The organism is Mesorhizobium sp. M0496, assembly GCF_040321205.1.
Classification (GTDB): Bacteria; Pseudomonadota; Alphaproteobacteria; order Rhizobiales; family Rhizobiaceae; genus Mesorhizobium.
On sequence record NZ_JAMYRC010000004.1, the window covers coordinates 112,858 to 168,276 of the forward strand.

Annotated in this window: 58 protein-coding genes and 2 tRNA genes (1 of these 60 only partly in view); 42 read left to right on the plus strand and 18 right to left on the minus strand. The window is 62.3% G+C overall.

Annotation, left to right across the window (positions count from 1 at the left end; translation table 11 throughout):
* Positions 1–21: 21 nt before the first annotated feature.
* The gene (locus tag NKI73_RS06565) at positions 22–1,470 is read left to right on the plus strand and encodes an aromatic amino acid lyase (RefSeq protein WP_352628033.1); all 1,449 of its coding nucleotides are present in this window, start codon (positions 22–24) and stop codon (positions 1,468–1,470) included.
* A 36-nt stretch (positions 1,471–1,506) separates the two neighbouring features.
* Here NKI73_RS06565 and NKI73_RS06570 read toward each other — a convergent pair.
* Positions 1,507–1,591 (minus strand) — tRNA-Leu (locus tag NKI73_RS06570).
* A gap of 358 nt (positions 1,592–1,949) precedes the next feature.
* Here NKI73_RS06570 and tig point away from each other — a divergent pair.
* Both tig and NKI73_RS06580 read left to right on the plus strand, forming a co-directional pair.
* Positions 1,950–3,425 (plus strand): trigger factor, encoded by a 1,476-nt coding sequence (tig, locus tag NKI73_RS06575; RefSeq protein ID WP_352628034.1) that lies wholly within the window; start codon positions 1,950–1,952, stop codon positions 3,423–3,425.
* Positions 3,426–3,585: 160 nt separating this feature from the next.
* Entirely contained in the window at positions 3,586–4,110 is a 525-nt protein-coding gene (locus NKI73_RS06580; RefSeq protein ID WP_352628035.1) for a hypothetical protein, read from the plus strand.
* A 61-nt stretch (positions 4,111–4,171) separates the two neighbouring features.
* Here the strand turns inward: NKI73_RS06580 and radC are convergent, their stop codons facing one another.
* A complete protein-coding gene (gene radC / locus NKI73_RS06585) occupies positions 4,172–4,930 on the minus strand; it encodes a RadC family protein (RefSeq protein WP_352628036.1) in 759 nt (252 codons plus the stop codon).
* Positions 4,931–5,184: 254 nt separating this feature from the next.
* Between radC and NKI73_RS06590 the strand changes: the two genes are divergently transcribed.
* From NKI73_RS06590 to NKI73_RS06600, 3 genes are read left to right on the plus strand one after another with little or no spacing between them, the layout of a single operon-like run.
* Positions 5,185–6,042, plus strand: coding sequence for a MipA/OmpV family protein (locus NKI73_RS06590; protein ID WP_352628037.1), 858 nt, complete (start codon positions 5,185–5,187; stop codon positions 6,040–6,042).
* 40 nt (positions 6,043–6,082) lie between these two features.
* Complete coding sequence (locus NKI73_RS06595) at positions 6,083–6,844, plus strand: response regulator (RefSeq protein ID WP_352628038.1); 762 nt, start codon at positions 6,083–6,085, stop codon at positions 6,842–6,844.
* Entirely contained in the window at positions 6,841–8,190 is a 1,350-nt protein-coding gene (locus NKI73_RS06600) for an ATP-binding protein (protein WP_352628039.1), read from the plus strand. The genes NKI73_RS06595 and NKI73_RS06600 overlap by 4 nt, the downstream gene beginning before the upstream one ends.
* A 10-nt stretch (positions 8,191–8,200) precedes the next feature.
* Here the strand turns inward: NKI73_RS06600 and map are convergent, their stop codons facing one another.
* A complete protein-coding gene (gene map, locus NKI73_RS06605) occupies positions 8,201–9,028 on the minus strand; it encodes a type I methionyl aminopeptidase (RefSeq protein ID WP_352628040.1) in 828 nt (275 codons plus the stop codon).
* A gap of 278 nt (positions 9,029–9,306) precedes the next feature.
* Between map and NKI73_RS06610 the strand changes: the two genes are divergently transcribed.
* From NKI73_RS06610 to NKI73_RS06645, 8 genes are all read left to right on the plus strand, one after another.
* Positions 9,307–9,603, plus strand: coding sequence for a DUF982 domain-containing protein (locus NKI73_RS06610; protein WP_352628041.1), 297 nt, complete (start codon positions 9,307–9,309; stop codon positions 9,601–9,603).
* Between the two features lie 209 nt (positions 9,604–9,812).
* Positions 9,813–10,088, plus strand: coding sequence for a DUF6074 family protein (locus NKI73_RS06615; protein ID WP_502905643.1), 276 nt, complete (start codon positions 9,813–9,815; stop codon positions 10,086–10,088).
* A 30-nt stretch (positions 10,089–10,118) separates the two neighbouring features.
* Complete coding sequence (locus NKI73_RS06620) at positions 10,119–10,325, plus strand: autotransporter outer membrane beta-barrel domain-containing protein (RefSeq protein WP_352628042.1); 207 nt, start codon at positions 10,119–10,121, stop codon at positions 10,323–10,325.
* Between the two features lie 179 nt (positions 10,326–10,504).
* The gene (locus NKI73_RS06625) at positions 10,505–11,704 is read left to right on the plus strand and encodes an IS256 family transposase (RefSeq protein ID WP_352628043.1); all 1,200 of its coding nucleotides are present in this window, start codon (positions 10,505–10,507) and stop codon (positions 11,702–11,704) included.
* A gap of 379 nt (positions 11,705–12,083) precedes the next feature.
* Positions 12,084–13,310 carry a pilus assembly protein TadG-related protein gene (locus NKI73_RS06630; protein WP_352628044.1) on the plus strand — a complete coding sequence of 409 codons (1,227 nt, stop codon included), beginning with the start codon at positions 12,084–12,086 and terminating at the stop codon, positions 13,308–13,310.
* Positions 13,311–13,329: 19 nt separating this feature from the next.
* The gene (locus tag NKI73_RS06635) at positions 13,330–13,755 is read left to right on the plus strand and encodes a TadE/TadG family type IV pilus assembly protein (protein ID WP_352628045.1); all 426 of its coding nucleotides are present in this window, start codon (positions 13,330–13,332) and stop codon (positions 13,753–13,755) included.
* Complete coding sequence (locus tag NKI73_RS06640) at positions 13,745–14,149, plus strand: TadE/TadG family type IV pilus assembly protein (protein ID WP_352628046.1); 405 nt, start codon at positions 13,745–13,747, stop codon at positions 14,147–14,149. The genes NKI73_RS06635 and NKI73_RS06640 overlap by 11 nt, the downstream gene beginning before the upstream one ends.
* A gap of 497 nt (positions 14,150–14,646) precedes the next feature.
* On the plus strand, positions 14,647–14,949 hold the full coding sequence (locus NKI73_RS06645) for a DUF1330 domain-containing protein (RefSeq protein ID WP_352628047.1): 303 nt from the start codon (positions 14,647–14,649) through the stop codon (positions 14,947–14,949).
* A 271-nt stretch (positions 14,950–15,220) separates the two neighbouring features.
* On the opposite strand, the gene NKI73_RS06650 is transcribed toward NKI73_RS06645, so the two are convergent.
* The 4 genes from NKI73_RS06650 to phaC all read right to left on the minus strand — a co-directional run bounded on the left by NKI73_RS06650 (position 15,221) and on the right by phaC (position 18,887).
* A tRNA-Glu gene (locus NKI73_RS06650) sits at positions 15,221–15,295 on the minus strand.
* 2 nt (positions 15,296–15,297) lie between these two features.
* Positions 15,298–15,516 carry a hypothetical protein gene (locus tag NKI73_RS06655; protein ID WP_352628048.1) on the minus strand — a complete coding sequence of 73 codons (219 nt, stop codon included), beginning with the start codon at positions 15,514–15,516 and terminating at the stop codon, positions 15,298–15,300.
* Between the two features lie 69 nt (positions 15,517–15,585).
* Entirely contained in the window at positions 15,586–16,836 is a 1,251-nt protein-coding gene (locus NKI73_RS06660; protein WP_352628049.1) for a YcbK family protein, read from the minus strand.
* A 215-nt stretch (positions 16,837–17,051) separates the two neighbouring features.
* Entirely contained in the window at positions 17,052–18,887 is a 1,836-nt protein-coding gene (gene phaC / locus NKI73_RS06665) for a class I poly(R)-hydroxyalkanoic acid synthase (protein ID WP_352628050.1), read from the minus strand.
* A gap of 98 nt (positions 18,888–18,985) precedes the next feature.
* Here phaC and NKI73_RS06670 point away from each other — a divergent pair, with 98 nt between their 5' ends.
* From NKI73_RS06670 to recJ, 8 genes are all read left to right on the plus strand, one after another.
* Positions 18,986–19,378: a hypothetical protein gene (locus NKI73_RS06670; protein WP_352628051.1), complete on the plus strand. Its 393-nt coding sequence runs from the start codon at positions 18,986–18,988 to the stop codon at positions 19,376–19,378.
* Positions 19,379–19,438: 60 nt separating this feature from the next.
* On the plus strand, positions 19,439–20,656 hold the full coding sequence (locus NKI73_RS06675; protein ID WP_352628052.1) for an LL-diaminopimelate aminotransferase: 1,218 nt from the start codon (positions 19,439–19,441) through the stop codon (positions 20,654–20,656).
* 46 nt (positions 20,657–20,702) lie between these two features.
* The gene (locus NKI73_RS06680; RefSeq protein ID WP_352628054.1) at positions 20,703–22,016 is read left to right on the plus strand and encodes a homoserine dehydrogenase; all 1,314 of its coding nucleotides are present in this window, start codon (positions 20,703–20,705) and stop codon (positions 22,014–22,016) included.
* A gap of 137 nt (positions 22,017–22,153) precedes the next feature.
* Complete coding sequence (locus NKI73_RS06685; RefSeq protein ID WP_352628056.1) at positions 22,154–22,507, plus strand: hypothetical protein; 354 nt, start codon at positions 22,154–22,156, stop codon at positions 22,505–22,507.
* Positions 22,508–22,578: 71 nt separating this feature from the next.
* Positions 22,579–22,746 (plus strand): Thivi_2564 family membrane protein, encoded by a 168-nt coding sequence (locus NKI73_RS06690; RefSeq protein WP_352628058.1) that lies wholly within the window; start codon positions 22,579–22,581, stop codon positions 22,744–22,746.
* Between the two features lie 203 nt (positions 22,747–22,949).
* Complete coding sequence (gene glpX / locus NKI73_RS06695; protein WP_352628060.1) at positions 22,950–23,933, plus strand: class II fructose-bisphosphatase; 984 nt, start codon at positions 22,950–22,952, stop codon at positions 23,931–23,933.
* 73 nt (positions 23,934–24,006) lie between these two features.
* On the plus strand, positions 24,007–24,231 hold the full coding sequence (locus NKI73_RS06700) for a DUF6434 domain-containing protein (RefSeq protein WP_352628062.1): 225 nt from the start codon (positions 24,007–24,009) through the stop codon (positions 24,229–24,231).
* 189 nt (positions 24,232–24,420) lie between these two features.
* Positions 24,421–26,205, plus strand: a complete 1,785-nt coding sequence (recJ, locus tag NKI73_RS06705) for a single-stranded-DNA-specific exonuclease RecJ (protein WP_352628064.1) — start codon at positions 24,421–24,423, stop codon at positions 26,203–26,205.
* A 15-nt stretch (positions 26,206–26,220) separates the two neighbouring features.
* On the opposite strand, the gene NKI73_RS06710 is transcribed toward recJ, so the two are convergent.
* The 4 genes from NKI73_RS06710 to folE form a co-directional block, all read right to left on the minus strand.
* Positions 26,221–26,778: a dihydrofolate reductase family protein gene (locus tag NKI73_RS06710; protein ID WP_352628066.1), complete on the minus strand. Its 558-nt coding sequence runs from the start codon at positions 26,776–26,778 to the stop codon at positions 26,221–26,223.
* Between the two features lie 139 nt (positions 26,779–26,917).
* The gene (locus tag NKI73_RS06715; protein WP_502899252.1) at positions 26,918–27,829 is read right to left on the minus strand and encodes a patatin family protein; all 912 of its coding nucleotides are present in this window, start codon (positions 27,827–27,829) and stop codon (positions 26,918–26,920) included.
* 138 nt (positions 27,830–27,967) lie between these two features.
* Positions 27,968–28,429, minus strand: a complete 462-nt coding sequence (gene hisI, locus NKI73_RS06720; protein WP_352628068.1) for a phosphoribosyl-AMP cyclohydrolase — start codon at positions 28,427–28,429, stop codon at positions 27,968–27,970.
* A gap of 36 nt (positions 28,430–28,465) precedes the next feature.
* On the minus strand, positions 28,466–29,101 hold the full coding sequence (folE, locus tag NKI73_RS06725) for a GTP cyclohydrolase I FolE (protein WP_352628070.1): 636 nt from the start codon (positions 29,099–29,101) through the stop codon (positions 28,466–28,468).
* A gap of 239 nt (positions 29,102–29,340) precedes the next feature.
* Between folE and NKI73_RS06730 the strand changes: the two genes are divergently transcribed.
* Complete coding sequence (locus tag NKI73_RS06730) at positions 29,341–29,787, plus strand: iron-sulfur cluster assembly scaffold protein (RefSeq protein ID WP_352628072.1); 447 nt, start codon at positions 29,341–29,343, stop codon at positions 29,785–29,787.
* Positions 29,788–29,804: 17 nt separating this feature from the next.
* Here NKI73_RS06730 and NKI73_RS06735 read toward each other — a convergent pair whose 3' ends face one another.
* Positions 29,805–30,710 (minus strand): LysR substrate-binding domain-containing protein, encoded by a 906-nt coding sequence (locus tag NKI73_RS06735; protein ID WP_352628074.1) that lies wholly within the window; start codon positions 30,708–30,710, stop codon positions 29,805–29,807.
* A gap of 91 nt (positions 30,711–30,801) precedes the next feature.
* On the opposite strand from NKI73_RS06735, the gene NKI73_RS06740 reads away from it, so the two are divergent.
* The 7 genes from NKI73_RS06740 (at position 30,802) to NKI73_RS06770 (ending at position 36,251) form a co-directional block, all read left to right on the plus strand.
* Positions 30,802–30,960, plus strand: a complete 159-nt coding sequence (locus tag NKI73_RS06740) for a hypothetical protein (protein ID WP_352628076.1) — start codon at positions 30,802–30,804, stop codon at positions 30,958–30,960.
* An 85-nt stretch (positions 30,961–31,045) separates the two neighbouring features.
* Positions 31,046–31,420 carry a membrane protein insertion efficiency factor YidD gene (yidD, locus tag NKI73_RS06745; protein ID WP_352628077.1) on the plus strand — a complete coding sequence of 125 codons (375 nt, stop codon included), beginning with the start codon at positions 31,046–31,048 and terminating at the stop codon, positions 31,418–31,420.
* Between the two features lie 134 nt (positions 31,421–31,554).
* Positions 31,555–32,382: a class D beta-lactamase gene (blaOXA, locus tag NKI73_RS06750; protein ID WP_352628079.1), complete on the plus strand. Its 828-nt coding sequence runs from the start codon at positions 31,555–31,557 to the stop codon at positions 32,380–32,382.
* 178 nt (positions 32,383–32,560) lie between these two features.
* Positions 32,561–34,537 (plus strand): threonine--tRNA ligase, encoded by a 1,977-nt coding sequence (gene thrS, locus NKI73_RS06755; RefSeq protein ID WP_352628146.1) that lies wholly within the window; start codon positions 32,561–32,563, stop codon positions 34,535–34,537.
* 86 nt (positions 34,538–34,623) lie between these two features.
* Entirely contained in the window at positions 34,624–35,562 is a 939-nt protein-coding gene (locus NKI73_RS06760) for a lysophospholipid acyltransferase family protein (RefSeq protein ID WP_352628080.1), read from the plus strand.
* Between the two features lie 109 nt (positions 35,563–35,671).
* Positions 35,672–35,947 (plus strand): type II toxin-antitoxin system ParD family antitoxin, encoded by a 276-nt coding sequence (locus NKI73_RS06765; protein WP_352628081.1) that lies wholly within the window; start codon positions 35,672–35,674, stop codon positions 35,945–35,947.
* Entirely contained in the window at positions 35,937–36,251 is a 315-nt protein-coding gene (locus NKI73_RS06770) for a type II toxin-antitoxin system RelE/ParE family toxin (protein ID WP_352628082.1), read from the plus strand. The genes NKI73_RS06765 and NKI73_RS06770 overlap by 11 nt, the downstream gene beginning before the upstream one ends.
* A gap of 33 nt (positions 36,252–36,284) precedes the next feature.
* On the opposite strand, the gene NKI73_RS06775 is transcribed toward NKI73_RS06770, so the two are convergent.
* Positions 36,285–37,247, minus strand: coding sequence for an RgsD C-terminal domain-containing protein (locus NKI73_RS06775; RefSeq protein ID WP_352628083.1), 963 nt, complete (start codon positions 37,245–37,247; stop codon positions 36,285–36,287).
* A 158-nt stretch (positions 37,248–37,405) separates the two neighbouring features.
* On the opposite strand from NKI73_RS06775, the gene NKI73_RS06780 reads away from it, so the two are divergent.
* Both NKI73_RS06780 and NKI73_RS06785 read left to right on the plus strand, forming a co-directional pair.
* A complete protein-coding gene (locus NKI73_RS06780; RefSeq protein ID WP_352628084.1) occupies positions 37,406–37,990 on the plus strand; it encodes a nitroreductase family protein in 585 nt (194 codons plus the stop codon).
* Positions 37,991–38,599, plus strand: a complete 609-nt coding sequence (locus tag NKI73_RS06785) for a flavin reductase family protein (protein ID WP_352628085.1) — start codon at positions 37,991–37,993, stop codon at positions 38,597–38,599.
* A gap of 4 nt (positions 38,600–38,603) precedes the next feature.
* On the opposite strand, the gene NKI73_RS06790 is transcribed toward NKI73_RS06785, so the two are convergent.
* Positions 38,604–39,323, minus strand: a complete 720-nt coding sequence (locus NKI73_RS06790; protein WP_352628086.1) for a TetR/AcrR family transcriptional regulator — start codon at positions 39,321–39,323, stop codon at positions 38,604–38,606.
* 149 nt (positions 39,324–39,472) lie between these two features.
* On the opposite strand from NKI73_RS06790, the gene NKI73_RS06795 reads away from it, so the two are divergent.
* Positions 39,473–40,147 (plus strand): methyltransferase family protein, encoded by a 675-nt coding sequence (locus NKI73_RS06795; protein WP_352628087.1) that lies wholly within the window; start codon positions 39,473–39,475, stop codon positions 40,145–40,147.
* A 12-nt stretch (positions 40,148–40,159) separates the two neighbouring features.
* Here the strand turns inward: NKI73_RS06795 and NKI73_RS06800 are convergent, their stop codons facing one another.
* Together NKI73_RS06800 and NKI73_RS06805 are read right to left on the minus strand one after the other, a co-directional pair.
* Complete coding sequence (locus NKI73_RS06800; protein WP_352628088.1) at positions 40,160–41,041, minus strand: HpcH/HpaI aldolase/citrate lyase family protein; 882 nt, start codon at positions 41,039–41,041, stop codon at positions 40,160–40,162.
* A gap of 3 nt (positions 41,042–41,044) precedes the next feature.
* Positions 41,045–41,497, minus strand: coding sequence for a MaoC family dehydratase (locus NKI73_RS06805; protein ID WP_352628089.1), 453 nt, complete (start codon positions 41,495–41,497; stop codon positions 41,045–41,047).
* A 153-nt stretch (positions 41,498–41,650) separates the two neighbouring features.
* Between NKI73_RS06805 and NKI73_RS06810 the strand changes: the two genes are divergently transcribed.
* Entirely contained in the window at positions 41,651–42,772 is a 1,122-nt protein-coding gene (locus tag NKI73_RS06810; protein ID WP_352628090.1) for a DUF2336 domain-containing protein, read from the plus strand.
* 58 nt (positions 42,773–42,830) lie between these two features.
* On the opposite strand, the gene NKI73_RS06815 is transcribed toward NKI73_RS06810, so the two are convergent.
* On the minus strand, positions 42,831–44,897 hold the full coding sequence (locus tag NKI73_RS06815) for an FUSC family protein (protein WP_352628091.1): 2,067 nt from the start codon (positions 44,895–44,897) through the stop codon (positions 42,831–42,833).
* A gap of 44 nt (positions 44,898–44,941) precedes the next feature.
* Positions 44,942–46,996, minus strand: coding sequence for a DNA topoisomerase IV subunit B (gene parE / locus NKI73_RS06820; RefSeq protein ID WP_352628092.1), 2,055 nt, complete (start codon positions 46,994–46,996; stop codon positions 44,942–44,944).
* A gap of 238 nt (positions 46,997–47,234) precedes the next feature.
* Here parE and cpaB point away from each other — a divergent pair, with 238 nt between their 5' ends.
* The 8 genes from cpaB to NKI73_RS06860 form a co-directional block, all read left to right on the plus strand.
* Entirely contained in the window at positions 47,235–48,161 is a 927-nt protein-coding gene (gene cpaB / locus NKI73_RS06825) for a Flp pilus assembly protein CpaB (protein WP_352628093.1), read from the plus strand.
* A gap of 32 nt (positions 48,162–48,193) precedes the next feature.
* Entirely contained in the window at positions 48,194–49,639 is a 1,446-nt protein-coding gene (locus NKI73_RS06830) for a type II and III secretion system protein family protein (RefSeq protein ID WP_352628094.1), read from the plus strand.
* A gap of 4 nt (positions 49,640–49,643) precedes the next feature.
* Positions 49,644–49,913, plus strand: a complete 270-nt coding sequence (locus tag NKI73_RS06835) for a hypothetical protein (protein WP_352628095.1) — start codon at positions 49,644–49,646, stop codon at positions 49,911–49,913.
* A 44-nt stretch (positions 49,914–49,957) separates the two neighbouring features.
* The gene (locus NKI73_RS06840) at positions 49,958–51,172 is read left to right on the plus strand and encodes a CpaE/TadZ family protein (protein WP_352628096.1); all 1,215 of its coding nucleotides are present in this window, start codon (positions 49,958–49,960) and stop codon (positions 51,170–51,172) included.
* Positions 51,169–52,590: a TadA family conjugal transfer-associated ATPase gene (locus NKI73_RS06845; protein ID WP_352628097.1), complete on the plus strand. Its 1,422-nt coding sequence runs from the start codon at positions 51,169–51,171 to the stop codon at positions 52,588–52,590. Before NKI73_RS06840 ends, NKI73_RS06845 begins: the two co-directional genes overlap by 4 nt.
* A gap of 3 nt (positions 52,591–52,593) precedes the next feature.
* Positions 52,594–53,559, plus strand: a complete 966-nt coding sequence (locus NKI73_RS06850; protein WP_352628098.1) for a type II secretion system F family protein — start codon at positions 52,594–52,596, stop codon at positions 53,557–53,559.
* Between the two features lies 1 nt (position 53,560).
* Positions 53,561–54,523, plus strand: coding sequence for a type II secretion system F family protein (locus tag NKI73_RS06855; RefSeq protein ID WP_352628099.1), 963 nt, complete (start codon positions 53,561–53,563; stop codon positions 54,521–54,523).
* 78 nt (positions 54,524–54,601) lie between these two features.
* Positions 54,602–55,419: the 5' portion of a PA3715 family protein gene (locus NKI73_RS06860; RefSeq protein WP_352628100.1), read on the plus strand. 22 nt of this gene lie beyond the right edge of the window; 818 of the gene's 840 nt are visible here — the first part of the coding sequence; it begins with the start codon at positions 54,602–54,604; its stop codon lies off the right edge, out of view.

Consider the following 55,419-nt stretch of genomic DNA (forward strand, 5'->3'; position numbering starts at 1 on the left):
CTTCCTGCCGTGGTGTGAAGCATGCCAGTTAGCCTGTCGACGCGCGAGGACATCAACCTCGACACTGTTTTCCGCGTTGCCTGGAAGCAGGACACGGTGGAGATCGGTGAAACGGCCTTGCGGCGCATCGCCGAATGCCGCGCTTCATTCCTCAAGCTGATTGAATCCGACCCGCCACCGGTCATTTATGGCGTCACCACCGCCATGGGGGAACTGGCGAGCCGCAAGCTCGAACTCGACGAGCGGGACCGTCATGCGCGCATCAAGGCGTTTGCCGCCGCGACTTCGTTCGGCGATCCCTTGCCGGATCGCGTGGTCCGGGCGATCGCGCTTGCCCGCCTGACGAACTTCATTGAGGGCAATGCCGCCACCACGCCGCGCATCGCGCTTGCCGTGGCCGCAATGCTCGATGGTGGGCCGATGCCAACGGTGCCAGCCTCTGGCCAGGGCGGCGCCGGCGAGATCCTGGCACTCTATCCGCTGTTTGCCGAGCTTTCGACGCGTTTCGATCTGGAGGTCAAGGAACGGGGCTCGCTGATCAACGGCTCGCCCTGCGCTGCCGCTCTGGTGGCGGACGCAGCGCTCGCTGCGCGCCGCCGCCTCCGCATGGCGCAAAAGGTGTTCGCGCTGTCGATCGAAGCGTTTCGCGCGCCGCTCGAGCACTACGACGCGGCTCTCGACATGCTCTGGGGTGACGAGCATGAAGCAGCGGCACTGCGCGGGTTGCGGGAATTTCTGGTCGGCGCCGGCGATGGGCGACGCAACTACCAGGCGCCGGTCAGCTACCGTATCGTGCCGCGCGTGCTCGGCCAGGCGCATCGCGCATTGTCGACAGCCGAGCGGGCGGCCACCGTATCGTTGGCCTCGATATCGGACAATCCGGTCTATATCCCGCCCGACGATGCGCATCCGCTCGGCCGCTGCATCAGCACCGGCGGCTATCACAACGCCATGGCGACGCCGGCACTGGACGATCTGGCAGCGATATGGGCCGATATCTGCCTGCTCTGCGACCGTCACGCCTCAAAACTCCTGAACGGCAAGGTGTCGCTGCTGCCAGACCTCTTGATGGCCGGACGGCACTCAGCCGACAGCGACGGCCACGGCAATGTCGGCTATGTGCCGATGGCGATCACCGGCTATCTTGAGCAAGCCAAGCTGGTGGCGCAGCGCACCTTCATTCCCGGAACGGAATCCGCTGGCGCCGGGCAGGACGATGTTGCCACCACGGCGTTCTTCGCATGGACCAAGGAAGCGACCGCCGGCCGTTGCGTCGATGCCGCCATGGCGATGCTGGCGATGATGGCCTCGCAGGCGCTCTACGTCACGGAACGCGCGCCGCCGCCGGCGCTTCAGGCTTTCGTCGCGGATATAAGAAAGATCGTGCCGCCGGTCGATGCCGACCGTGTATTGGGGCCGGAACTTGCCAGGTTGGCAGAGTGGCTTACTAGGCAAGTGTTCGAAGCGTAGGCACTGATGTCAGGAAGAAACTCGGGGCCAAGAATTTGGTGCGGATGAAGGGACTCGAACCCCCACGCCTTTCGGCACTGGAACCTAAATCCAGGGCGTCTACCAGTTCCGCCACATCCGCATGGACCGGCAATCCCATGTAGCCATCATTCTGTCAATGTCAGACAAGATGATGTTGGGTTAGGGCCAGAATGTTGGTTATTCGCCGGAATGCGAAGACTGTTGAAAATTAGCCTCGCCTGTGACAAAAGGCGTGTCAAATGTGACGGGACGCGACGATCCGCTTCTACAGAATGTGATAAGAAGTAGGAAAAACAAGAACTTATTCACATTTTGGAACGCAGTTTGGGAGAGTTTGAGCCGTATTTTCGGTCAAATCGCCAGGTTCCGTACCAAAAGCCATTCCCGGCAAGAATATACCGGCAGGCTGTAAACGGCAGAGGCCGTGCAGTCTCATTGGTGAAAACAAAGGTTTTACGATGCAGGTCACCGAAACGCTCAACTCCGGTCTCAAGCGCGAGATCAAGATCACCGTGCCGGCCGGTGACATGGAAGCCAAGCTGATGGCGCGGCTTTCGGATGCCAGGAACAAGGTCCGCATCAACGGCTTCCGTCCCGGCAAGGTGCCGGTGCAGCACTTGCGCAAGGTCTACGGCAAGTCGTTCATGGCCGAAGTGGTCAATGAGATCCTCAACGATTCGACCCGTTCGATCATCACCGGGCGTGGCGAAAAGGCTGCCATGCAGCCCGAAGTCATCATGACCGAGGACGAGAAGGAAGCCGAGAAGATCCTGGCTGGCGGCGCCGATTTCGAGTTCCGCCTCAACTACGAGATCATTCCGGCGATCGAGATCAAGGACTTTTCCGACATCAAGGTGACACGCCAGGTATTCGACGTGCCTGATACCGAGATCGACGAGCAGGTCCAGCGCGTTGCCGAATCGGCGCGCAGCTACGAGCCGAAGACTGGCAAGGCCGCCATTGGCGACCGCGTCTCCATCGATTATGTCGGCAAGATCGACGGCGAGGCCTTCAATGGCGGCGCCGGCACCGATCAGCCGCTGGTGCTGGGCTCGAAGGAGTTTATCCCCGGCTTCGAGGATCAGCTTGTCGGCGCCAAGGCCGGTGACGAAAAGCAGGTCACCGTGACCTTTCCGGAAAACTACCAGGCGGCGCATCTGGCCGGCAAGGAAGCGACCTTCGACGTCACGGTCAAGGAAGTGTCCCAGCCCGGCGCGCTGGAAATCAACGACGAGACGGCCAAGAACCTCGGCCTGGAGTCGCTGGAGCGCCTGCGCGACGTCGTGCGCGGCCAGATCGAGAACCAGTTCGGCGCCATGACGCGCCAGAAGGTCAAGCGCCAGTTGCTCGACCAGCTCGACGCGTCCTACTCGTTCGAGGCGCCGTCGAAGCTCGTCGACGCCGAGTTCAACAACATCTGGGCGCAGGTCAATCGCGACCTGGAAGCAGCCGGACGCACCTTCGCCGACGAAGAGACGACGGAAGAAGAGGCGCGTGCCGAGTATCTGCGTCTTGCCGAGCGCCGCGTGCGCCTCGGCCTGGTGCTGGCTGAAATCGGCGAGAGGGCCGGCGTCACCGTGTCGGACGAGGAGTTGCAGCGCGGCCTGTTCGAGCAGGTGCGCCGCTATCCGGGCAACCAGCAGCAGGAAGTCTTCGAATTCTACCGCAACAACCCGGAAGCGCTGAACACGTTGCGGGCGCCGATGTTCGAAGAGAAGGTGGTCGATCATCTGCTCGGCCAGATTTCGGTTACCGACGTCAAGGTCAGCAAGGAAGAGCTGCTGGCCGACGACGAGGAGGACGAAACCGCCGTCAAGGCGAAGCCGGCGAAGAAAGCCGCCGCCAAGAAGGCCGACGACAAGAAGGCCGACGACGCCGAAGAGCCCAAGAAGAAGGCCGCGCCGAAGAAGAAGGCCGCCAAGGACGCTGAATAACACCAGCATTTCACTGGAACAGGAAAGGCCGCCCTCGAGGCGGCCTTTTCGTTGCTAAACTGCAACAGCCGATGCGCTTTGCGCACGACGGCCTGTGGCGACCAAGCTTTGATCATTATTTGCGCTTCTATTGCAGCCGCTTGGGTTGTTGGAGGACGTGTTGAGGCTGTTCGTCGAAATGGGATACGCTGCGGCAGTTGCGTTGATCCTGGTCTCGGTCTGCGGCATTGCCCGTGCCGAAGCCGTGCTTGACAATTGGCGGTTCGAAACGGGCGAGGACGGCCTCGTCACGGCCTCGCTGTATGCCACCAACAAGCTGATCACCGGGGGCGGGGCCCTGAGCTACAGCCCGATCTTGACGATTGCCTGCCGGGCAAACGGCGAGCCGCATTGGACCGAATGGCTGCAACTGAATGACGGTGTCTCGGCCAGCCGCAAGATCACCATGTCGGTCACGCTCGACCAAGGCAGCAAGTTCGATGAGAGCTGGTCGGTCGGGCCGCGCGGCAGGATGCTGGTGCTCGATGGCGCCGATGGCATCAGGCGCCTTGTTGCCGCCGACCGGCTCCAGCTTTCGTGGCGATTCGGGCTGCTGTCGGGACGCGGCGAGGCCGATTTCAACCTCGCCGGGTTCGGTGAAGCGGTCAACCAAGTGGCCGGCAGTTGCAACACCGATCCGCCGTGACCGGATCGCGGGTCCAAGGCGGCACGGCTTGCTCAGGCGCTCACCTTTTGGAACTCACCACTCAGATCAGCAGCAGGCCCTTCATGCTGGCATATCCCTTCCGCCCGATGATGATGTGGTCGTGCACGCCAATGCCCAGCCGCTTGCCCGCGTCGATGATCTCCTTCGTCATCTCGATGTCGGCGCGCGACGGTGTTGGGTCGCCTGACGGGTGGTTGTGGACCAGGATAATGGCGGTCGCCGAGAGTTCGAGCGCGCGCTTGACCACTTCGCGCGGATAGACGGGCGTATGGTCGACGGTGCCTGTCTGCTGCACCTCATCGGCGATCAGCGCGTTCTTCTTGTCGAGGAACAGGATGCGGAACTGTTCGCGCGCCTCGAAGGCCATGGCTGACCTGCAATAGGCAAGAAGTTGTGTCCAGGACGAGAGGATTTCGCGGCCCTGCACCTCGCCGCGCGCCATGCGTTGCGCGGTTGCCGCGACGATCTTGAGATCAAGCGCCACCGCCGGGCCGATGCCCTTGACCTCCCGCAAGAGGCCAACCGGCGCCCCGAGCACTTCTGCCAGCGTGCCGAAGCGCGCCAGCAACGCCTTGGCCGCCGGCTTGGTGTCGGCGCGAGGGATCAGGCGAAAGAGCAGAAGTTCCAGAAGTTCGTAGTCGGGCAGGGCGTCCGGACCTGCCGAGGCAAAGCGCTCGCGCAGGCGGTCGCGATGGCCGAGATAATGTGGCTTTTCGCCGGCCGCCTTGGCTTTCGCCGCTGGCCGCATCGGCGCTTCGGAGAAGAAACTCCGCTCGTCGTCGTCGCTCGTGTTCCCCATATGCCGCCCACATTGCTCCGGCGCTGACATTAGAACCGTTCCGGCCTGGATTGAAACAGTTCTGTTCTCCGATCACGAGACGATTCGCGACAGGTGGTGGCGGCTCCCGCTAACAGCCTCCGGCTTTCTTATACGGCGGCAAGATGAAACCACGATTGCGCAACAAAACTTAACATCACTTCACGCATGCAGCCACTTTCACCTGAAATAGTCAGAGCATCAGGGGCTCGCCGCCTCGCTGTTCTGGAGCACGCATGTTCGCCAAGATCGATTCTGGAATATTCGCCGGCCGGGCCTCTCTTGCGGCGATGGCAATTCTGTTTTCAACGCATTCGGGGGTCGCGCTGGCGGCCGACGCCATTGCGGTCAATTCCGACGATTTTAGCCCGCCGCCCGAGCCTTCCCGTTTTGGGCGCGTCGAACAGAAACTGGCTGACTGGCATGTCGTGCTTGGCGGCGGCGCCATCATCGCCCCCAAATACGAGGGCAGCGACGAGTTCAAGATCATGCCGGTGCCTTTCGTCACGGCAACATTTCGCGACACGGTGACGATCGATCCGACAGGCGCCAACATCGCCGTCTATGACCAAGGACCGTTCGCATTGAGTGCGCGGCTTGGCTATGAGATGGGCCGCCAGGAAGACGACTCCGATCACCTGCGCGGTTTGGGCGATGTCGACATGGGCGCGACAGTCGGCGCGAAGGCCGCGGCGAAGTTCGGCCCGGCTGAAATCTTCGCGCAACTGGACAAGACCATCGGCGGCAGCGATGGCCTGTTGGGCAAGGTGGGGATCGAGGTGACCCAACCTCTGTCCCAATCGTTGCTGATCGGCGCCAGCGCGTCGGCCGTCTTCGCCGACGAAAATTATATGCAAGCCTATTTCGGCGTCACGCCCGAACAGTCGGCTCGCTCGGGACTGGCGCGCTATGACGCCGGCGCGGGTTTGAAGCGCGCCGATTTTTCGATTTCCGCCACATATATGCTCAACCAGAACTGGATGGTGCGCGGCGAAGCGGGGGTCGGCGTTCTCTTGGGTGACGCCGCCGACAGCCCTGTTGTCGTCGACAAGATCCAGCCTTCAGGGATGCTTCTCGTCGGATATCGGTTCTGACGCCTTCCCAGGCGCCAATGCAGGCTAGATAAACTCCGACATGGCACAGCGACGGCACCAAAGCGATTTGAGCGCCGAAGCCAAATCGGCGGGGCAAGGTTGGCGTATCCTCATTGTCGAGGACGATCTCGAGATCGCGCGCATACTGGGTGAAACACTCACCGACAACGGCATGATCGTGGAAATCGCCGAGAGCGGAGTCCAGATGAATGCCGCGCTTCGCAACCAGAAGTTCGACCTCATCGTGCTGGATGTCATGCTGCCGGGTGAAAACGGCCTCAGCATCTGCCGCCGTCTTCGCGCGAAAACGAACGTTCCGATCCTGATGCTGACCGCGCTCGGCGAGGAAATCGACCGTATTTTCGGACTGGAGATCGGTGCGGATGACTATGTGACGAAACCATTCAGCGCGCGCGAATTGACGGCCCGGATACGGGCGTTGCTGCGCCGCACGGCCTATGCTCCCGACGAGCGGGACCGATCGAAGGTGCTTCGCTTCAACGGCTGGCGTCTCGACCCTATACGCCGACAATTGCATGATCCGAGCAACGCGCGGGTTGCGACGACGACGCATGAATTCGATCTGCTGCTCGCGTTCTGCCGCAATGCGGGCCGGGTTCTCTCTCGCGAGGAACTTCTCGGCGCAACCCATGCCGGCCTTGCCGGACCGATCGAACGAAGCGTCGATGTTCATATCAGCCGGATCCGCCAGAAGATCGAAAAGGACGCGCGCGATCCGGTGCTTCTCAGGACTGTCCGGTTGGGCGGCTACATCTTCACGGCGACGGTGGAGGAAGCATGAGGGGCTTCATTCGCCGTTTTCTGCCACAATCCGTGCGTGGGCAGTTCACGGCAATCATTTTCATCGCGGTGATTGTGATCATGTCCGTCGGGTCGGTCGTCGAAAATTTTATAGAGAACGTTGACCTTCCGGTGGCGGAAGATAGCGCCAGACGGACTGCCATTGTGGCTGCCTTGTTGCGCGAAACGCCAGTGGGGGCGGCGCGTGGCGCAATTTTGGCAACGGCTATGCGGGCCGGTTTTGATTTCGAGATACTGTCTAAGGAACAGATCCGCGGCATTCCGCACTCCTATCTGCAATGGCGAAGTATCGAATGGCTTTTCCGAATCGACAGGGGGGCGATTGACGGACGCTGGATAAGGATCGGCGGTCGATACGCGTTTGTCGTCGATCTGGACGAGCGAGACGTCCTGGCTCATTTCGGCATGCCCGATTCTTTTCTGACATCAGGCTTCGTCCGCGTCACTTTCTACAGGTTCATGGCTTTCGTCGTCTTGCCCGTCCTGATCTGGCTGTTTGCTGTATGGGCCGTGACGGACCCGTTGAAGCGCATCTCAGCAGCCGTCGGTTCGGCCGAGATCGAGAATGGCAACGAGCTTTTCGTCGAACGCGGCTCCGTAGAAATGGTCGGCCTGACGCGCGCGCTGAACAGGATGAGAACGCGTATCCGGACGATGATCGAAAACCGCACGCGCATGTTGCGCAGCGTTAGTCATGATCTGCGTACGCCGTTGACGCGGCTGCGGCTTCGCGCCGAGCGCATGGATGATGGCCCCATCCGAACCGCGATACTGTCCGATGTCCAGCACATCGAAGTCCTGATCGACGAGACCCTGACCTATCTGCGCAGTGATGTTTCGACGGAGAAGCTGCAGCGCGCCGACATTGCCAGCGTTCTGCAAACCGTCTGTGCCGAATTCTCCGATGTCGGGTTTCCAGTCTCATATTCCGGACCGGATAGGCTTCCGGGCTGGTGCAAGCCCAATGCGCTGGCGCGAGCGATCGCGAATCTGTGCGACAACGGGGTCAAATTCGCCAGCAATGTCACGGTCGCGTTGACGGCGACCGACATGGCGGCACACATCACGGTAGGCGACGATGGACCGGGCATTCCGATGACGGCGCGCTCCCGTGTTTTCGAACCATTCTTCAAGGAAGATGCGTCGCGCGGCATTGCATCGAAGCATGGCTTCGGCCTGGGCCTCTCGATCGTTGCCGACATCATCCAGGGTCACGGCGGCAGAATCGAATTGCAGGACAACCAACCCAACGGACTGGTCGTCACCATCGACCTGCCGAATGGTCCCGGTGCCCAACCGTCATTAGACAGCCTCGTGCCGCGTTAGACGACGGGCTTTAAGCTGGCAGGCCCGGGCGGTCGAGCTTTTTGGGTGACAGCGTGAAAATCTCGCAACCGGTGTCGGTGACGCCGATCGTGTGCTCGTACTGCGCCGACAGCGAGCGGTCCCGCGTCACCGCCGTCCAGCCGTCCGACAGGACCTTCACGTGCGGCCGGCCGAGATTGATCATCGGCTCGACGGTGAAGATCATGCCGGGCCGCATCTCGACGCCCTCATTGGCGCTGCCATAGTGCAGGATGTTCGGCGCATCATGGAAAAGCTGGCCGACGCCGTGGCCGCAGAAGTCGCGGACCACCGAGCAGCGCTCGCCCTCGGCATAGGTCTGGATGGCGGCGCCGATGGCGCCGGTGCGGGCGCCAGGCCTGATCGCAGCAATGCCGCGCATCAGGCATTCATGGGTGACTTCGAGCAGGCGCTCGGCGGCGCGCTTGATCGTGCCGACCGGATACATGCGCGAGGAATCACCGTGCCAGCCGTCGAGGATATAGGTGACGTCGATGTTGACGATGTCGCCATCCTTGAGCGGCTTGTTGTCGGGGATGCCATGGCAGACGACATGGTTGATCGAGGTGCAGGACGATTTCGTGTAGCCGCGGTAGTTGAGAGTCGCCGGCAGCGCGCCGTGGTCCATGCCGAATTCGAACACGAAGCGGTCGATGGTTTCGGTGGTGACGCCGGGCTCGACCATCGGCACCAGTTCGTCGAGGCAGCGCGCGGTGAGGTCGCATGCCTTGCGCATACCGGCAAAGCCCTCCTCGCCATAGAGTCGAATCTGTCCGGTGTTTCTGAGCGGTGCCGTGGCGGCGTCGAGATAGGTGACCATTTTGTCCGTGTAGCCGGTAGGGCCCTGCAAGAGAGCCGACGTGAAAATCTCCCCAGATTTGGCACTTGAGGGCAAAAGGTTCAAGGAAGAACTGCCCAATGCAGTCGCGCTCCGGGATATTCGTCCTGGATAGGGCGATGTCTTGCCGGTTTTTGCCCGGTTTGCTTTCCTTTCTAGCGACCCAAGTGACGACACATTTCTGAGCCAAAAGCCGACCAAAGCAACTTTTTTGACGACGAACGGCGTTGCCTCGGTGACGCCAGTTCGGGAGATAGGAAATGGACAGACTGCAATTCGAGGTGCCGGTGCGCATCGCACCCGCGCCCGGCCTGCCAGTCGAGGAGATTTACGGGGTCGAACAGGCGCTCGATTTTCTTCAGGACTGGCCTGCGCGCCGTCAGGGCCCGATCTATCAGAAAGCGTTCAACGCCTGCTTTGGCGCCACGGTGGACGTGGTCAGGACCGAGGATGCCTGCCGGGCGTTCATGGCGTTTTGTCGCGCGAGCGGACTGATGGCCAGGGATATGATGACGCCGCGCAAGCGCGGCGGTGAGGCGAGGGCGCTGCAGGCCTGAGGGCTCCCCGTCCACCGGTTCGCTTGCCCCGATTGCAACGTCAGCGATTGCGTTTGAACACTCACGGCGTTGTCGTGAGCGTATCGCTGCGCCCGTTCGTCCCCGAAGACTGCACTGGCACGCGTCAACTTCAGCGCCGTTAAGCTTCCGTTTCCACTTTGCCGGCTACGCCATTGCTTGGGCAATGGTTGATTCGTTGCGTTAGTCTCATGGTTCGGAAGATGTCCCCAGAAAAAGTTCGTGCATTCCCGATCGACCGTCAGGTATTCTTGGTCAGAGAGGTTGCCGCCAAGCTCGGCAATCTGCATGGCGAGACCGCCACCTCGTTCTGGAGGGCCAAGGCGTCGGAGTTACTCGATCTCATTGTCGGATCCGGCAGGGACAGAACAGCAGCCGGAGATGAAGTGCGCAGGTTCTTCCTGGCCGTGCAGAGAGAGATGTTGGCCGAAACGGTCGCGGAGCCGATGCCAGTCCTTTCCGCCTGAAGAAAAATTTCGCGGCTATGGGCCGGCTGCATGGGTTCGAGCCGGACCGCTCGGTCGAACCAATCTTCCGAGCGGTACCGGCTACGCCTTGCGGCGGCGGAAGACGCGGTCGCCGTCAATGCCGGCATCAAGCTGAACTGGGACAGCAACACATCGGTATTCTCTACCTTCGACGGCAAATTCGCCGATCGGGTGCAGACCTATGGCGGGAATGTCGGGTTCAGGGTGAGCTGGTAGGCGAGTGGCACGGAATGGTCGGCTCGGCATCCGGATCTGGTACCGGTTTGCCGCGCAGATAGTGTGCTGAAGGTTCTGCAAAAAGTTTTGGAGAGAGAACGGCGCTTGCTCTGAGGGGCGAGCGGCCATGGCACGGTGGTGACGTTACGATCACCGATTCCCGTGGAAGGGGAAGTGCCATGACCAATCGAGAAGTTAGACTGAGCAGAGGCGAGTTGAAAGCGTTGCTGTTGTCGGATGAGGACGGCTTTCGCCAGGCATTGCAGACTGTCGTGCAGGAGGTTCTTGAAGCCGAGATGACGGAGGCGATCGGGGCCGAGAAAGGGGAGCGGACGGCGGAGCGGACGAGTTACCGGTCCGGCTATTACGAGCGCAAGCTGGTGACGCGGGTTGGGGTTCTGGAGCTGCGCGTTCCGCAGGATCGGGCTGGCCGGTTCTCGACGGAGTTGTTTGAGCGCTACCAGCGCTCGGAGAAGGCATTGGTGTCGGCGCTGGTTGAAATGTACGTGCAGGGCGTCTCGACCCGCAAGGTGAAGGCGGTGACGGAGGAATTGTGCGGCCACTCTTTCTCGGCCTCGACGGTGAGCGAGGCGACGATGCGGCTGGATGAGGCGCTCAAGGCGTTCTTCACGCAGCGGCTCGAGGAAAGCTATCCGTATCTCATTTTGGATGCGCGCTACGAGCGGGCTCGCGAGGCGGGCGTGATCGCCAGCCAGGCGGTGCTGGTGGCGATCGGCGTGGATTGGGAGGGCCGGCGCCAGGTTCTGGGCGTGGAGTTGGCCAACCGGGAGAGCCATTCGAGCTGGCGCGAGTTCCTGACGGGGCTCAAGAATCGCGGGCTCGCCGGCGTCGAGTTCGTCGTCTCCGACGACCATCCGGGGCTCAGGGCGGCGATCCGCGAAGTGCTGCCCGAAGCGGTCTGGCAGCGCTGCTACGTGCACTTCCTCAGAAACGCGCTCGACTACGTGCCGCGCAAGGTCGACGACGATTGCCTGATGGAACTCAGATGGTTCTACGACCGGCGCGACCTCGCCGAGGTCAAACGCGACCTGGCGCAGTGGATCGCCAAATGGCAGGCCAAATACCCGAAGCTGGTCAACTGGGTGGAAGACAATATCGAGGAGACGCTGAGCTTCTATCGGCTGCCGCTAGCTCACCACAAGCACATGAAGTCGACGAACATGCTGGAGCGGCTGAACCAGGAGATCAAGCGGCGCACCCTGGTCGTTCGCATCTTCCCCAACCCACGGAGCTGCCTGCGGCTGGTTCGGGCGTTGGCGGTGGAGATCCACGAGAACTGGCTCGAGGCGACCCGCTATCTGAACATGGATCATCTGCGCGAGCACAAGAAGGAGAGCCTGAGGGCCTTGGCCGCCTGAGCACCGTCATGTGTCCGCCGCTCCGCTAAACACGGGGGCTGCGCGACGGACACCCCGACGTCACCGCGATGCCACGCCATTTTTGCAGAACTTGACGCACACAACTGCCGCGCATAAGTCCTGTTGTAACGCGAGCCGGCCGAACCTGCACCATAGCGGGTCACTTGCCGCCATCTCCGCAATTCGCACTGTTAGCCAACGGTAAACTATAGCCGGCTTTCGTCCGCGTGGGATGCGGGCCTTTTGGTCGTCTTGCTGCCTTCCATGCCCGCCGATCAGCCAACGAACCCCTTCTTTTGGAGGACAATAGAGCGCTGACCGAAAATGAACTGAACTTTTTAGCCATTCATTCACATATGCGTGCTTTCTAATCTATGTCATGACCTTCAGTTGCCTCACCCGAATTCGGCTTATGGCGGACGGTATATGCCGGGGCACGGGCGCAAATGTTGCGACGATCTTCGCCCTGACCTTGCCGATTGTTGTCGGCGCAGCAGGCTTCGGTGTCGAGACCTCCTATTGGTACTACAACAGCCTGAGATTGCAGGCGACGGCCGATGCCGCCGCTTATGCCGGCGCGCTTGAACAGATCTCGGGTTCCGACAAGCCGACCATCGTCGCGGCCGCGACCCAGTCGGCAGCGACGAACGGGCTGGGTTCGGGCACGATCATCGTCAATACGCCGCCGGCGTCCGGACCGAATACGGCGAAGAAAGCGGTCGAGGTGATCGTCGGCCAGAAGCTCGACCGGATGTTCACCTTGATCTTCACGCAGGCCCAGGTTCCCGAACAGGCGAGGGCGGTGGCCCTCATCACCGACGCCTCCTCGGCCTGCATGCTCGCGCTCGATCCATCCGCTTCGCAGGCGGTGCTGTTTTCCGGCAGCACCACCGTGAAGCTCATCGGCTGCTCCGTCATGTCCAACTCGATCGCCTCGGATGCCATCAAGCTTCAAGGCTCGGCGGGCCTCCAGGCTGATTGTCTGCTATCGGCGGGCGGCGTCTCCCTCAGCAACCCCGTCACGACCGTTTGCGCGGCTCCGATCACCCAGACACTGCCTGCCGCCGATCCATTTGCCGGGTTGCCAGCTCCGACATCCTCAACTCCTTGCCAGAACGCCAACAAGGCGACGCTCAGTCCAGGCACCTATTGCGGCGGCATGAACCTAAAGGGCAATGTCACGCTCTCGCCGGGCGTTTATGTCGTCCAGGGCAATTTCAAGATAAATGCCAACGCGGCCATCACCGGCAGCGGGGTGACCATCTTCATGTCGGGCAGTTCGACGGTCAGCATGAATGGCAATGCCTCCGTGCAGCTCAGCGCGCCGGCTTCGGGGACTTATTCAGGCGTTCTGTTCTACGGCGACAGGACCGGTATCAGCGCATCCAGCACATTCAACGGCACAGCGGACTCGCTGCTGACCGGAGCCATCTACTTTCCCAAACAGCAAGTAAACTATCTTGGCAATTTCTCGGGCAATGGCGGCTGCACCCGGGTCGTGGCCAATACGATCCAATGGTCCGGTAACTCAACCATCAATCAGGATTGCTCGAGCCTCGGAGTGCCCAACATTCCAGCCGCGCGGTCCGTTGCACTGGCCGAGTAGCTTCGTGGAGCGCCGATCGATGCCGATCCTTGGCGATGAAGCGGGCGTTGCGGCGGTCGAGTTCGCGCTGGTCCTGCCCATCCTATGCCTGGTGCTGCTTGGTATTCTGGACGGCTGGTCCTACGTGACGAGTTCGCTGTCGATGCGCGCCGGCGTGAAGACCGCCGCTAATCTGGTCATGAGCGGATCGACCGATGACGCGGTGACCAAGGCCGTTGCCATTGCGAGCTGGGAGAATCGGCCGGAGGACGGCCAGGTCACACTCAGCCGGATATACATGTGCGGGACGACCGTGGTCGACGCTTCCATCATGTGCAGTGGGCCGAAGGTGCCATCGATCTATGTCCAGATCCAGGCATCGGCCACCTGGGTGCCGCCCATCGCCTTCGGTGCCTTTTCCGGTTCCAGTATCATCGGCCATCAGGAGATGATCCGTGTCCGCTAGGGCAAGCGCGTTCAGGCGGGATCGATCGGGCGGGGCCGGGTTGGAGTTCGCGCTGATCGCGCCTTTCCTCGTCATGCTGCTGTTCGGGATCTTCGCCTTCGGCTGGTCGATGCATTCCGTGTCCAGCGTTCGCTATGTGTTGGAGACATCATCACGCTCGCTGCAGCTTAAGAGCACGCTGACCCAGGCCGACATCCAATCGATCGCCACGCAGAAACTGCAGGTCCTGGGTTTTAAGGGTGTGAACGTCACGATCGCTATCGATCCGGCGAGCGGTGGCTTCCGCATGGCGCATCTGACCGCCACCTATGCCTTCGTCATCGACTTCCCTTACTTCAGCAACTTCCCGGTCAACTACGCGACAACCGTTACTGTGCCGCTGGTCGGGAGTTAGGCTCTGGAGTCCGGGCTTTTGACGGTCAAGTGACGCAAGCCTGGCACTCCGGCCGGCTTTCGACGACATAGGGCTATCTTATATATTCATTAATGCTAATATAAATCTGACGCTACGTCATGTCGGGTATTTCTCGGAGTGTGCACTGTGGGGGTTCCAATGAGAGTGGCTATATTTTGTGCGGCTATCGTGCTCGCTGCAACCGGTGTCGCTGTTGCGAAGGAGAAGAAGGTGGCAGTCAGTGACGCCGCCGCCTTGTGTTCCACCAACCCCGCAAGCAAGAAGCCCGTTCCAAATCTGGACTGCAGTATGACCGGAACTGCCAAACCGGAAGACAGCGGCGCAAAGGCAGAGCCGCGCCTCGGATACAACTCGAATCCGTGGATTGTAACTGGCTTTTGACTTTGCGTTGGAGGACGCCAAGTTGAAGCGTTGAAGGGGAGCAGCCTTAACCGGCGGGCGCCCGTTCGGCCGCTGTCGGGAAGGAGTGGGCACAGATGGCCGCCTATCTGATCGCGGATGTAGACATAAAAGACGCTGCCGTGTTCGAGGAATACCGGCGGGATGTGCCTGCCACCGAAGCGCGTTACGGTGGGCGATACCTGGGTCGTGGCGGTGCGACCAAGGTTTTGGAAGGTGATTGGCAGCCCCACCGTTTGGTTATCATCGAATTCCCCGATATGGCGTCATTGATGGGCTGGTACAATTCACCGGAATACGCCCGCCTTATCGAAATTCGCAAGCGTTGCGCCAGCACCAGGATCATTGCGCTTGAGGGGATCGCAACACCCACTGCCTGACCGTGGTGGCGCTGCCACTTCTCCCGACCTTTCTCTTAGAACTTGAAGCCAAGGATGCTTTGGCCGTGCCATGTCGCTGAAAAACCCGCCACGGGAGCGACCTGTGGCGGGCTTTTGGAGCGGCTACATCCCTGAGGAATCGACCACTTGTAGTAGTATTGTGAACTGTGTGACCGCGTTAGCCTATGGGGTGATCGCGGAAGATCGGGCCGCGACATGGCCAACGAAATTGGTCAAAGGAGGTTGGTTTTCCACCAAGTGCTTGAGTATCTGGTACGCCCAAGGGGAATCGAACCCCTGTTACCGCCGTGAAAGGGCGGTGTCCTAACCGCTAGACGATGGGCGCGCTCAGACGAAGCGGCTTATACTGGCGTTGCGCGCAACCGGCAACCCGTCAGGTGCCACCTTGGACAACTTTTTTCGAGCCTGCCAAATCAGCGATTTCGCGAGGGTTGGCAGGCTTCGATGATCAGCGGTGATGCCCATCGCTTCGTCATCCACGGGCGGAGCAAATCGCTTCACTTCTGCCTCGCTCTGAGATGACGAAATTGGGAAAGATTCGGCCAATCCCGAATGTCTTAGAATGGTCCAACGGAACGATCTTGGCTGCTAACAGGCCTCGGACCGTCCGCGCCGCTAGCCGTCGCCACCGCCGCTGCGCCGACGGCAACGCCAGTTCCAGTCGCGCTCGGGGCCGACATCGACGTGAACCGATTCTGTGTGGCAGTAAGTGCCGACACCGCCGCGACCGGGCATGGTTCTGATGTAGCTCGCCAGATCCCATTTCGAAACACCGGGGACCTGGATGTCGGCGGCGGCGCAATACATGTGCAGCGAATTCTTGGCGCCGTTGGCGCGGCGGTTGCGGGCTGGGTCGCGATAGCCTGACGTCACCGTCATCTTGCGACCGTAGTGGCCTTCGATCGTCTTCAGCACGCGGACCAGCGACGGCTTCAAGCAGGCCACATCGACGCTCTCGTTCTGCTTGAGCAGCCCGTTGGGCGCCAGCCTGGCCATGCCTGCGGCGGATGCAACCTGATAGGAGCCGCCGATTGGCCCCTCGTCCTCGTTGAGGTCGACGTCGCTTTCGTCGTCGAGGCCGGACTTGCGCTTGATTTCGAACAGGGCTGTCTGGCGCACGCCGGGCAGGGCGTCGCTGCCGGTGATGTGGCCGGTGTCGCCACCGGTCGAAGCCAGTTGCACCGGCTTTTCCGCGGAATTGGCGGAGGCGAGCGTTATGATCGGCTTTGCCGCTGCTGGTGCCGGTTTCGCCTGAACTGCTGGCTGCTCGCCCGACCGGGTGTTGATGAGGGGTGCGGATGTCGCCGAGGCAGGTGTGGCGCCAAACATCGAGGCTAGGAAGCCTCTCTTCTTCGGTGCGTCGGCTTGCGGCATCTCGCCAGCCGTCACATAGACCGGATTGTTCATTGCAGGTGCGGCTGTCGGCTTCGGCGTGTTCACGCCGGCATCGGCGGCAGCGATCTTTTCGGCGACCGCGTCGCTCTGCAGCGCTGTCTGTGCCTGCTGCTGCAAGGACTGAGGCGTTTGTCCGACAATCGTCTCGGCGCCGGCCGGCGTGGTCAGCGGAAAGGCGGCTGGGGGCTTGGCAATCGGGACATAGGCGACCTTCTCGGGGAGCGCCGTATCGCTCGCCGTCATCACGGTCGTCTGCTCGGTCGTGACCTCAGACGAATCGGCGACGGTGGTCGGCGCAGCGCCTGAGGCGGCATTTATGTCCGATGCAGTGGCGTTGTAGCCGGGCATTCCAACCGACATTGTCGGGTCACCGGCCGAAGTGCAGGAGGCCAGAAGTAAGGAGCACAGCGCTGCCACGATGGCGCGACGTTCTCCCTTTGCGAGGCTCCATCCTGCTGATTTCAAAGCCAAATTCCCCCTCGATGCCCGGTCGGTATGTCCTTGGTGCAGCACCGATACGCCGCGTCAAGGTGACCTTTGTCTCCGATCCGGAAACGAGACCTGTGTCAAATCCGCAAGCCTGAAAGTATTTTTGCGGTGATTGCCGAATTACGGCTGCTTGATGGTTGACGACACCATTTCGCCCGCTTTTACCGGTGCGTCAACTCACCAGACATTACAGTCCGTTACACACGCACCTTCACATAGGTACCGGGAGCATCCCCCAAGGTTTTCATATGCTTGCCGGGTTTGCGGGCAGGCACACGGGTGTTGTCCTTTGCCTCTATCCAGTCTTGCCAGTGCGGCCACCAGGACCCTGGATGGTCGGTGGCCTTGGCTATCCACTGGCCGAAGTCGCCCGTCGGTGCCCCCCCGGTCCAGTACTGGTACTTGTTGGATGCCGGCGGATTGACGACGCCTGCGATATGGCCCGAACCCGCCATGACGTACTCGACCTTGCCGCCGAAATATTTCGAGCCGAGGAACACCGAAAGTGCCGGCGCGATGTGATCTTCCTTGGAGGCGAGGTTGTAGACCGGGATGGTGATGTCTCCGAGCGAAATCGTGTGACCCGCCAGTTCCATCATGCCTTGCGAGAGGTTGTTCTCGAGATAGCAGTTGCGCAGGTAGAAGGAGTGATTGGCCGCGCCCATGCGGGTCGAATCGGCATTCCAGTAGAGCAGGTCGAAGGGCAGGGGATCCTTGCCGCGCATGTAGTTGTTGACGACATAGGGCCAGATCAGGTCGCCGGACCGCAGCATGTTGAAGGCGGTCGCCATCTTGGTGCCGTCGAGATAGCCTTTTTCGCTCATCGACTTTTCCACCGCCGCGACCTGCTCTTCGTCGACGAAGACTTTCAGGTCGCCGGCATGGGTGAAGTCGACCTGCGTGGTGAAGAAGGTCGCCGACTTGATGCGGTCGTCGCCCTCGCGCGCCATCAGCGCCAGTGCCGCCGCCAGAAGCGTACCGCCGACGCAATAGCCGATCGCATTGACGTCGCGTTCGCCAGTGGCCTTCTCGACGGTGTCGAGGCCATATTGCAGTCCCTCGCGGATGTAGGCCTCCCAGCCCTTGGTGCCGTGGCGCTCGTCCGGGTTGATCCAGGAGATGACGAAGACGGTATGGCCCTGTTCGATCGCCCAGCGGATGAAGGATTTCTGCGGGTTCAGATCGAGGATGTAGAATTTGTTGATCCATGGCGGGCAAATCAGCAGCGGTCGCTTGAGCACCGTCTCGGTCGCCGGATCGTACTGGATGATCTCGGCGACATCGCTGCGGCCAACCACCTTGCCGGGAGTGGTGGCGATGTTCCTGCCGATCTCGAAGGGTGAGTAGTCGGCTTGGCGCAGCTTCAGGTCGCCTTTGCCGGCGGCGATGTCCTCGGCCAGCATCTTCATGCCGCGCACCAGGTTCTCGCCGTTCGAGGCGATGGTTTCGCGAAACAGTTCCGGATTGGTCAGGATGAAATTCGACGGCGAGATGGCGTTGGACACCTGCTTGACGTAGAAACCGGCCTTGTGGCGGGTGTGCTCGTCCAGACCTTCGGCGTGCTCGACCAGGTCGACCGCCCAGCGCGAGGTGACGAGATAGGCCTGCTTGAGGAAATCGAAGAAGGCGTTGCGGCCCCATTCCGGGTCGAGGAAGCGCTTGTCGCCGCGCTCCGGCTTGACGGCGTCTTCGGTTTCTTCCGCGGCGTTGCTGGTGCGCTGAATGGCGTTGGCCCAGACAGTCATGTAGCCGGAGAACAACCGCGTCTGCGCTTCCAGCGCGCGCTGCGGATCGGACAGCCAGTATTCGCTGAGCTTGGAAAAGGTCTTCACCATGTCGACGACCGGCTCGGCGACGTGATCGCGCACCTCGCCTTTTTCGCGCGGCTCGGCCCAGGCGGAAGCGGCCTTGCCGGCCTGCTCGATCATGCGCGCCATGTTCAGGGCGAAGCGTTCCGGGTCCTTCACCAGATATTGCTCGACGGTCGAAGGCTCGTCATCTTCCGCTTTGCCCGAATCGGGTGTTTTGGACATGGTTGGCGGGGTTCCTCCCGAGGCCTTTTCTTGACATATTAACATGGGACATCCGACCGGGTCCAATCTCGCTCTAGCTCGGCTGCCAAGGAAACAATATGACGATTAATATTGGCGAGACTGTTTTTTTCGGCGCCGGACGTTTTTGCCGCATCGGTGCGGCGATCGTCCTCATGGGGATTGCCGGGTGTTCGAGCACCAACACCAGCGGCCCGACGCCGATTGCCGTGGATGCGGGACCGAAGGATACCGGTACTTTTCCGAACCTCAACATCAAGCCGCAAGTGGCGGCGCCGCAGTTCACCGAAGCCGAGAAGAACGCCAAGCTTGCCCAATTGAAGGCCGATGAGAATTCGCAGGCGGCAAAAGGCGGCGGTCCGCAGGTCGCCAATCAGGCGGCGCTTACGGATCTGGCCAAGAAGCACGGTGACGAAACGCTGAAGCAGATCGAAGCCAAATGCGACCCCGCCCTCGACCCTACCTGCAAATAAGTATATAGCGCGCGCCCAATACCTTAGATATCTGGGCCCCCTTTGCTGTCTGGAACTGCCATGGAAGAATTTCACAAGGTTCGCCGGCTTCCGCCTTACGTCTTCGAGCAGGTCAACCGGCTCAAGGCCAGCGCCCGTTCGCGCGGCGCCGACATCATCGACCTCGGCATGGGCAATCCGGACCTGCCGACGCCCAAGGCCATCGTCGACAAACTGTGCGAGGTCGTGCGCGATCCGCGTACGCACCGCTATTCCTCGTCACGAGGCATTCCTGGCCTGCGCCGGGCCCAGGCCAGCTACTATGCCCGCCGCTTCGGTGTGAAGCTCAACCCCGACACGCAAGTGGTGGCCACGCTCGGCTCGAAGGAGGGCTTCGCCAATATGGCGCAGGCGATCACCGCGCCGGGCGACGTAATCCTGTGCCCGAACCCGACCTATCCGATCCATGCCTTCGGCTTCATCATGTCGGGCGGCGTCATCCGCTCGTTGCAGGTGGAGCCCGACGACGGCTTCATCCCGGCGCTCGAGCGCGGTGTCAAGCATTCGATCCCGAAGCCGCTGGCGCTGATCCTCAACTATCCATCGAACCCGACGGCGCTGGTCGCTTCGCTCGATTTCTATAAGGATGTGGTGGCGTTCGCGAAGAAGAACGACATCATCATCCTGTCCGATCTTGCCTATTCGGAGATTTATTTCGATGGCAATCCGCCGCCTTCGGTGCTGCAGGTGCCGGGCGCGATCGACGTCTGCGTCGAATTCACCTCAATGTCGAAGACCTTTTCCATGCCGGGCTGGCGCATGGGTTTTGCGGTCGGCAACGAGAGGCTGATCTCGGCGCTGACCAGGGTGAAATCCTATCTCGACTACGGCGCCTTCACGCCGATCCAGGTGGCGGCGGCACACGCGCTCAACGGCGACGGCGCCGACATCGCCGAAGTGCGCGACATCTACCACAAGCGCCGCGACGTGATGGTCGATGCCTTCGGCCGCGCCGGCTGGACCATTCCGGCACCGGCGGCATCGATGTTCGCCTGGGCACCGATTCCGGAGCCGTTCCGGCATCTCGGCTCGCTTGAATTCTCCAAGCTGCTCATCGAACATGCCGACGTGGCGGTGGCGCCAGGTGTCGGCTTCGGCGAACATGGCGACGATCACGTACGCATTGCGCTGGTCGAGAACGAGCACCGGATCCGCCAGGCGGCGCGCAACATCAAGCGCTTCCTGGCGACCAGCGCCAAGCAGCCCAACAATGTCGTGCCGCTCTCCGCTCATCGGTAAGCTTGCCGCAGACAATTTCGATCTGACTTGAGGGACGTCGCCGGACATGGCTGAAGCATTGCGTGTTGGAATTGCCGGTCTCGGCACCGTCGGCGCGTCGGTGGCGCGCGTACTGCGCGACAAAGCGGCGGAACTGACCCGGCAGTGCGGGCGCGATATCGTCGTCACCGCGGTCTCGGCGCGCGACCAGAAGCGCGATCGCGGCGTCGATGTCAGTGCCGCAAAATGGTTCGACGATCCGGTCAAGATGGCCCAGACCGCCGAAATCGACGTGTTCGTCGAACTGATCGGCGGCGACGAGGGGCCGGCGCGCTTGTCGGTGAAAGCAGCGCTCGAAGCCGGTCGTCACGTCGTCACCGCCAACAAGGCGCTGCTTGCCAAGCATGGCGTGGCGCTGGCCGAGATCGCCGAGAAGCGCGGCGTGCTGCTCAACTACGAGGCGGCAGTGGCGGGCGGCATCCCCGTCATCAAGACGATGCGCGAGGCGATGGCCGGCAATTCGGTCACCCGCGTCTTCGGCATTCTCAACGGCACCTGCAACTATATCCTGACCCGCATGGAGGCCGAGGGCATCTCGTTCGATGCCTGCCTGAAGGACGCACAGCGGCTGGGCTATGCCGAGGCCGATCCGACTTTCGACATCGAGGGCCACGACACCGCGCACAAGCTGTCGATCCTGACCAGCCTTGCCTTCGGCACCAGGATCGCCGCCAACGACATCTACATGGAGGGCATTTCCAACATCTCCCAGGCCGACATCCGCGCGGCGGGCGATCTCGGTTACCGGATCAAGCTGCTGGGCGTCGCCCAGCGCACCGACAGCGGCATCGAGCAGCGCGTGCACCCGACCATGGTGCCGACCGCCTCGGTCATCGCGCAGGTTCATGGCGTTACCAATGCGGTGGCGATCGAGACCGACATTTTGGGCGAGCTGCTGCTGTCCGGCCCCGGTGCTGGCGGCAACGCCACCGCATCGGCTGTGATCGGCGACATCGCCGACATCGCCAAGAGCCGGCCCGGTTTCCAGCACGGTCCGGTCTTCGGCCAGCCAGCAAAGGAATTGAAACCCTACAAGAAGGCGCAGATGCGCAGCCATGCCGGCGGCTACTTCATCCGGCTGACCGTGCATGATCGTATCGGTGTGTTTGCGGCAATTGCCAAGCGCATGGCCGACAGCGATATTTCGCTGGAATCGATCGTCCAGCACGCAGTCAACGGCGAAGCGGCGGCGCAAAAGACGGTGATCCTCGTTACCCACGAGACGACCGAGGCTGCCGTACGCAAGGCCGTCGACGGCATCACCAAGGACGGCCATCTGACCGACAAGCCGCAGGTCATCCGCATCGAGCGGGCAGGGTAGTTTTCCGCCCGATAGCCGCGCGGGCTCAAGAATCCCGCCGGCATCTTCGCGTCGGTTGATGGCAAGTTGCCACGATCCACCGGAACGAATTCGCGTCGCCGCCGTTCTCTTGGTCAGCAACCAGAGGGAGCCGCTTCATGGCCGATACCAACAAATCCGATACCCCTGATATCGACGACATCCAGAAGACGCTGGAAAAACAGATTGCCGAACTGCGCAAGGAGATCACCAAGATCAACAAGAGCATTTCGGCGCGCGGTGCGGAAATGCTGGACGCTAGCGAGCAGGCATCTGACTTCTACGACACGGCCGCGACCCGCGCGTCGCGAACCGCTCAGCAGTTACGCACGCAGGCCCACGCGGTCTCCGAAGTCGCGCGCGAAAATCCCGGGACGACGACAGCGGTGGTCGGCGTGATCGGTTTGCTCGGCTTTATGGCCGGTTTCGCCATTGGTCAGTCGACGAACGATACGTCGCGCCGCTGGTATTGACCGCGGCGCGATAAGGCCGGGTTTGCCGGCTCATTTCCCTGTTTCAGCAGATCATTTTTAAGGAGGGCACTATGGCTTCATCCGCCTTGATCAGCATCCTGATCACATTCCTCGTCATCATACTCGTTCTCTATCTGGTTCAGCGCCTGCCGCTCGACGCCCGGACGAGACAGATCGCGCAGATCATCGTCATCATCATCGGCATCATTTCGCTGCTCAAATATCTCGCGGTTTTCTAGGTCGCTAAGGGCGCCGATTTTCACTTTTTCAACCCGGTCCGGTCCACTGCGACCGGGCTGATTTCGTTTCGGAATGCTGTTTAATCGATTGATATTGCTGGTTATTCGATAAAATCTTCTGCAGGTCTTGCCGTTGTCATGCTCGTTTGACAAAACAGGCCGCCTCCGGCGGGAGGCCGCATTGCCAACGAGGAAATCACCAGATGAATGTGGCCCAGAATATCGTTCCCGGTCTTGATCGGATACTCACCATGGAGCTGGTGCGTGTCACCGAACGGGCCGCCGTCGCGGCCGCCAGGCTGCGCGGGCGCGGGGACGAAATGGCGGCCGACCAGGTCGCCGTGGATGCCATGCGCCAGGAACTCAACCGGCTCGCCATCAAGGGTACGGTGGTAATCGGCGAGGGCGAACGCGACGAGGCGCCGATGCTCTATATCGGCGAGGAAGTCGGCTCGGGCAAAGGTCCTGCCGTCGATATCGCGCTCGATCCGCTGGAAGGCACGACGATCTGCGCCAAGAACCTGCCCAATGCGCTCGCCGTCATCGCCATCGCCGAGAAAGGCAGCCTGCTGTTCGCGCCCGATGTCTACATGGACAAGATCGCCATCGGTCCGGGCTATGCCGACGGCGTCATCGACATCGATGCCACGCCGGCCGAAAACATGGCGAGCCTCGCCCGCGCCAAGGGCGTCGCCGTCTCGGACATTACCGCCTGCATCCTCGACCGGCCACGCCATACCAAGCTGATCGAGGCTGTGCGCGCCACGGGTGCTGCGATCCGGCTGATCGGCGACGGCGATGTGGCAGGCGTCATCCACACCACCGATCCCGAGGAAACCGGCATCGACATCTACCTCGGCACTGGCGGCGCGCCGGAGGGCGTTCTGGCCGCGGCGGCGTTGCGCTGTACCGGCGGCCAGATGCAGGGCCGGCTGATCCTCGACACGCCGGAAAAGGTCGCTCGCGCCGCGAAGATGGGCATTTCCAATCCAAAGCGGGTCTATCGGGCCGAAGACATGGCGCGCGGCGACGTGCTGTTCGCGGCCACCGGCGTCACCGACGGCAACATGCTGGCAGGCGTCAAGTTCGGCCAAAACTATATCACCACCCACACGATCGTGCTGCGCTCGTCGTCGCGGACGGTGCGCGAGATCAAGGCCCGCCATCAGGACCTGGATAAGTTCTGACGCTCGCTTGCGAAGCCACCTTGCAATTGTTAGCCATTCAGGGGCATCCGATGCTGACTGCAAGGATTTGACGATGAAACCATTCGACTGGCACGCGGATCCGATTTCGCGCGCCACCGCGATCACGAAGTCTTATCGCAACACCCAGAACGTACGCCGCTTTCTCACCCGGGAATGCGGCGATGCGTTCAGGTTCGACCGACCTTTCATGGCCTGGCTCAAGGACGGTGCGGAAAAGACGATGGGCGAGGCGGTCGACGAGTGGCTGCGTCGTCAGGCTGAAAAGCGGAAAGCGTAGTTTTCTTGAAATCTCCCGGGACGGCGCATCACCGCGAACCGCTTGGCTTTGCCAGCCTCTGGCCTAAAGCGCGTTGCGTTCACGCGACGCGCTTTAGGTTGTTGTTTATGCAGGTCGTCGTCCCAAAACCGCTGCACACTTTTGGGCGACATGCACTATCCTGCGGCCAACCATGAGTCGGCAAACAGTATGACCGGCGAAAAACGCCTCTTCCTCGATGTCAGGCAGTCGGTATCAGGCGTTTCCTGGGAACACCGGCTGACCGAGCGCCAGGACATGACCGCGCTTGCCATCGCGCAAGGCCACGGCGTGCCCGACATCGTCGCGCGCGTGCTTGCCGGTCGCGGAGTCACCGCCGAGCAGACCGAGCGATTTCTCGATCCGACGATCCGCGACCTTCTGCCGAATCCGGCATCGCTGACCGACATGGACAGGGCCGCGGCGCGCATCGCCGCCGCGGTGATGGCCAGGGAAAAGGTGGCGATCTTCGGCGACTATGATGTCGACGGCGCCGCCTCGTCAGCCTTGCTGAAACGGTTCCTCACGCATTTCTCCGTGCCGTCGGAAATCTACATCCCGGATCGCATTTTCGAGGGCTATGGTCCCAATCCAGACGCTATGCGTGAACTGGTTTCGCGTGGCGCAACACTGATCGTCACCGTCGATTGCGGCACCAACAGCGCCGTTTCCATCGATGCCGCCAATGAGGCTGGGGCCGATGTCGTGGTGCTCGACCACCATCAGGTCGGCGGCGCCTTGCCGGCGGCAATCGCTGTCGTCAATCCCAATCGCGACGACGATCTTTCCGGGCAGGGCCATCTCTGTGCTGCCGGCGTGGTCTTCCTCGCGCTTGTGCAGACAGCCAAGATCCTGCGTGGCCGCATGGCCGATGCCACGCCGCCGGACCTGCTTTCGCTGCTCGATCTCGTCGCCCTTGCCACCGTCTGTGACGTGGTGCCGCTGACCGGCATCAACCGCGCTTTCGTCGTCAAGGGGCTGCAGATGGCGCGTCAGCAGAAGAACGAAGGGCTTGCCGCGCTGGCACGGGTCTCGCGTATCGGCGAGCCGATCAGCCCCTTCCATCTGGCCTACCTGATCGGCCCGCGCATCAATGCCGGCGGACGCATCGGCGATGCCGCACTCGGCAGCAGGCTGCTTGCGACCGACCACCCGGTCGAGGCGCGCACCATTGCCGAAACGCTCGACCGGCTCAACCAGGAACGGCAGCTGATGGAGCAGGAGATGCTCGCGGCGGCGCGCGCCGAAGCCGATGCCGAACTTGCCGGCGGCAATGGCCCCGCCATCGTCGTCACCGCCAGCAACAACTGGCATCCTGGCATTGTCGGCCTGCTGGCCTCGCGATTGAAGGATCATGCGCGCCGGCCCGCCTTCGCCATTGCCTTCAATGCCAACGGCACCGGCACCGGCTCGGGCCGCTCGGTATCGGGTTTCGACCTCGGCCGGCTGGTGCGCGAGGCGGCCAATGCCGGGCTGATCGTCAAGGGCGGCGGCCACGGCATGGCGGCGGGCATCACCGTGGAGCGGGCGAAGCTCGGCGAGCTCAGGGCGTTTTTCGAAGAGCGGGCGGCGGCCGATGTGTTTCGCTTGCAAGGGGAGGAAAGCCTGGCGATCGACGGAGCGCTTGCCGCCGAAGGCGCGACGCTCGGCCTGCTCGACGCGCTGGAAAAGGCCGGACCGTTCGGTGCCGGACATGCGGCACCCGTTTTCGCTCTGCCGCGTCATCGGCTGGCCGATGCGCGGTCGGTCGGCACCAACCACATCCGCGTCGAGCTGCAATCGGAAAGCGGCGGCCGTATCCAGGCGATCGCCTTTCGCGCCGTCGATACCGCACTCGGCGAATTCCTGTTCAAGAACCGCGGCAAGACAATCCACGTCGCCGGTTCGTTGTCGGGCAACCATTGGAACGGCAACCGCACCGTTCAGTTTCGCATCACCGATGCGGCGCGCGCGTAGTTGCCTGAGGTCAGCTCAACTGGCCGGTGCGTAGCGCGTCAGCGTCACGCCCTGGGCAAGACTTTCCGCGCCGAGTGGCTTCAGCGTCAGGGATAGGCCAGAACGAAAATACGGCTTGCCGCCGCCTAGCACGACCGGGTGCATGTACAGCCGGTATTCGTCGATGAGACCAGCTCTTGCCAGAGTGGCGGCAAGATCGGCGCCGCCTAGGATGATGAGGCCATCCGTCTGCGATTTGAGAGATCTTACCGTGGTCAGGGCATCGCCATTCACCAGCCGGGCATTGTGCCCGACGTGGCCAAGTGTGGTTGAGAACACGATCTTCGGTGTCTCTCGCCATGCACGGGCAAAATCCCGTTCGACCTCTGTGGCGCCGGTCTCGCGATCCGGACTGTCCCAGAAGCGCATTACCTCATACATCCGCCGTCCGGCGAGAACGACAGAGGTCTGTTTCATCATTTCATTGAAGTGTTGGTGCAGTCCTGTCTCGGGTACGGGCAAGCCAATTTCCCCATCCGGCCCGGCGATATAGCCGTCCAAGGATGTCAGCATGGAATAGACTATTCTGGCCATCTGCGCCTCCGTTCGATCCTTACCAGACGACCATAACCAATTGCGTTTTGCAATCGGTTAGTCGCGAGATGAACGCAGACGGTGCGGGTCTCATCGCTGTGACGGGAACCGACCAATTTTTGGTGAATGGCAGCCAGGCCTAGGCGAGAACGGACTGCAGCCGGGTCAGTTCGCCGATCTGCGCCATCGTTGCCTGATAGCCGAGGTTGATCGCCTCGTCGGCGCGGTGGAACTCGGTCAGGCCGATATGGCTGAGCTTTGGCTGCAGCGACATGTCTGGTGGATCGCCGGCAAGCCTGGCGCGCGAAATGCGATCCTGGATGATGTTGAAGGCCTCGACCATAACGCCGGTGATGCCGAGCCGGGTCTGATGCGACCGGTGCTCGGCGTCGATCTGGCCGGGCCTCGGCGCATCCTTTTCGATGACCAGCTCGCCGGCGCTGTGTTTTATCACCGCAGCGCGCCCGAACAGGTCGTAGTGAAGATTGACCGCCACAACGAGTGGCTGCTCATAGGCGCGGCAGACCGAAACCGGAACCGGGTTGACCAGCGCACCGTCGACCAGCACGCGGCCGTTGCAATCCACCGGCTCGAACACGCCGGGCAGCGCATAGGAGGCGCGCATGGCGGTGATCAATGAGCCGCTCGACAGCCAGATTTCATGGCCGGTACGGATTTCGGACGTGACTGCGACGAACGGCTTGGCCAGGTCCTCGAAACGAATGCCGGCCATGTGCTCGCGCAGCCGGGCGTCGAGCTTCATGCCGCCGAACAGGCCGCTGCCGCGCAGGTTGAGATCGAGCAGGCCGAAGATGCGTCGCTTGGTCAGGCTGCGCGCGAATTCTTCCAGTTCGTCCAGTTTGCCCGCGAGATAGCAGCCGCCGACCAGCGCGCCGATCGAGGTGCCGGCGATCATCGACACTTCGATGCCGGCTTCGTCGAGCGCGCGCAGCACGCCGATATGCGCCCAGCCGCGGGCGCAACCTCCACCCAAGGCGAGCGAAATGCCGGTTTTCCTTGGTGTTTCCGATGCGCCGCCGGACGAAGACAGGCCGTTGGCCTCCCTGACATCTGGTCTGTTACGCAATGACGCCCACTCGAGCATCATGATCTCCCTTGTCCCATGGCCAATATACAGGCGGGCCGTATCGAAATGATGAATCTGTGTCGCTGGTGTCAGGCAGAAGGTTCAAGCTGATGACTTCCGATACGTGTTTTCTGCATCGAACAGCGGCTTGCTGCCGTCGTCGGCAAGCGTCCCCTTGCCGTCGATCAGCCCCACCGTCCGATAAAAGCATGAACGCCGGCCGGTGTGACAGGTTGCGTCGTGGCCCAACACTTTGACGCGCAACCATATGGCGTCCTGGTCACAATCCGTGAGCATGTCGACGACATGCTGGAAATTGCCTGACGTTTCGCCTTTTTTCCACAGCGCGCTGCGCGAACGCGACCAGTAGTGGGCGATGCCTGTTTCCAGCGTCAGCGCCAGCGCTTGCGCATTCATGTGCGCAACCATCAACAGCATGCCGTCTTCGGCATCGGTGACGACGACGGTGACGAGGCCGGCTGCGTCGAAGCGCGGTGAAAACACCGCGCCTTCCTCCAACGCTTTCTTGTCTGACGGAGCTTTTGGAAATTCCAGTGCCGACATCGCCGGTCCTTGTTCTTAGTGGCCGGCGAGGGCCATTCAGACCCCGCCGCCGCGCACCATGGTGACGAAACGAACCTGCTCTTCGGGCGTATCCTTGAAGACACCGGTGAAGGTCGAGGTCAGCGTTGTGGAACCCTGCTTGCGGATGCCGCGCATGGCCATGCACATGTGCTCGGCCTCGATCATCACGGCGACGCCGCGCGGATTGAGCACATCCTGGATGACGCCGGCGATCTGGGCCGTCAGGGCCTCCTGCGTCTGCAGGCGATGGGCGAAGATATCGACCACGCGTGCGATCTTGGACAGGCCGACGACCTTGCCGTCCGGCAGATAGCCGACATGCGCCTTGCCGATGATCGGCACCATGTGGTGCTCGCAATGCGAATGGAATGTGATGTCCTTGACGATGACCAGGTCGTCGTAGCCGGCGACCTCCTCGAAGGTGCGGCCGAGTTCGTCGGCCGGGCACATATCGTAGCCGCCGAACATTTCGCGAAAGGCCTTGGCCACGCGCTTGGGCGTGTCGGCCAGCCCTTCGCGGTCTGGATTGTCGCCGGTCCAGCGCAAAAGCGTGCGCACTGCGGCCTCGACCTCGGCTTCGCTCGGCCGGTCGGTAACCGGCTTCTCCATATAGGCTGATTGGGGCATGAGTTTCTTGATGACTGCATCCATAAAGGCGTCTCCCGTAGTCCCTCTCGACGGAGGAACGAGTTGAACGGACCACGACCTTTCGGTGTCGGAAACTCGCCCCGTTTCCAGCCCCGTAAGTGGCGTGAACTTCCCGGCAAGGACACTGGCTTTCGTTGTCTTGTCGATACCGGACTGCCACCATTATATATGGTCATGACGAGCGAAAGGAAGACACGACAGCGGCAATCGCTGTTCGCTTGGCGGCGATGGATTGGAAAATAATGATAAACGACGTCTACAATGCGAAAATTCTGGGTTTCGCCGGAAATATCGCCCGTATCGGCCGCCTCGATCATCCCGACGCGACCGCCAAGGCGCATTCCAAGCTGTGCGGCTCGACCGTCACCGTCGATCTCAAGATGCAGGATGGCGTGGTCACGGACTTTGCCCATGACGTGAAGGCCTGCGCGCTCGGCCAGGCGTCGTCCTCGATCATGGCGCAGCACGTCGTCGGCGCGAATGCCGAAGAACTGCGTGCGGTGCGCGATACGATGCTGAAGATGCTGAAGGAAAATGGCGCGCCGCCTGGCGGCCGCTTCGCCGACCTGAAATATCTGGAGCCGGTGCGCGACTACAAGGCCCGCCATGCCTCGACCATGCTGACCTTCGATGCGGTGGTCGACGCGATCGGCCAGATCGAGAAGAAGCGCGCCGAAGAAGCGGCCTGAGGCCCGATAGCCGACGGTTACAGCGCACGTCTGCTTTCGGCAAATTCGCTGCGTACCCACTCGGCAAACGCGGCGGCAGGCTCCGAAAGATCGCGCAAGCTTCTGGCCACCAGCCAATAGGCGCCGGATGCGACGTCGATGTCGAACGGCTTGACCAGCGTGCCGGATTTGATTTCCTCGCCGATCTGCAGGAGATCGCCCAGTGCCACGCCATGTCCGAGCAGGGCGGCCTGCTTTGAAAGCGACGCGTCCGCCAGCATCGGACCGCGCGCGGGCACGGCGTCGGCTGGCACGCCGGCCGCTTCGAACCAGCGCGCCCAGCCCTGACGGTTCTCCTCGTGCAAAAGCGTGTAGCGACCAAGGTCTATCGGCCTCTCGAGGGGAGGGCCCGAGGCAAGCAGCGCCGGCGACAGAACCGGTGAATCGACCGTCGAGGCAAGCCGCTCGGCCTGGCTGCGCGGCCAGGAGTTGGCATGCGCGCTGAAGCGCAAGGCAAGTTCTGGCTGATCGCTGCGGAACTCGATCAGCCTTGGATCGACTTCGAGAGAAATATCGATATCGGGACGCAATTGGCGAAACCGGTTGAGCCGGGGCACCAGCCACACTGAGGCAAGGGATGGTTCAACGCTGACGCGAACCACGACCTGCGCCGGCGTCTCCACCAGTTCCCCAAGCAAGGTGTCGATGGCGTCAAAACTTCTGACGAGCTGATCCAGCAGACGCCGGCCGGTGTCGGTTAGTTCGACGCGACGATGGTGACGTTCGAACAAGGGCTGGCGCAGGAAGATCTCGAGTTCGCGGATCTGCCGGCTGATCGCCGCCTGCGAGACGAAAAGCTCCTCGGCGGCCCGACTGAAGCTCAGATGCCGGCCTGCCGCCTCGAAGCTCCTCAATGCCGTCAGCGGCAGGCGTCCGCGCTTCATTCGCATAACCCAGGATTATCCGAAGTGGAAATTATACTCGTTTGAAGGCGAAGGCCAGCGGCAGTCTAATCGAGTCAAAGGAGACACAAACATGATCCAGTTGCTGAGCATCTTTGGCGATGTCATGCGGATCGCAACGTTTCAATGGCGTGACGAAAGGCAGCATGAAAAGTGCCGCGAAGAATCGGCCAGTCCTGGCCGCTGGGCGCCTTCGGCTGACAGGCAGCCGTTTCGCCGTTTCTGTCTGTGACGACGGAGGCGCGCAAGGATCGGGGATTGCGTTCTCCAATGGAAGCCCACATCTATCGGCTAGGAAATGCGATACGGAGACTGTGGTGCGCGACCAGCATGGGCATGCGCATATCGCCGGACCGCCAAAGCGCGGCCGCAACTGGCCCGGCCCGTGGCGCAAGACGCCGGGCCGTCTTCTCGGCACGTCGCTCGTGCGCCTTTACCAGCTGACGCTGTCCGGCTTCATCGGCAATTCCTGCCGGCATCTGCCGACCTGTTCCGAATACGCGCATGAGGCGATCGCCCGCCACGGCCTGTGGGCCGGCGGCTGGATGGGTTTTTTCCGCGTGCTGCGCTGCGGGCCATTCGGCACGCATGGCATCGACCGCGTGCCGGAAACCTTGGCTGAGCGCTATGTCTGGTTCACGCCATGGCGCTACTGGCGGATCGGCAGCAAGCCCGGCGAAGCGCAGGGGTGATCGAGCCGGCGGCACCGCGCGTTTACGATCCGGTAGGGTTAACGCCAGCCTGCACAAAGACTGCGCATTTGAGACAAAATCGAGACAAGAGACCTCGCTAAGCCGCTCGCGAACCCCTCTGGAGCGAGCAGAAAATGCGTAATTTCGACCGTCTTCCCTTCATCTTTGCCGGGATCCTTTTCCTGCTCGCCTGGCTGCTGGGGTTTCCGCTGCGCGCGCAATCGGCGCCGCTGAAGGACGTCCAATGCACGCTGATCGCCGATGCGGCGAGCGGCAAGACGCTCTACCAGGATGGGGTTTGCGATCAGCGGTTCAGCCCGGCGTCGACGTTCAAGGTGCCGCTGTCATTGATCGGCTATGACAGCGGAATCCTGAGCGACAAGCACACGCCGAGCTGGGACTACAAGCCGGAATTCAACGCGGTGAAGCGGGATCAGAAGACCGTCGATCCGGTAACCTGGGAGCGGGATTCGATCCTGTGGTTCTCCCGGGAAATCACCCGCCGGCTTGGGTCGCAGAGTTTTGCCGGCTACGTCTTGAAATTCGACTACGGCAACGCCGATGTTTCCGGCAACCCCGGCAAGAATAATGGCCTGACCCAGTCCTGGGTGAATTCTTCCCTGAAGATCACACCGGTCGAGCAGGTCGATTTCCTGCGCAAGCTTCTAACCCGCAAGCTGCCCGTCTCGGCCAAAGCCTATGACATGACCAACGCCATCATCCCGACATTCCAGGCCGGGGGCTGGACGGTGCAAGGCAAGACCGGCAGCACCAGGCTGGCTAGCGATGCCGACAAGATCAGGGACAAGCGCTCGCTCGGCTGGTTCGTCGGCTGGGCGAACAAGGGCGGCCGCCAGATCGTTTTTGCGCGGCTGGTGGTCGACACCAACCGCACCGATATGCCCAAGGGCCTCAAGACGCGGGCCGCGTTCCTGAAGGACTTGCCGCTGCTCATTAAATGAAGGCCTGACGCCTGAGCCGGGCTTTACGGCGGCGGAATCTGTCCATAAAAGACAGCCGCCGCCGGACGCATCCGGCTTCCATCGATGCATGTCGTAACCCCAAAACCGCCATACACTTTTGGGCGACATGCATTTTAACCACCCGCGCTCGTTTGCGGGACTGGATAGGAGATACATGATGCTGAATTCCGTTTCCCTGACATTTCCCGATGGCTCCGTCCGCGAATACGACGCGGCGATGACCGGTGCTGGCCTCGCCGAATCGATCTCGAAATCGCTCGCCAAGAAGGCCGTCGCCTACGCCATCGATGGCACCGTGCGCGACCTCAGTGATCCGCTCGGCAAGTCCGGCAAGGTCGAGATCGTCACCCGCGACGATCCGCGCGCGCTGGAACTGATCCGCCACGACACCGCACACGTGCTGGCGGAAGCCGTACAGGAACTGTGGCCGGGAACGCAGGTGACCATCGGGCCGGTGATCGAGAACGGCTTCTATTACGACTTCGCCCGCAACGAGCCGTTCACGCCAGACGACTTTCCGGTGATCGAGAAGAAGATGCGCGAGATCATCGCGCGCAACAAGCCGTTCACCAAGGACGTCTGGTCGCGCGACAAGGCAAAAAAAGTGTTTGCCGACAAGGGCGAGCGCTACAAGCTGGAGCTGATCGACGCCATTCCCGAGGATCAGGACCTCAAGATCTACGCGCAGGGCGATTGGTTCGACCTCTGTCGCGGACCGCACATGGCCTCAACCGGCCAGATCGGCAATGCCTTCAAGCTTATGAAGGTGGCCGGTGCCTATTGGCGCGGCGACTCGAACAACCCGATGCTGACGCGCATCTATGGCACGGCCTGGGCTGACCAGGCCCAGCTTGAAGCCTACCAGATGATGCTGGAGGAGGCCGAGAAGCGCGACCACAGGAAGATTGGCCGCGAGATGGACCTGTTCCATTTCCAGGAAGAGGGGCCTGGCGTCGTCTTCTGGCATGCCAAGGGCTGGAAGATGTTCCAGAACCTGGTCAATTACATGCGCCGCCGCCTCGACGAGCAGGGCTATCAGGAGGTCAACGCACCGCAGGTGCTCGACAAGAGCCTGTGGGAGACGTCAGGCCACTGGGGCTGGTATCGCGACGCCATGTTCAAGGTGACTGTCGCCGGCGACGATACCGACGACGATCGTGTCTTCGCGCTGAAGCCGATGAACTGCCCTGGTCATGTGCAGATTTTCAAGCATGGGTTGAAGTCTTATCGCGATCTGCCCGTAAAGCTTGCAGAATTTGGCAATGTGCATCGCTACGAGCCGTCGGGCGCGTTGCACGGGCTGATGCGCGTGCGCGGCTTCACGCAGGACGATGCGCATATCTTCTGCACCGAGGAGCAGTTGGCGTCGGAGTGCCTGCGCATCAACGATCTGATTCTGTCGACCTATGCCGATTTCGGTTTTGACGAGATCAGCGTCAAGCTGTCGACACGGCCGGACAAGCGCGTCGGCACCGACGAGGCGTGGGACCACGCCGAGGCGATCATGGGCAGCGTGCTGGAGACGATCAGGACGCGGTCCGGCAATCGCATCAAGACCTCGATCAATCCGGGTGAGGGCGCCTTCTACGGGCCGAAATTCGAGTATGTGCTGAAGGACGCCATCGGCCGCGAATGGCAGTGCGGCACGACGCAGGTCGATTTCAACCTGCCGGAGCGATTCGGCGCCTTCTATATCGGCTCGGATTCGGAGAAGAAGCAGCCAGTGATGGTGCACCGCGCCATCTGTGGCTCGATGGAGCGCTTCCTCGGCATCCTGATCGAGAACTATTCCGGCCATTTCCCGCTCTGGTTCGCGCCGCTGCAGGTGGTGGTGGCGACGATCACCTCGGATGCCGACGGCTATGCGACGGAGGTGGTGGCAAAGCTGAAGGCCGCCGGCCTGTTGGCGGAAGCGGATTTGCGCAACGAAAAGATCAACTACAAGGTCCGCGAACACTCGCTGGCCAAGGTTCCGGTCATCCTCGTCTGCGGCAAGCGCGAGGCGGAAGAGCAGACGGTCAACATGCGCAGGTTGGGCTCACGCGACCAGGAATCGCTTGGCCTTGACCAGGCGATCGCGAAACTGACCGAAGAGGCTGTTACACCCGACCGCAAGCGCAAACGCGCGGCCTGATCGGTATGGTTCAGACCAAAAATGGCGGTGGAGCGACCCACCGCCATTTTCATATCCTTGTCACGCCGGCCTTGTAACGAACCCCTATGCTCAAGCTGAAATCGCGCGAACGACCCTTTCCCGAGCTTTCCTATGCCAATCCGCGCCAGCCAGCGCTGACGCGCTGGTTCATTCATTCGGTCGAAGGCCTGTCGGGCCGCGACCGTTACACCGCGCTCTATGATTTCTGGCGCCGTCAGGTCGTTCCGACCGGCGAACGCGTGTTCAGCCGCATGCTCGACCTGATCGACGTGCGAGTGCGGACATCAGACCAATGGCCGCCCGCACAATTGCCGGATACGCCGCTGGTGATCGTCGCCAATCATCCGTTCGGTATTGGTGACGGCATTGCCGTGCTGTCATTGGCCGAGCAGCTCGGACGCCCATTCCGGGTGATGATCCACAAGGACCTGCTCAAGATCCGCGAGATGGAACCGTACTCGCTGCCGATCGACTTTTCCGAAACCAAGGACGCGCTGAAGAACAACATGGCCGTGCGCCACGAGGCGGTGCGGCTGCTCAAGGAAGGCGTCACCATCGTGGTGTTTCCGGCCGGTGGTGTCGCCACCGCGCCAAAAGGTTTTGGCCGGGCGCGCGACCTGCCGTGGAAGATGTTTCCGGCGCGTCTCATTCAGGAGGCAAAAGCGTCGGTCATCCCGATGCATTTTTCCGGACAGAACGGCAGGCTGTTCCATCTGGTCAGTGGGCCGATGAACATGGCCGAACGCGACGGTCGGGTAGCGAAGTTCGTCGGAAAGGCGTCGCTGACATTGCGCACGTCGCTGCTCATCCACGAATTCGCGCGGCTGTCCGGCAAGGCGATCGTCGTGCGTGTCGGCGAGGTGCTGTGCTGGAGCGAACTGGAGCCGTTGCGCGACCGCAAGGTATTGCTCGACCGCCTTTATCGCGGCGTGTTCGACCTGGCGCCAGTCGTGACGCGCCGCCGGATTCCGTTCCTGCCGGCGCGGACCAAGCTGGCTGCTTGAGGCGACAAACGGTCCGGCTTACGAGGGGTCGAGACTCGACCGTCCGTTCAGAAAATAGTATGACACTGTAACGTTGCGGTGTTATAAGGAGGCAAGGAACGAACTTGCCATGAGAACCAGCAAACCAATCACCGTGACCCTCGGCCGCCAGCAGAGCAGCGTCGACGCACGCTTGGCGTCGGGCGCCTACGACTCCGCCAGCGAGGTCATGCGCGCGGCGCTACGCGCCCTCGATCGCGAGGAGCAGATCATCACCGCTGTCATGCGCGCCAAGGTCCAGGAAGCCCTTGACGACCCGCGTCCGGACATCCCCGCAGAAGACGTCTTCAAAGCGCTGCGCGCCCATCATGCGGACCGCATGAAGGCCGCTAAGCGTGACGCATAAGGTCGTCTTCAGGCCGGCGGCTCAAGCCGATCTCTTCGCCATCTACAGCTACGTCGAAAACGACAGCGGGCGTCGGCGTGCCGGCGACTATGTCGACCGCATAGAGGCCGCGTGCATGGCACTGTCCACCTTCCCGGAGCGCGGGACCGTGCGCGACGCTGTTGGCCCCGGCGTCCGCATCGTCGGTTTTGAACGCCGCGTGTCGATCGTTTTCCGGGTCAGCGGTGACACCGTGGTCATACTGCGTGTGCTCTATGGAGGACAGGATTATCCGGCCAGTTCAGAGGATGAAGCTGACACCTGATTCCTCCGGTAGGATTGCGAACCGCAGTCAGGTCTAGTCCGCGCCTTCCTCAGGGTCCATCGCCGCTGCCTCGGTGGCCAGAACCTCGATCTCCTGGTTCTGCCCGGCCACGACCGTGAAATCCTTCTGGTAGATGCGGTCGCGGTTCTTGGCGATGATGGTGTAGTCGCCCTCGGCCAGCACCATCGAGGCGAATGCGCCGACGGTTTCCTTGATCGGATCGCCGGATTCGTTGAGCAGCGACCAGGAGGTATCGGCGATCGCCTCGCCACCGGTCTCGCGCACCAGTTTCATCGTGATCTCTGCGGCGTGATGTTCGACGGTGGCTTCGGTCAGCTTGCCTGCCTCGACGCGGATGTCGGAGCGGATGACCGCGTTGACCGCGCCATAGGTCGAGACGACATGGTAGATGCCGGCGTTGAGCCGCACGACGCTGTTGGGCTCGACATCGGGAATGATCAGCGCGCGGTCGCCATTGGCCTCGGCTGTGCCCTCGTAGATCGAAAAGCGCAGCTTCTTGGGCGGGATGCGCACGCCGCCGGACAGCACGGCGTCGAGCTTGAGGCCGCCGGCGTCGAGCACGAGACTCTCGCGCTTGGCGTCCTTACTGACGGTGATGCGCTTGGTAGCGCCGGCCCTGCCATAGGAGGCGTGAACCAGATAGCTGCCGGGCTCGAGCTGGAAGACGGCGGTGCCGCCATGGGCGGAGGCGACCATCGGCAATTTGCCGTTAACGGCTTCGGGCTTGAAGACCCGCCAGACGATGCCGCGCGTGATGTCGGAACCCTTGTCGGTCAGCTGGGCGGAGAGCGTGATGGCGCCGCCGCCGCTCAGCGCCAGTGACGTCTCGCCTTTCGGCGTCGCATAGCTCGAGATTCCCGGAAGCTTCAGGTCGCTTACGCCGTCCACTTTCTGTGCTAAGGCGAACGAAACCGGCGCCATGAACAGCAGGGCGCCGAGCCAGACCAGTAAAAGACGGACAGTCCCCTCAAACATGCCTTGCGTTGAAGCCCATGGCGGTGGCAATTTCAAGGCTTAAGAGTCCGATCGATATGACTCTTCCGTCCGGCGTATTCCGCGCCAATGCCCGAGCCGCCCGAATTCCCGATGGTGCGCTTCAGCTCAAAACAGAGTGTTTTAGGAGATTTGCGCCCATGGCGTCGCCAATCATCAATTTCCTGCTGACCCGAAACTCCGCGCCGATCCCTGATTTGAAGGAGCCGGCGCCGAGCGATGCGGAGATCGCGACGATGATCACTGCCGCCTCGCGGGTGCCCGACCATGGCCGATTGGAGCCCTGGCGCTTTATCCTCTATCGTGGCGACGCTCGTATCGAGATCGGCAGACAACTGGCCGCGCTTGCCGAGCAGCGGGAGGGACCCTTGCCGGAAGGCCGCCGTAATCAGGAACTGGCGCGGTTCTCGCGCGCGCCGCTGGTGATCGGCGTCGTGTCGATCCCCAGGGAGAATCCCAAAATCCCACAATGGGAAATGTTCCTGTCGGGCGGCATGGCGGCGATGAACCTGATGATGGCAGCCAATGCGCTGGGTTATGGCACCAACATGATCAGCAACTGGTATTCGGATGTGCCGGAGGGCAGGGCGCTGCTCGGGCTGGCGCCGCACGAGCGCGTCGTCGGCTTCATCCATATCGGCTCCTATGCAGGGCCGGCGCCGGAGCGACCACGACCTGATCCGGCGACGCTCTATGCCGATTATTCGGGACCATGGAACGGCTGAATGTTCTACGAGCCGTCAAAAGGCCACGGGCTGCCGCACGATCCGTCGAAGGCGATCGTGGCGCCGCGTCCGATCGGCTGGATTTCGACACTGAACGGGGCTGGTGAGATCAACCTCGCCCCGTACTCTTTCTTCAATGCCGTTTCGACGCGGCCGTTCATCGTCTGGTTCTCCTCCGAGGGCGAGAAGGACAGCGCTTCCTTTGCCCAGGAGACCGGCGAGTTCGTCGCCAATCTGGTCAGCCGCGATCTTGCGGAGAAGATGAACCGCACATCGGTCAACGCGCCGCGCGGCGTCAATGAATTCGTCTATGCCGACCTTGCCATGGCGCCGTCGCGCCTGGTCGCGCCGCCGCGCGTGGCGGCAGCGCCGGCCGCGCTCGAATGCCGGGTGACGGAGGTCTTTCGGCCAAAGGCGCTGGACGGATCGCCGACAAGCGCTGTCGTCGTCGCCGGTGAAGTGGTCGGCGTATACATCGACGATACCTTCCTCAGGGACGGCCTGTTCGACATTACCCAGGCCGGCAATGTCGCTCGTCTCGGCTACATGGATTATGCCAGCGTCAACGAGGTGTTTTCGATGCGCCGGCCGCGCTGGGACAAGGATTAGACGCCTAGGCCCGCGCCTTGTCAGCGCTTGTCCTCCGCCGGGCTGTCATGACGGCGCGCACATAGCCGGGTTCGCCGATGCGAATGCTTCCATCAGGGAGGCCAAGTATGCGGTCGAGAGCGATCTCGTAGAGCCTGACGCGTTTCTCCAGGATTTCTATGGCGATGTCCATGTCGGCGTCGCTGCCGCCGGCGAATGCCTTGGCAATGATGTCGTGCGTGGCCATGCCGAACTGCATGAGGATATCGGCGACGCCCTCCGGGTCGAATGTCCTGAAGGTGCCGTCTTCGATGCCTTGCCTGATGATCTTGACCAGCAAGGGCGAAAACGACGCGCTGGCCGCCAGGTTGATGCGGTGGAAAAGCACCAGATTCTCCGGCCGAAACAGCGTCTCAAAAAGAGCCCAGGCTTCCGGCGCAGTGTCGATCTTGGCGCGCCGCGACTGGTCCAGCAGGCTGTTCAGGCGGCCGAGCGGATCGAGACCGGGATCGTCGAGTATGTCTTGGACGCCAGCCAGTGCCTGTCTCGCGAATCGCTCGGCCAGCGCCAGCAGAAGAGCGTCCTTGGAGGCGAAGTAGTGATAGAAGGCGCCCTTGGAGACGCCGGCGGCGGCGATGACGTCGTTCAGGCTCGCCTTGTCGTAGCCCTGCGTCAGGAAAAGCGCCTGAGCATGATCCAGAAGTTCTTCTCGCCTGAGCTCGGGATGCTTGATGACACGGGGCATGACGAAACCTTCTGCACGCGATGGCCGCTCTCGTCCAGATGCGCGGCGATCGTTGGCCTGCCGGCTTGAATAGCAGACCATCGGTCGGTATAATAGACCAGTGGTCTAGAGCGGCCAATCGGTGGGGGCATGTCGCGGAAGGTTTTGTCATGATCTCGAAGTTGATTCTTCAGACATTTGCGTGGTTCGGCGTCATGGGCGCCTTGCTCTTCCTGTCGGCCGGCACGCTGCACTGGCCGGGAGCCTGGGTATTCCTGGTGGTAATGGTGGGACTTAGCCTCACCATGGGCGTGGCGCTGACCCGGCGCGATCCCGGCCTGATGAATGAGCGGCTGAGCCCTCCCATCCAGAAGAATCAAACCGCGGCCGACAAGGTGCTGTTGACCATACTGCTGGCCGCTATCTTCGGTTGGCAGGCCCTGATGGGCTTCGATGTCCGTTTCGGCTGGTCGGTGGTTCCCATCTGGATGCAGGTGATTGGCGCGACGATCCTGCTGCTGGGGATATGGATCTGCCACCTGACGATGCTGGAGAACAGTTTCGCGGCGCCCGTCGTGAAGATCCAGGACGAGCGCGGCCAGCGCGTGATCACCACGGGTCCCTACAGCTACGTGCGGCATCCTATGTATGCCGGCGCTATTCTCTTCTTTGCCGGCACGGCACTCTTGCTCGGCTCGTGGTGGGGGCTGGCATCGGTGATCGTCTTCATCATTCTTCTGGCTGCCCGCACATTCATTGAGGAAAGCACGCTGCGCACCGGCCTGCGAGGCTATGACGACTATGCGGCCCATGTTCGCTACCGCCTGATTCCGCTGGTCTGGTAGCGATTCAAGCGCTCAGGCGGAAATACCTGCCGCCTTGGCCCGCGCCAGAAGCCGCTCGGCCAGCCGCAGATGCGGTCTGTCGTACATCTTGCCGTCGATGCCGACGACGCCTGGATTTCCGGCCGCCTGGAATGCGGCGACGATCGCCGCCGATTGTCTCACGGCCTCGACCGACGGCGTGAAGGCGGCGTTGATGACGGGTACCTGGTCGGGGTGGATCGCCATCTTGCCGGTGAAACCGTCGCGTTCGGCCTCGGCGCATTCCGCTTCGAAGGCGGCCATGTCGCGAAAATTCGGAAAGACGGTGTCGATCGCCGCGACCTCCGCGGCCCCGGCCGCAAGGATGGTCGCTGTGCGAGCGTGACGGAACACGTCCGTGTAGCGACCGCGCTCGTCGCGGGCCGAACGCGCGCCGATCGCCGCCGACAGGTCTTCCGCGCCCCAGGTGAGACCGGCAAGCCGTGCGCTTGTTCCGGCGTAGGTCGCGGCCGCCAGCACGCCTGCCGGCGTTTCGGTGATGATCGGCAGGATCCTGATCGCGCCATCGACGAGGCCGTTTTCGGCCTCGTGTACCCTGAGCTTTGCCGACAAATGCTGCACATCCTGGCCGCTGTTCGACTTGGGCAACATGATGCCATCGGGTCTTGCCGGTACCAACGCCGCCAGATCGTCATCGGTCAGCCCGGTCGACAGATCGTTGACTCTGACATAGATCGCCGAGCCGGTTTGCGCCCTGCGCTCGACGATGAAGCGCGCAGCCACCTCGCGCGCCAGCCCCTTGTTGTGCGGCGCCACGGAATCTTCCAGGTCGACGATGACCACATCGGCGCCGGCTCCAAACCCTTTTTGCAGCTTCCTCTCGGAATCCCCGGGGACGAACAGCAAAGAACGCATGCGTCAGGCCGCCTTCTTCAGCATCATCGCTTGCCTCGTGCATTTGGCGACGAGATCGCCATGCTGGTTGTAGGCGCGATGCTCGAATTCGACGATGCCGCGATCGGGTTTCGACCTGGACTCGCGCACCGAGATGACCGTTGTCTCGACCCGGATGGTGTCGCCATGGAAGACCGGATGCGGAAACACGGTTTCCTTCATTCCAAGATTGGCCACCGTGGTGCCGACGGTGATGTCATTGACCGAAATGCCGATCATCAGCCCGAGCGTGAACAGCGAGTTGACCAGCGGCTTGCCCCATTCGCTCTTGGCGGCAAAATCGAAGTCGATATGCAGCGGCTGCGGGTTCAGCGTCATCACCGAAAACAGCATGTTGTCGCTTTCGGTGACAGTCTTGCGCAGCGTGTGCTGGAAGACCTGGCCGACAACGAACTCCTGGAGATAAAGCCCGGCCATTTTCTCTCGCCTCCACTACCTGACGGTTGATATGCGCTGCATCCAGCGCTCGCAAGCCAGTTAATGAACATGGTGAACCGTTCGTAAACCATTTCTGCCTACGGTCCTGGTCGGGGCCAGAGACCTTCTGGCAAGGGGCGTAAGCAGACGGGCATGGTTGTTTCGCATTTCCTGAAGTGGATTTACACGGCCAGGGTGTCGGAGCGCGCCGCCGCGGCCAGTGCTTTGGCCCGGGCCTATATCAATTCCGAATTGCCTTTCGAGGACCGCTGCGCTGCCGAGGCTGCGCTGACGCTGCTGCTCGACGACGCCTCGTCGAAGGTGCGTCTGGCGATGGCCGAGGCGCTGTCGATGAGCCACCACGCGCCACTGCAGATCATCAGCGTGCTGGCGTCAGACCAGCCGGAAGTCGCCGGCGTGGTGCTGGCACGCTCGCCGCTGCTCACCGACGCCGATCTGATCAACCGCGTGGCCTCAAGTCCGAAGGCGACGCAGAAATTGATCGCCGACCGGCCGCTCGTCTCGATGGCGCTGTCTGCGGCCATCGCCGAGATCGGCGAGGCCGAAGCCTGTACCGTGCTGCTCGCCAACAGCGGCGCCGACATCGCCTCGCTCAGCTTCCGCCGCATGGCCGAACGCCATGGCCATCTGCCTTTGGTTCGTGAGGCGCTGATATCGGACGCCCGCCTGCCTGCCGACTGCCGGCATATGCTGCTGGTCAAGCTCGGTGAGATGCTGAAAACGTCGCCGTTGGTGATGGCGTTGATGGGCGCGGCGCGCGCCGACCGGGTCATGCGTGATGCCTGCGTCAAGGCCTCGGTGACGCTGATCGAAGGCACGCGCCAGGAAGAACACGCCGCACTGATCGAGCATCTCAGGTTGCGCGGCGATCTCACCGCCAGCTTCCTCATCCGCACCATCGCGCATGGAAAGGTCGATTTCTTCGGTTCGGCGCTAGTCGCGCTCGGCCGGCAGTCCGAACAAAGGGTGAGGGCGCTGCTTGCCGGCGGGCACGATATCGCCTTGCAGGCGTTGTTCCGCAGCGCCGGCCTCGCCGCCGCTACGCACGCCGTCATCCTGCGCGCGCTGAAGATCTGGCGCGAGGTCGCCAACGGCAAGCGCGTCGCCGGTGTGCAGGAGGTCAGCTGGCTGATGCTCAAGGAAGTGGGTGGACAGTCGGCGGAAGGCGATCTGGCCGCGCTGGTCAAGTCGATCCATCTCGATGCGCTGCGCGAGAACGCGCGGGGCCATGCGCTGGCGATAGCGGCCGCCTGAAGTGTATCGATATTCAGGTGATGCCGGCCTGACCTGAATCTTGACACATTTGGGTACGCTAGTTTCGATCCTTCGCGAAAAAATCCGGGAAATCCTCCATCGCGGCGGCGATGATGCGCAGCGATGCCGCGATTTGGAGCAATTCGCCGGTGCTGTTTCGCTGGGCGATGTTCGTCGCATATTGGCGGGCGACGGCAACGGTCGACGTCTGCGGATCGCCGGGGGCGCGAAAGAGCAGTTCGCGCGCCAGTCCTCTTAGAAAGTTGGTGATCGAAAGCGCGGTCTCGGATGGGATAGCGTGGCTTTGGCTTGCGTCGCGCAGCCGCAGGATCTCCAAGCCGACGGTGACGGCGGCGACGCTCCCGCCCAGGACCGCATCGCCCGTGCTGCCTGCATTCTGCACGAGGGGCATCAACTGGTTGATGCGATCATAGGCGAGGCTCTCGAAGGCCGAACGCCTCGGCACGCGCTCATGCAGGCAAAGCCGCGCCAGATCCTCGCGCATGGCGCGCACGATGCGGTTGGCCGCGAGCCATGGATCGGCGGGCAGCACGAGGATGAAGACACCGATCGCCAGCAGGATGCCGACCAGGATCGACGCCGAACCGGCGAAGAAGGGCCCGGGATCGTAGGTCATCGCCTGATGCGGGCTGAGGAAGGCGAGGAAGTTGATGGCGAAGGCCGTCGCCACGCCGACATAGCGCGGATTGGCCATGGCTAGCGCCGTCGGCACCAGTATCGGCACGACAAACAGCATGAACCAGCCGAAGCCGGGCAAAGCGGGCAGCGCGACCTGGCCGACGAGAAAGGCAAAGGGCAGCGCCAGCAGCGTTCCCTTGAAGAAGCCCCAGGCCACCTGCACGGGGTCGGGGCGGGCGGCAAACAGGCTTGATACCACGGCAACCAGAATGACCGTGCCGGCCGCTTCCGACCATTTCGTCGTCAGCCAGAAGGCCGCGACCAGCAAGGTGGCAAGGGCAGCGCGCACGGCGTTGCGCGATGCGCCGGAATAATCGCGATGCACCACCAGTGCAGGCTGCCTGCTGCCCCGGACTGGTCGCGTGGCAGGCGCGCGCAAGGCGTCGAGGCCGCGCAGCACTTGCTTGAACGCCTCGGCGAAATCGGCGGCGATGGTAAGGCGCGTGACGGTGCCGACCCTGTCGTCACCCTGGTCGGTCAAGGCATCGGGCATTTGCCGGGCCTTGGCCGAGATGGCATCGAGTCGTGCCACCCAGGGCGTCGTGTCATCCAGCGCGCCTGACTTGGTCGCCAACTCGCTGACCAGGGCCTGCAACTCCGAACGCACCGGAACGAGTGCGGCGTTTTTCGGGGCAGCGTGCGAATGCAGTGCGCGTGCCGCCGACAGCGCCGAGAGCAGCTGCCCGATGGTGCGCCGGACCGGATGGGCGCGCGGCGCGAAGCTCGGCGCCTCGAGCCTGGCATAGGTGCGCATCTCGCCAAGCGTCTGGGTGTCGGCGACCAGCTTTCTGTGCAGGCCGGACAGCGTTTCAGGATCGCCGCCGGAGAACGCACCGCTGGCGTATGTCGCAAGATCGAGGATGCAGCGTTTCAGGCGCGACACGATGGCATTGCTGGCCAGTTTCGGCAGGATCAGCCGGCTGGTCAGGCCGGCGCAGATGATGCCGAGTACGATCTCGGCACAGCGCGCGACCGCCAGGTCTACGACAAGGTGCGGCTGTCCGAAGGCAGGCAGGCCGATGATCATCGCGGTGTAGCCGGCAAGGGCGGCACCATAGGCCTCGGGATTGCGCAGCAGCGACGAGACGAAGGTGCAGATGCCGATCCAGACGGCAAGCACCGTCACCAGCAGCCACGGGCCGGTGCCGAACACCGTGGTGATGCCGATCGCAGCCATGCCGCCGACCAGCGTGCCGAGTAACCGGTAGAAGCCTTTCGCCAGCACCATGCCGGCAACCGGCTGGGCGACGATGAACACCGTCATCATTGCCCATTGCGGGTGGTCGAGCTTCAGCGCGTAGGCGGCCAGCAGCGCGATCAGGCCGGCCGAAACGGTGCGCAGGGCAAAAATCCAATCCGAACGCGTCGGCTGCGTCAACCCCGCTAAACTCGTCTCGAAATAACTCTTCAGCCGCGCTGAGATCACATGCTGGTCTCCGTATCGGAAGCGCAGGCTAAACCGGCCGGCGGCTAGATATCCAGCACTTCCGTCTCGGCGAATTCGGCGCGTTCCTGGATAAAGCGGAAGCGGGCTTCCGGCTTGGTGCCCATCAGCGCATCGACGGCATCCTTGGTCGCTGCCTCGGCGTCGATGACGTCGATCCTGAGCAGCGTGCGCTTCCTCGGATCCATGGTGGTCTCCTTGAGCTGCGCGGCCATCATCTCGCCCAGACCCTTGAAGCGTCCAAGCTCGACCTTGCCGCGCCCGGTGAACTCGGTGCGCAGGAGTTCGTCCTTGTGCGCGTCGTCGCGGGCGTAGGCGACCTTGCCGCCTTGCCTGATCGAGTAAAGCGGCGGCACTGCGAGATAAAGGTGGCCGCCACGCACCAGCGCCGGCATCTCCTGATAGAAGAAGGTGATCAGCAGCGAGGCGATGTGGGCTCCGTCGACGTCGGCGTCGGTCATGATGATGACGCGGTCGTAGCGCAAATCCTCGTCGCGATATTTCGACCGCGTACCGCAACCGAGCGCCTGGATCAGGTCCGAAATCTGCTGGTTGCCGGCAAGCTTGTCGTTGCCGGCGCTGGCGACGTTGAGGATCTTGCCACGCAGTGGTAGCACCGCCTGGCTGGCGCGGTCGCGCGCCTGCTTGGCCGAGCCGCCGGCCGAGTCACCTTCGACGATGAAGAGTTCGGCGCCTGCAGCGGCATTTTGCGTGCAGTCGGCGAGCTTGCCGGGCAGCCGCAATTTGCGCACCGCGCTCTTGCGCGACACTTCCTTTTCCTGGCGTCGGCGCACCCGCTCGTCGGCCCGCGCGATCACCCATTCGAGCAGCTTCGACGCTTCCTGCGGATTGTCGGCCAGCCAATGATCGAACGGGTCGCGGATCGCGGTCTCGACAATCCGAATGGCCTCGATCGTCGCCAGCCTGTCCTTGGTCTGGCCGACGAATTCCGGCTCGCGGATGAACACCGACAGCATGCCTGCCGCCGAGATCATGACGTCTTCCGAGGTGACGATCGAGGCGCGCTTGTTGCCGACGAGATCGGCATAGGCGCGCAGGCCCCGCGTCAGCACATTGCGGAAGCCGGCCTCGTGGGTGCCGCCTTCGCCGGTCGGGATGGTGTTGCAGTAGGAATTGATGAAGCCATCGCCGCCGAACCAGGTCACCGCCCATTCGAGCGCTCCATGGCCGCCTTGTTTCTCGCTCTTGCCGGCGAAGATTTCGCGCGTCACCTGGAACTCGTCGCCGAGCGATGCCTTGAGATAGTCCTTCAGGCCGCCGGGAAAATGGAATTCCGCCTTGGCCGGGGTCTGGTCCTTTTCCTTGATCAGCGACGGGTCGCAGGTCCAGCGGATTTCGACGCCACCGAACAGATAGGCCTTCGAGCGCGTCATGCGGTAGAGCCGCGCCGGTTCGAATGCCGCGCCCTTGCCGAAAATCTGCTCGTCGGGATGGAAGCGGGTTTTTGTGCCGCGCCGGTTGTGGACTTCGCCCAAATGCTCCAGGCCGGTCACGGGAATACCGCGCGAAAAGCGCTGGCGATAGAGTTGGCGGCCGCGCGCGACCTCGACCTCGAGATGGTCCGACAGCGCGTTGACCACGGACACGCCTACGCCATGCAGGCCGCCCGATGTCTCATAGACCTTCGAGTCGAACTTGCCGCCCGAATGCAGCGTCGTCATGATCACTTCGAGCGCCGGCTTCTTGAACTTCGGATGCAGGTCGACTGGAATGCCACGGCCATTGTCGGTGACGGTGAGATAGCCGTCGGCTGAGAGTTCGACGTCGATGAAGGTGGCATGGCCGGCCACCGCTTCGTCCATCGAATTGTCGATGACCTCGGCGAACAGATGGTGCATCGCCTTGTCGTCGGTGCCGCCGATATACATGCCTGGCCGGCGCCGCACCGGCTCCAGCCCTTCCAGCACCTCGATATCGGCGGCGCTATAGCCCTCGCTGCCATCCTTGGTCGCGGCAGGACGCCTGGTGGCCTGCACCAGCGGATCCGCCGGACGCGCCGGCGCACGAACCGGCTGTGGCTGCTTGTCCATAGTGCCGAAGAGATCGTTGTTGTCGTCCATGCCTGCCATAGGGTCCGGTGCTGCGAATCACCTCGCGATACTGCCACGCTTTTCAGCGCCAAGCGACCGAGGTTCCTGTTCCGTTCGGGGATCTGGCCCCTCTTACCCCAAAACCATTCGATAACCAAGCCGGCGGAAATAGGTCCGATACCGCCGCACAAGATTCCTGATTCTTTAACAATGCCGCCTAGCCTGAGCCCAACAAAACAAGAAACTGCGGGCATCAGGGGTTTTCGGCGTGAGGGGCAAGGCCATATCGATGATCGGCATCGCCGCCGTTTTTGGCGCGATCTCGATCTTTGCCGCGGATTTCTGGGTCAAAAGCCAGGCCAAGGCCGATTCCGAAGAGAAGACGGCGTCGATCGCAGCGCCCGTCGCACCCAAGATCGAGTTCAAGACCATCGTGGTGGCGAATGCTCCATTGCGCTATGGCATGGAGCTTGACCGCACAAAACTCAGCGAAATCCCGTGGCCGCAGGATTCCCTGCCGCAGGGTGCCTTCGCCACCATCGATGGCTTGCTCGGCGAGGGCAGGCGCGTGGTGCTGTCGCCGATCGAGGTCAACGAACCGTTGCTGCTGACCAAGCTGTCCGGGCCAAACGGCCGCGCGACGCTCTCCAACATGATGACCCCGGGAATGCGGGCGGTGACAATCCGCACCGACGAGATCGCCGGCGTCGGCGGCTTCGTCACGCCGGGCGACCGTGTAGATGTCGTGCTGACGCGCGATGCCGGCGAAATCCAGGAAGTGGCCAAGAACGCGCAGGGAGCATCCGGATCGACGGTCACCTCCGAGATCGTCGTGGCCGATGCCAAGGTGCTGAGCGTCGGGCAGGGCGCCGATGAGCGCCAGACGACGCCGCAGATTTCCAATTCGGTGACCATCGAGGTGACGACAGACGGCGCGCAGAAAGTGGCGCTGGCCCGCACCGTCGGCACCTTGTCCCTGTCGCTTCGGTCCGCCAGCGAAGGCGGTGACGGCAAGAACGGTGTCACCACCATCTCCTCCTTCGGCGGATCGGTCGCCTCGAACGTGCAGGCCGCTTCCGGTTCGCTGTTCGATGCCGTGGTGAAAGAGCCGGAGAAACCGAAGTTCAAGACCGTCATCGTGACGCGCGGCACAAAGGCCGAGGAATACCAGGTTCCTTCACGGGACCAGAAATAGAAGCCAGTGGGGACTGGGCGAGGGACGGGACAATGTTCGGGCTGATCACATATAGGGTCATGGGGCGGTTGCGCGTTTTGCGCACTGTGGCTGTCGCAGCTTCGCTGGCGGCCGCCGCGATGCTGGCCTTCGGCACCTCGGCGAGGGCCGACAACGACATCGTCTATGTGTCGTCGACCAAGAATGCGTCGATCAAGGTTGCCAAGGGCAAACCGAAGACGATCATGACCAGTGCCGCCTTCTACCAGATAGTCATCGGCGACCCGGAGATCGCCAACGTCAATCCGCTGACCGATAAGTCCTTCTATGTGCTCGGCAACAATCTCGGCACCACCGGTATCGCGCTGTTCGATGAGAAGAAGCAGCTTGTCGGCACCGTCGACATCGAGGTGACGCTCGACACCGACCAACTGGCCAGCACCATTCGCGCCAGCGTGCCGGATGCCAGGATCAAGGTCGGCTCGGCCAATGGCCGCGTCGTGCTGTCGGGCGAAGCGGATGACGCCGTCGCCGCCGACAAGGCAAACAAGATCGCGACACGCTTTTCCGGCACCGAAGAGGTGATCAACTCGGTCAACATCTCATCGTCGCAGCAGGTCCAGCTCAACGTCCGCTTCGTCGAGATCAACCGCCAGGCGGGCCAGGATCTGGGCGCCAAATACGCCGCCAATTTCGCCTATGGCATGGGTGGCCGCGATGTGACGATCGATCCGGGTACAGTGCCGACTGCCGGCACCGGCGAGATCATCGGCCGACTTTTGTCGAACGGCGTCTCGATCGATATCGCCATCAAAGCGCTGGAGGAGCGTGGTCTCGCCCGCCGGCTGGCCGAGCCGAACCTGATCGCCCGGTCTGGCCAGACGGCGAGCTTCCTCGCCGGCGGCGAGTTCCCGATCCCGGTCTCCGAGGACAACGGCAAGATCTCGGTCAGCTACAAGAAATACGGCGTTAGCCTGGATTTCACGCCGACGGTCCTGAAGGACGGGCTGGTCAGCCTGGACATCGCGCCGGAAGTCTCCTCGATCGACGCCTCGGCCTCATACAATATCGGCACCATCTCGGTTCCCGGCTTCATCGTGCGCCGCGCCAGGACGTCGATTGACCTGAAGAACGGCCAGAGCTTCATGATCGCCGGATTGCTACAGTCGCAAAACGACATCACCACATCGCGCATTCCCGGCCTCGGCAAGATGCCGGTGCTTGGGGCGCTGTTCTCCTCGAAATCCTATCAGCGGCGCGAGACCGACCTGGTCATCATCGTCACCCCCTATCTGGTCAAGCCGGTCGATCCGTCGAAGAAGCTCGTCGAGCCGACCGATGGCACGCAGCCCGCCAGCAACGCCGATTATTTCCTCAACAACACCGACGAAGTGAAGACATCCGATGCCAACCGCGCACTGGCAATCGCCGACGGCAGTGTCGCACAGCCTAACGCCGTCACCACGGTCGGGCATTTCCTCGACCTGCCGAAGGACTGAAGCCATGCGTCTGGTCTTGAGATCGATCATCGCCCTGCTGCTGGCCGGCTTCGCCGCCGGCTGCACCAGCGACGACTATGTGCGCAGCGAGGGGCCGACGACCGGAGCAGGCGAGGCGCAGGCCGCCAACACCGTCATGCAGATGGTCGATCCCTGGAAGTACGGGGTCCAGAACACCAGGCTTCTGGTGCCCGCCCAGCGCGGCAGCGCGGCGGCCGACACACCCGACCAGGCGGCCGACGCAAAGGCGTCGCAGTCCACCACGGGCAACTGATTCCAACGGGCAACTGGTCAACGGCGACCTGACAGGCTGACAGAATGGCAAACGGCATCAAGACCAGGAAGATCCTGCTCGTATCGACCGACAGGACCTTTGTGCAGGATACGCGGACCGCATTCGCCGCCTCCGAGATCATTCAGCTCTCGACAGTGGAGAAGAGTGTCACCGAACTGCGCGGCGAGATCCAGGAAGCCGACTTCGGCGCCATCATCGTCGACATGGATGCGGCAAGGCTGGAGGAGGTCGAGTCGCTGCAGCGCATCATGCGCCGGCTGGAGGACAAGGTGCCTGTCGTCGTCGTCACGCAGGAGTTCAACGCGGCCGCGGTGCGCATTCTCGTGCAGCTCAAGGTCGCGGATTTCCTGGTTAAGCCGATCACCACCGCCGATCTCGTGCGCTCCGTGGTGCGGGCGCTGCAGGGCCCAGGCCGCGAGGAAAACACCGAGTCGCAGATCTACACCTTCATGCCGGCCGCGGGCGGCGTCGGCACCACGACGCTGGCGCTGCAAACCGCCTTCCAGCTGCATCACTCGGTAACGCGCGGCGCGTCGACTTGCGTCGTCGACCTCAATTTCCAACAGGGCGCCTGTGCCGAATATCTCGACCTCGAACCGCGTTTCGACATCACCGAGATCGAGAACCAGCCCGAGCGCCTCGACCGCCAACTGCTCGACGTGATGCTGTCCAAACATGCGAGCGGGCTCTGTGTGCTGGCGGCACCGACGCATCCGTCGGAAATGCGCTCGTTCAAGACCGATGTCGTGGTGCGTATGCTGGACCTGGTTTCGGCCTATTTCGACAATGTCGTCATCGACATGCCTCGCACCTGGTTTCCATGGACGGAGACGGTGCTGCTTGGTTCCAACAAGCTCTACATCGTCGCGGAAATGACGGTGCCGTGCCTGCGCCACACGCAGCGGCTGATCCAGGCGGTCTACGAGACCGCCGGCAAGGAAGTGAAGCCGAACGTCATCGTCAACCGTTTCGAACAGAAGATGTTCGACAGCGGCATCAAGCAGGCTGACGTCCAGGAGATACTCGGCGAGCATTTCGTCGGCGGCATCGCCAACAACTACCGGTTGGTGCGCGAGGCGGTCGATCGCGGCGTGCCGCTGCACGAGATCGATCCGAACGCCAATGTCATCAACGATTTGAAGAAGATCATCCTGCCGGAGGAGGCGGTCCCAACCCGGGCGAAATCGCGCTCGCTGTTTAGCATGGGCCGTGGATTGCTGAAGAGGAAGGCCGGATGACCAGCCGCTTTTCCACCCTGCAGAACCGCGATGCGCGTCCGCAGCGCGCGCCTGAATCAATGCCGGTCGCCCATCATGCCGTCGTCATTCCGACGAACCGAAAGGCTTTGCCGGCCAAGCCGGACGCAGCGCCAGCAAAGAATGCCAACAAGGTGCTTGATGCGCGCGTGCGTATCCATCGGCTGCTGCTCGAGGAGATCAATCTCGTCGCGCTGGAGCGTTTGCCCAAGGATGAGATGCGCCGGCAAGTGCATGATTTCGTGTCGGAAAAGACCAAGCAGGAGCGGATGGCGATCAACACCGTCGAGCTTGATGCACTGGTCGACGACATCGTCGACGAGATGGTCGGCCTCGGTCCGCTCGAGCCACTGCTCAAGGACCCCGACATCAACGACATCCTGATCAACGGCCACCTGAACTGCTTTGTCGAAAAGAAGGGCAAGCTGCAGCCGGTCCACATCCCGTTCAAGGACGAGGCGCATCTCTTGCGCATCGTCAACAAGATCGTCGCCGCGGTCGGGCGCCGTGTCGACGAATCACAGCCGATGGTCGATGCGCGCATGCTGGACGGCTCGCGTTTCAACGCGGCCATCCGCCCGGTGGCGGTCGACGGGCCGCTGGTGTCGATCCGCAAATTCTCCAAGAACAAGCTCGGCCTGCACAAACTGGTCGAATTCGGCGCCATTACCCAGAATATGGCCGAGGTGCTGGCGGCGGCCGTGCATGCCCGCAAGACGACGATCATTTCGGGCGGCACCGGTACCGGCAAGACGACCATGCTCAATGCGCTGTCGGCCTTCATTCCGGAAGACGAGCGACTGATCACCATCGAGGACGCGGCAGAACTCCAGCTGCAGCAGCCGCATGTCGCGCGCATGGAGACGCGCCCCGCCAACATCGAAGGCCATGGCGAGTTGAAGCAGCGCGACCTGGTGAAGAACGCGCTGCGCATGCGTCCCGACCGCGTCATCCTCGGCGAGTGCCGCGGCGAGGAAGCCTTCGACATGCTGCAGGCGATGAACACCGGCCACGAAGGGTCGATGGCGACCATCCACGCCAACACGCCGCGCGACGCCATTTCACGGCTCGAGCAGATGCTTGGCATGACGGGCATGCCGATGACGGTGCAGTCGATCCGCAGCCAGATCGCCAGCGCGCTCGACCTGATCGTCCAACTGGCGCGCCTGTCCGACGGCAAGCGCAAGGTGACCAGTGTCGCCGAGGTGACCGGCATGGAAGGCGATGTCATCCAGATGCAGGAGATCTTCCGCTTTGTGCGTACCGGCATGGAGGCAGACGGCAAGATACTCGGCCACTACGAGGCGACCGGCATCCGGCCGCGTTTCCTCGAGGATCTGCGCGCCATGGGCATCGAGTTCCCCGGACGATATTTCGAACCCGGCCGGCCGCAGGAGTAGCCAGTGTTCGACGGACTCAGCGCGATCTATGTCGTCTATGCCGCGGCAGCACTGACCGGCATCCTGATCGCCGAGGCGTGCTACCTGCTTTTTGCCGGCCGCAGCGACAAGCGCACCGCCATCAACCGTCGCATGAAGCTGCAGGAAAACAAGATCAGCCAGGAGCAGGTGCTTGTCCAGCTGCGCAAGGAGCGCGGCCTCGACGCAGGCACCCCGCTGTTTTCGCCGGACCGGTTTCGCGCCCTGCGAACCCAGTCGGGCATGATCATGCCGCTGTCGAAATTCTTGATGATCACTTGCGGCGTGGCGATGGCCATGGCCTTGGTCGCCATCTGGTACGGCTTGCCGCCGCTGATGGGGCTTGTCCTGTTTGTGGTGCTTGTGCCAGTGCTGCCAGTGCTGACGTTGCGTTTCAAGCGCAAGCGCCGGGTGAAGCGGTTCGGCATACAGCTGCCGGAGGCGCTGGAACTGATCACGCGTGGCCTGAAGGCTGGCCATCCGGTGCCGGTGGCGATCGCCATGGTGGCGCGCGAGATGCCCGACCCGATCGGCACCGAATTCGGCGTCATCGCAGACGAAGTGACCTATGGTTCCGATCTGGTTTCGGCATTGAACTCGCTGTTCGACCGGGTCGGACAGGAGGATCTGCCGCTGTTCGTCACCGCCGTCTCGATCCAGACCAGTTCGGGTGGCAATCTGCGCGAGATCCTCGACGGCCTGGCGACGACGATCCGCGAGCGCGGCAAGCTACGCCGCAAGGTGCGCGCCATTGCGACAGAAGGCCGAATGTCGGCCTACATCCTGACGGCGGTCCCGGTGTTGCTGTTTACCGCCATCATGGCGGTGATGCCGGGATTCTACCGCGACGTCTGGGACGAGCCAAAGACATGGTACCTGATGGCTGGCTCGATCACCTGGCTGATGCTGGGCAATTGGATGATGTTCAAAATGTCGAATTTCAAGTTCTGACATGCAGGGCCTCATCGAATTCCTCGCCTCGCTCGCGCCGACCTCGTTGATGCCGGTGGCCATCATGCTGCTGGCCGCGGGCGCCGCCGCCGTTGCCTGGCCGATGATGGCGGCGAAGGGCGATCGCAACGAGGTCAAGCGCCGGCTCAAGGTCGATGACGGTCCCGTGGCCGCGAAACCCGAACCGGTGCAGAAGAAGAATACCGGCGTCGTGCGCGAGAAGGCGGTGAAGAGGGCGCAGGAATTCTACGCCAAGAGCGATCCGGAAAATGTCGCCCGGCTGCGCATGAAGCTCATCCAGGCGGGATACATGGAGCCGCGCGCTGTCGGCATGTTCTTCTTGATCCGGTTCACCGCGATGATCGGCACGGCAATCGGTGTCTTTGTGCTCAACCGCTGGATGGCCAGCCCGGACGCGACGATGGCCAGCCGCTGGACATTCGTCATTCTGTCAGGAGCGGCCGGCTATTTTCTGCCCGGCCTGGTGCTGAGCCAGAAAGTGCGGGAACGCAGGCGTGAGTACCGCAACGGCTTTCCCGATTTCATGGACCTGATGATCGTCTGCTCGGATGCCGGCATGAGCATGGAGGCCGGCATCGAGCGCGTCTCGAAGGAACTCGCCAAGACCTATCCCGCTCTCAGCCAGAACCTGCAGCTGGTGTCGCTGGAGCTGAGGGCCGGGCGCAGCCTTGACGATGCGCTGAAGGCGCTCGCCGATCGCCTCAGCCTGGACGAGGTGCGCTCCTTCGCCACGCTGCTGCAACAGTCCAAGGAACTCGGCACCAGCCTGTCGGGGGCGCTGCGCGTCTTTTCCGACGACATGCGCCACAAGCGCATGTCGCTGGCCGAGGAAAAGGCACACGCCCTGCCGGCCAAGATGTCGGTGCCGGTGGTGGTTTGCATCCTGCCGGTGGTGTTGATGATTGCGGCCATTCCAGTCATCGTCAAAATGACGGCGCACTAGCGAGCGCCCACGAAGTCCTAGCAAGGGGCTGACAACCCAATATTCTGCCCGAACCCGGCCCCTGCGACGTGAGAACCCATGCGAATGCTGTTGCGCACTCCCTTCCTCGTCCTCGGCCTTACCGCGGCCAGTTTGTCGCCCGCATGGGCTGCGGCCGACGACTGCGGCGATGCTTCCGCCTTGGTGCAGCAGGCCTATCCCGAGGCTCAAAAGAGCGCCGACGGCGCCTCGTTCACGTTCGAACCTCATATCAGCATCGCCCTGACGCGTCCGGATAGCGACATGCCATTTGGCCTGGTCTGCAAGATCTGGCCCGCCCATGACGACCTGCTGTTGGTCGCGGTGCCGCTGATCGACAGCGCCCAGTCCCGCGACGACGGGCATGTCGGCGATATCGAGCTTCTGGTCGTCGACAGGAACAGCCTGCGGGTGCGCCAGCGCCTGCTCCAGCCCGGACTGATCACCGACGATGCCATCGCTATCCGCAAGATCGAATTCGATACCGGCCGCTACAGGCTGGCGCCCGATGTCAGCGCCTTCGGCCTGCGCATCGAAATGGCAAACCATTCGCAGCCCAACCCCTTCAGGGAAACCGACCTGCGGCTCTATGCCCTTGCCGGCGATGCCTTGCGCCTGGTGCTCGACGGCGTCGACGTGGCCGGCTTTGGCGGCGAAGGCGACGCCAGTTGCGCGGGATCCTTTCAGTCGAGCCAGGTCAGCCTGGCGATGAGCCCGGCAAGCCACCATGGCTATCACGACATCACCGTGGTCGAACGGGTGGATACGGACAATCCGTCCGTCGACGAGAATGGTGAGTGCCAGTCTCATCCCGGCAAGTCCCTGAAGCGCACCTACCGGCTGCGCTATGACGGCAGTCGCTACCAGTTTCCCGAGGG

Coding starts and splice junctions, on each gene's coding strand:
- NKI73_RS06735 (WP_352628074.1), bottom strand. CDS start 30,710: ATGAAGCGCGGACGCCTGCCGCTGACGGCATTGAGGAGCTTCGAGGCG.
- NKI73_RS06615 (WP_502905643.1), top strand. CDS start 9,813: ATGGTTCGGAAGATGTCCCCAGAAAAAGTTCGTGCATTCCCGATCGAC.
- NKI73_RS06700 (WP_352628062.1), top strand. CDS start 24,007: ATGAAACCATTCGACTGGCACGCGGATCCGATTTCGCGCGCCACCGCG.
- phaC (WP_352628050.1), bottom strand. CDS start 18,887: ATGTCCAAAACACCCGATTCGGGCAAAGCGGAAGATGACGAGCCTTCG.
- NKI73_RS06630 (WP_352628044.1), top strand. CDS start 12,084: ATGACCTTCAGTTGCCTCACCCGAATTCGGCTTATGGCGGACGGTATA.
- NKI73_RS06675 (WP_352628052.1), top strand. CDS start 19,439: ATGGAAGAATTTCACAAGGTTCGCCGGCTTCCGCCTTACGTCTTCGAG.
- NKI73_RS06740 (WP_352628076.1), top strand. CDS start 30,802: ATGATCCAGTTGCTGAGCATCTTTGGCGATGTCATGCGGATCGCAACG.
- NKI73_RS06810 (WP_352628090.1), top strand. CDS start 41,651: ATGGTTGTTTCGCATTTCCTGAAGTGGATTTACACGGCCAGGGTGTCG.
- NKI73_RS06685 (WP_352628056.1), top strand. CDS start 22,154: ATGGCCGATACCAACAAATCCGATACCCCTGATATCGACGACATCCAG.
- NKI73_RS06795 (WP_352628087.1), top strand. CDS start 39,473: ATGATCTCGAAGTTGATTCTTCAGACATTTGCGTGGTTCGGCGTCATG.
- NKI73_RS06600 (WP_352628039.1), top strand. CDS start 6,841: ATGAGGGGCTTCATTCGCCGTTTTCTGCCACAATCCGTGCGTGGGCAG.
- NKI73_RS06765 (WP_352628081.1), top strand. CDS start 35,672: ATGAGAACCAGCAAACCAATCACCGTGACCCTCGGCCGCCAGCAGAGC.
- NKI73_RS06690 (WP_352628058.1), top strand. CDS start 22,579: ATGGCTTCATCCGCCTTGATCAGCATCCTGATCACATTCCTCGTCATC.
- NKI73_RS06710 (WP_352628066.1), bottom strand. CDS start 26,778: ATGGCCAGAATAGTCTATTCCATGCTGACATCCTTGGACGGCTATATC.
- NKI73_RS06670 (WP_352628051.1), top strand. CDS start 18,986: ATGACGATTAATATTGGCGAGACTGTTTTTTTCGGCGCCGGACGTTTT.
- NKI73_RS06595 (WP_352628038.1), top strand. CDS start 6,083: ATGGCACAGCGACGGCACCAAAGCGATTTGAGCGCCGAAGCCAAATCG.
- folE (WP_352628070.1), bottom strand. CDS start 29,101: ATGGATGCAGTCATCAAGAAACTCATGCCCCAATCAGCCTATATGGAG.
- NKI73_RS06565 (WP_352628033.1), top strand. CDS start 22: ATGCCAGTTAGCCTGTCGACGCGCGAGGACATCAACCTCGACACTGTT.
- NKI73_RS06845 (WP_352628097.1), top strand. CDS start 51,169: ATGACCAGCCGCTTTTCCACCCTGCAGAACCGCGATGCGCGTCCGCAG.
- NKI73_RS06855 (WP_352628099.1), top strand. CDS start 53,561: ATGCAGGGCCTCATCGAATTCCTCGCCTCGCTCGCGCCGACCTCGTTG.
- NKI73_RS06730 (WP_352628072.1), top strand. CDS start 29,341: ATGATAAACGACGTCTACAATGCGAAAATTCTGGGTTTCGCCGGAAAT.
- NKI73_RS06645 (WP_352628047.1), top strand. CDS start 14,647: ATGGCCGCCTATCTGATCGCGGATGTAGACATAAAAGACGCTGCCGTG.
- NKI73_RS06800 (WP_352628088.1), bottom strand. CDS start 41,041: ATGCGTTCTTTGCTGTTCGTCCCCGGGGATTCCGAGAGGAAGCTGCAA.
- NKI73_RS06590 (WP_352628037.1), top strand. CDS start 5,185: ATGTTCGCCAAGATCGATTCTGGAATATTCGCCGGCCGGGCCTCTCTT.
- NKI73_RS06830 (WP_352628094.1), top strand. CDS start 48,194: ATGTTCGGGCTGATCACATATAGGGTCATGGGGCGGTTGCGCGTTTTG.
- recJ (WP_352628064.1), top strand. CDS start 24,421: ATGACCGGCGAAAAACGCCTCTTCCTCGATGTCAGGCAGTCGGTATCA.
- radC (WP_352628036.1), bottom strand. CDS start 4,930: ATGGGGAACACGAGCGACGACGACGAGCGGAGTTTCTTCTCCGAAGCG.
- hisI (WP_352628068.1), bottom strand. CDS start 28,429: ATGTCGGCACTGGAATTTCCAAAAGCTCCGTCAGACAAGAAAGCGTTG.
- NKI73_RS06785 (WP_352628085.1), top strand. CDS start 37,991: ATGTTCTACGAGCCGTCAAAAGGCCACGGGCTGCCGCACGATCCGTCG.
- NKI73_RS06620 (WP_352628042.1), top strand. CDS start 10,119: ATGGGTTCGAGCCGGACCGCTCGGTCGAACCAATCTTCCGAGCGGTAC.
- thrS (WP_352628146.1), top strand. CDS start 32,561: ATGCTGAATTCCGTTTCCCTGACATTTCCCGATGGCTCCGTCCGCGAA.
- NKI73_RS06790 (WP_352628086.1), bottom strand. CDS start 39,323: ATGCCCCGTGTCATCAAGCATCCCGAGCTCAGGCGAGAAGAACTTCTG.
- NKI73_RS06610 (WP_352628041.1), top strand. CDS start 9,307: ATGGACAGACTGCAATTCGAGGTGCCGGTGCGCATCGCACCCGCGCCC.
- glpX (WP_352628060.1), top strand. CDS start 22,950: ATGAATGTGGCCCAGAATATCGTTCCCGGTCTTGATCGGATACTCACC.
- NKI73_RS06780 (WP_352628084.1), top strand. CDS start 37,406: ATGGCGTCGCCAATCATCAATTTCCTGCTGACCCGAAACTCCGCGCCG.
- NKI73_RS06775 (WP_352628083.1), bottom strand. CDS start 37,247: ATGTTTGAGGGGACTGTCCGTCTTTTACTGGTCTGGCTCGGCGCCCTG.
- NKI73_RS06805 (WP_352628089.1), bottom strand. CDS start 41,497: ATGGCCGGGCTTTATCTCCAGGAGTTCGTTGTCGGCCAGGTCTTCCAG.
- blaOXA (WP_352628079.1), top strand. CDS start 31,555: ATGCGTAATTTCGACCGTCTTCCCTTCATCTTTGCCGGGATCCTTTTC.
- NKI73_RS06680 (WP_352628054.1), top strand. CDS start 20,703: ATGGCTGAAGCATTGCGTGTTGGAATTGCCGGTCTCGGCACCGTCGGC.
- parE (WP_352628092.1), bottom strand. CDS start 46,996: ATGGACGACAACAACGATCTCTTCGGCACTATGGACAAGCAGCCACAG.
- NKI73_RS06835 (WP_352628095.1), top strand. CDS start 49,644: ATGCGTCTGGTCTTGAGATCGATCATCGCCCTGCTGCTGGCCGGCTTC.
- NKI73_RS06635 (WP_352628045.1), top strand. CDS start 13,330: ATGCCGATCCTTGGCGATGAAGCGGGCGTTGCGGCGGTCGAGTTCGCG.
- NKI73_RS06625 (WP_352628043.1), top strand. CDS start 10,505: ATGACCAATCGAGAAGTTAGACTGAGCAGAGGCGAGTTGAAAGCGTTG.
- NKI73_RS06840 (WP_352628096.1), top strand. CDS start 49,958: ATGGCAAACGGCATCAAGACCAGGAAGATCCTGCTCGTATCGACCGAC.
- tig (WP_352628034.1), top strand. CDS start 1,950: ATGCAGGTCACCGAAACGCTCAACTCCGGTCTCAAGCGCGAGATCAAG.
- map (WP_352628040.1), bottom strand. CDS start 9,028: ATGGTCACCTATCTCGACGCCGCCACGGCACCGCTCAGAAACACCGGA.
- NKI73_RS06760 (WP_352628080.1), top strand. CDS start 34,624: ATGCTCAAGCTGAAATCGCGCGAACGACCCTTTCCCGAGCTTTCCTAT.